This is a genomic window from Bradyrhizobium macuxiense (genome assembly GCF_001542415.1).
GTDB classification, from domain to species: Bacteria; Pseudomonadota; Alphaproteobacteria; order Rhizobiales; family Xanthobacteraceae; genus Bradyrhizobium; species Bradyrhizobium macuxiense.
In genome coordinates this window covers 29,202-79,213 of sequence record NZ_LNCU01000032.1, presented here as the reverse complement: position 1 = coordinate 79,213, position 50,012 = coordinate 29,202, and the positions used below count along the sequence as shown (strand labels likewise).

Below are 50,012 nucleotides of genomic sequence, written 5' to 3'. Positions count from 1 at the left end.
GACCACAGGTGTAACCGGAGCAATCCGGCTTTCCCTGCGCGATGGTTTACGGCTTATACGTACTCTCCCCGGTGAGACTGGGCTCTTTTGTCACCGTCCTCCGCAAAAACGCTCTCGCGTTTTGTGGGGAGACACCTGCCATTAGGGCGTCAGGCCTGCACGACTTCGCCGTCCGCCTTGCACGTGCTCGTCAGTCACACGCCCGGAGTCCACCGCATCTCACCGCAACACCCGTGACGATCGCGACGCGCCCCTCAATCGGGTGAGACAGGCAATTCATACATCAAATCGCAATTCCGAAAAACAGAAATATTTTGCGCATGAGGGCTTGACGGGTTTTCCTGAGTTGCCCGTCGCGGCCGTTTGTCGCACGTTGGCGTGGATGGTAACCGGAACGCATGCCCCATCCGACGTCGCTCGTCTGATTCGGTCATGCTTGATTGGCGAGATGGCCCTTATTCGCTCCTCGCATGGTTCGAACGCGACATCGATCGCGAAGCGCATTGGCGGCCGTGTTCAACTCAGTGCCGGACGGTTACCTCCACGAACTCTTGTACCGACCGTGGGACTTCATCGTACTCCGCAATGCTACGCCGGAGTTCGTCGGCAATATCCTTGGTTACGTCGCGAGACCATCCTTCGGCAGTGTTGAAGGCCACGATGCGAATCGGGTGGCTATATTGGTCTTCCATAAGGCGACGGATCAGCGTTTTCCGATCGGTGCCTTCTTCATCCGCTTCGCACCAGGCGCGGCCGAGTTTGCCGAAATCGTTCAGCACCAAATAGGTGTCATGGTCCGTTTGCTGCGGCACGATCGAAGGCGCGCGAGACATGCGCGAAACTCCCGCTGCGACGATGCCCAGAATCTTACCGCACCTCGGCCGCCTCCTGCAGTGAGATCTCCCTTGAAATTTCGAGGTATATCAGCCGGATAGGAGGTATATCGGTTGGTGGCCCAGCAACAGGAGCGTGAGGCACGACAACGGATGCGATGCTGCCGTTGATGCAAAGCGGCTTGATCGCGTTCGCGGTGGTTTGGACGCACCTGCTGCAGGAATTTCCCGGGATCTATCCCATCTCATCCAACGCCGCCAGCCGCTCGGCCTCGGCGATATCGTCCATCGTGTTGGCATTGAAGAACGGGTCGAGCGGGGCGGTCGGCCAGCTGACGGTGGCGAGCCTGTGGCGGGCGGTCCAGCGGTCGATTTTTCTTACGTCCTCCACGACCAGCGCGTGGCGGAGCTCGTCGCGCAGGTCCACACTCCACAGCCCGATCACCGGGTGCGACTGTCCGCCGGAAGCCGCGACCGCGAGCTGGGCGTGCTGGTCGGCGAGCCCCCGGTAAAGCCGCGCCACCAGGTCGCGCGGCAGAAACGGGCAGTCGGCAGCGGCGCTCAGCACCAGCGAAACACCAGGCCGGTTAGCCGCGACCCAGTCGAGCGCGGCGAGAATGCCGGCAAGCGGGCCGGGGAAATCCGCGACCGTGTCGGCGATCACGGGCAACCCGAACGTAGCGAAGCGCGCCGGATCGCCATTGGCGTTGAGGATCAGGCCGTCGCATTGCGGCGTCAGCCGGGTGATCACGCGCTCAAGAATGGTGCGGCCACCGATGGTACGCATCGGCTTGTCGCCGCCGCCCATGCGCCGCGCCAGGCCGCCGGCGAGCAGAACACCAGGGATATTAGTCGTCACGTGCTTCGCCCTTGCGCTTGTGGCGTGCCGATTCCTCCTCGACATAATCGAGATTCTGGTCGAACACGATGCGCTCTTGGCCCGACAATGCGATGAAGCGCTTGCCGCGCGTGCGGCCGACCAGCGTCAGCCCGACCTGCCGCGCCAGCTCGACGCCCCACGCCGTGAAGCCTGAGCGCGACACCAGGATCGGAATGCCCATCCGCACCGTCTTGATCACCATCTCCGAGGTCAGCCGTCCGGTGGTGTAGAGGATCTTGTCTGCCGGGTCGACGCCGTGGCGGTAGATCCAGCCGGCGATCTTGTCGACGGCGTTGTGACGGCCGACGTCCTCGGTATAGCAGAGCGGCGCGCCTTCCTTGCACAGCACGCAGCCGTGGATCGCGCCCGCTTCCAGATAGAGCGAGGGCATGGTGTTGATCGTCTGCGTCATCTGGTAGAGCCAGGAGGTGCGCAGCTCCGCCTTGGGCAGCGCGACGCTCTCGACCGCCTCCAGCAGATCGCCGAACGCGGTGCCCTGCGCGCAGCCGGAGGTCTGCGTGCGCTTCTTCAGCTTCTGCTCGAAATTGGTGTGGTGCTCGGTGCGGACGACCACGACCTGAAGGTCGTCATCATATTCGACCTCGGTGACGACGTCGTCGTACTTCAGCATGTTCTGGTTCAGCAGATAGCCGAGCGCCAGATATTCCGGATAGTCGCCGATCGTCATCATGGTGACGATCTCCTGCGCATTGAGATACAGCGTCAGTGGCCGCTCCACCGGCACCTTGATCTCGACCGCAGCCCCGGTCTGGTCGGTACCCTTGACACGCTCGGTCAGGCGCGGATCGTCCGGATTGGGGACGATCAGGGGAACGGGTGCTTTCTCGATCTTCATCATGTTGGTCAGGCTAGCATGACAAGGGCTTAGAGCCGATATAAGCATGGTGGAAGCTGGATGGAACAGGGATCCGTCATTGCGAGCGCAGCGAAGCAATCCATCGCGCCGCAAATGGAGAAATGGATTGCTTCGTCGCTTCAGCGCAAAATTGCTCTTGCAATTTTGTCGCGAGCTCCTCGCAATGACGGGGAACGAGCGGTTCCGTGATGGAGAGATGCAGCAAGATGAAAGTCATTGGCCTCGCAGGATGGAGCGGTGCCGGCAAGACCACCTTGCTGTCGCGGGTGATCCCGTATCTGCTTGGCCGCGGCCTGCGCGTCTCCGTGATCAAGCACGCGCATCACGAATTCGATGTTGACGTGCCCGGCAAGGATTCCTGGGTGCACCGGCAGTCCGGCGCCACCGAGGTGCTGGTGTCCTCTACACGGCGCTGGGCCCTGATGCACGAGCTGCGTGGTGCGAGCGAGCCGCGCCTGCCGGAACTGCTCGCCAAGATGGGGCGGGTCGATCTGGTCGTGGTCGAGGGGTTCAAGCGCGAGCCGGTCAACAAGATCGAGGTGCATCGCGCGGCCAACGGCAAGCCGCTGCTGTTTCCCGACGACGCCAGCGTGGTGGGGATCGCGAGCGATGTCGCGGTCGAGACCACGCTGCCGATGGCCCATCTCGACGATATCAAGGAGGTCGCCGAATTGATGCTGCGGTCCGCGGTCTCGGTCGACGACGTGCTGGCGACGGCTTCGGCCGGGAGCTGAAGAGGCAGAATGGCGCAACTGTCCGACGATTGCTTTGCCTTTGGCGGGCCGATGATGTCGGTGGACGAGGCGGTGGGCCTGATCACGGCCCGCGTCACTGCCGTCACCGAGATCGAGACGGTGACGCTTGCGGCAAGCGACGGCCGCGTTCTGGCCGGCGACATCGCGGCACCCCTAGCGCTGCCGCCTTTCACCAATTCCGCGGTCGATGGTTACGCGGTGGCGAGCGGCGACCTGCCGCAGACGGATGCATGCGCCTTCCCGTTGTCCGGCCGCTTGCCGGCCGGCGCCTCGGCGCAAGCCGCATTGAAGCGCGGTGAGGCAACGCGCATCTTCACGGGCGCGCCGATGCCTGACGGCGCCGACACCGTGTTCATGCAGGAGGATGTCCACCTCGATAACGGCAAGGTCGTGCTGCCGGCGGGGCTGAAGCCCGGCGCCAATGTCCGCCCGGCGGGCGAGGACATTCCGCTTGGGCATGTGGCGTTGCAAGCCGGCCAGCGGCTGCGGCCGCAGGATGTCGCGCTTGCGGCGGCGTTCGGCCTGACCGATCTTTCCGTCGTCAGGCGGCTGCGCGTTGCGGTGTTCTCGACCGGCGACGAGCTGGTCTCGCCCGGCGAACACCGCGCGGCGGCGCAGTTGTTCGATTCCAACCGCTTCATGCTGATGGCGATGTTGCGCCGGCTCGGCTGCGAGATCAGCGATCTCGGAATTTTGCGCGATGAACCCACCGCGCTTGCGTCCGCCCTGCGGAACGTCGCAGGCGCCCATGACCTGATCCTCACCACCGGCGGCGTCTCGACCGGCGAGGAGGATCACGTCAAGGCCGGCGTCGAGGCGGTCGGCAAGCTCGTGCTGTGGCGGATGGCGATCAAGCCGGGGCGGCCGGTCGCGATGGGCATCATCGACGGCACGCCGTTGATCGGGCTACCGGGAAATCCGGTGGCGAGCTTCGTCACCTTCGTTCACGTGGTGCGCCCGACCGTGCTGGCGCTGATGGGGGCGCGGCAGGAGCCGCTGGTTCCGCTGCCTGTGCGCGCGGCCTTCACCTACAAGAAGAAGACCGGACGGCGCGAATATGTGCGCGTCAATCTCCGCGACGCGCATGACGGCGCACGCGAGGCGATCAAGTTTCCGCGCGAAGGCGCCGGCCTGCTGTCGTCACTGGTCGACACCGACGGGCTCGTCGAACTGGGTGAGCAGGTGACGCGCGTCGAGCCCGGCCAGACGGTCGGCTTCCTGTCCTATGCCAACCTGATGTGAGCGTTGACGATGCGCAGCCGCTTCGCCATGTTCGCGGCATGACCACGACCAAGCTCGACCTCACCGGATTGAAATGTCCGCTGCCCGCATTGAAGACGCGCAAGGCGCTCAAGAGCGTGACGCCCGGAGACTTCCTCGAAGTGCATTGCACCGATCCGCTTTCGGTAATCGATATCCCGAACCTCATTCGGGAAACCGGTGACAAGGTCGAAATCACGGAACGAAACGACGCCCGTATCGTCTTTCTGATCGAGAAGGCGAATGGAGCGATAGACAAGTCAAATGCTGCATCGCCGCGTATCAGCTAGACGCGACTGATATCTACCTTTTGCCTATCGACACCTATTCCGGCTTCTGCGCGAATTGATAATCTCCACTGGGGTGTGGAGGCGGAGTCGTGTCTGCGAAGCGGCACGAGGGTGACATAGGGTAGGGCTCCTACCAGATCGGGCCGCACGACCGGGGGCATATCCGGCCGCGTCGGGGGTTAGCAATTCCGAAATGCGCGTGGTGATCCCGGCGCATGCAAGGAATTGTGCGGAACAACAGACATCAAGGTTGCGCCGCAACGGTGCGGAAGCGGGATCGAAGACGGCAGACGCGCTGCGAGCAGCAGCGGCTGCAGGGAGGTTACAATGACGACGATGAGCAGCGCCGGAACTGTATCCGCAGCGGGCGCGGGTATCCTCGACAGGGAGCGGACGATCGCGACCGCCGGCTTCAATCGCTGGCTGGTGCCGCCCGCTGCGCTCTGCATTCATCTCTGCATCGGCATGGCCTACGGCTTCTCGGTGTTCTGGCTGCCGCTCTCGCGCGCGATCGGGCTGAACGCGCCGAAGGCCTGCCCCGACATTTCGCTGGTCGGTGAATTGTTCACGACCAGTTGCGACTGGAAGGTCGCAAGCCTCGGGTGGATGTTCACCCTGTTCTTCGTGCTGCTCGGCGTTTCCGCAGCGATCTGGGGGGGATGGCTCGAGCGCGCCGGGCCGCGCAAGGCCGGCGTGGTCGCGGCGCTGTGCTGGGGCGGCGGGCTGATCGTCGCTGCGTTCGGCATCTACGTGCATCAGCTCTGGATCATGTGGCTCGGTGCCGGCGTGATCGGCGGCGTCGGTCTCGGCCTCGGCTACATCTCGCCGGTCTCGACGCTGATCAAGTGGTTTCCCGATCGCCGCGGCATGGCGACCGGCATGGCCATCATGGGATTCGGCGGCGGTGCCATGATCGGCGCGCCGCTTGCGAACCTGCTGATCAACTATTTCAAGACCCCGACCTCGGTCGGCGTCTGGGAGACGTTCGTCGTGATGGGCATCGTCTATTTCATCTTCATGATGATCGGAGCCTTCGCCTATCGCGTGACCCCGGCGGGCTGGCAGCCGGACGGCTGGACACCGCCGAGCGAGAAGAAGTCGATGATCTCGGAGCACAATGTGCATCTCGACAACGCGCACAAGACGCCGCAGTTCTGGCTGATCTGGTGGGTGCTCTGCTTGAACGTGTCGGCCGGTATCGGCGTGATCGGCATGGCCTCGCCGATGCTCCAGGAGATCTTCGCGGGCAAGCTGATCGGGCATCCGGAGCTCGCTTTCGGCCAGCTTTCGGTCGAGCAGAAGACCATGATCGCCGGCATCGCCGCGGGCTTTGCCGGCCTGCTGTCGCTGTTCAACATCGGTGGCCGCTTCTTCTGGGCCTCGCTGTCGGACTATATCGGCCGCAAGAACACCTATTACACATTCTTCGTGCTCGGCATCGCGCTCTACGCGCTGGCGCCGACCTTCGCGGCGATGGGCTCGAAGCTGCTCTTCGTGCTCGGCTTCGGCATCATCCTGTCGATGTATGGCGGCGGCTTCTCCACGGTGCCGGCCTATCTCGCCGACATGTTCGGCACTCAGTTCGTCGGCGCCATCCACGGACGGCTGCTGACGGCGTGGTCGACGGCCGGCATCATCGGCCCGGTGGTGGTGAACTATCTGCGCGAATTCCAGCTCGCCGCCGGCGTGCCGCGCGACCATCTCTACAACACGACGATGTACATCCTGTGCGCCATGCTGATCGCGGGCCTGATCTGCAACTATCTGGTCAAGCCGGTCGATCCGAAGTGGTACATGAGCGAGGAAGAGGTCGCAAAGTTGCAGGCGGCAAGCAGCAAGGGCGACGCGGCGATCCAGCATGGATCGTTCGGCATCGGCAAGGGCGGCCTCGACCTCAAGGCGGCGCTGTTCTGGCTGTTCGTCGGGATTCCGCTGCTCTGGGGCGTCTGGAAGACGCTGGAAAGCGCCGTCAAGATTCTCTGATTTTACGCCACGCCATCAGCGGAATGAGCAGACTCGTTCCGCTGATCGCCTCGTCTTTCAATTCAACGGATTGACCAAAGGGAATTTCCCCAATGTTTCGCATCGGAACCTGTCTCGCCGCCGTGCTGCTGGTGTGCGGCACGCTGCATATGGCATCGGCACAGACCGCGGCACCGGCCGCACCCGCGCCGGCCGCGACCACCGCTAAGCCATCCAAGATCAAGCTGACGATGGAGAAGCTGAAGGCCATGAAGGCGCAGTGGAGGGCCAACAAGCCGAAGCTGAAGGCCTGCCGCAAGGAGGTGAAGGCCAAGGGCCTGACCGGCGACGACCGCTGGTTCTTCATCGCCGATTGCATGGAGAAGACGTGAGAACCGGCACCTCGCGAATGCGTTGACGAAAGGGGGCGTGACAGCGACGGCTGCATGCCCCTTAATGCTGTTTGGAAGGGTTCGAAATTCTATTGGCATCTGGCATGCCAAGACGCTAGACTATTGATCTGACAGCGGTAACGAGACGCCTCCGATGACGACCCACGACATGCACCAGGTCCGCAATTTCGAGCATCCCGGCGCGGGGCGGAAGCGCGCGAAAGCCACGCCCAAGGGCCGCCAGGTCGACCCGACCGCGGCGCATGAGATCGAGCAACTGCTCGGCGACTGGCCGCGGCAGCGCGACATGCTGATCGAGTTCCTGCACCTGATCCAGGACCGCTACCACCAGATCTCGGCGGCGCATCTCGCTGCGCTTGCCGACGAGATGAAGCTGTCATTCGCCGAGGTGTTCGAGACCGCGACCTTTTATGCGCATTTCGACGTGGTGAAGGAGGGCGAGCCCGATATCGCGCCCCTGACCATCCGCGTCTGCGACTCGCTCACCTGCGGGATGCTTGGCGCCGAGCAGCTGTTGCAGGATCTGCAGAGCGCGTCCGGCCCCGACATCCGCGTCGTGCGCGCACCTTGCGTCGGCCGCTGCGACACTGCGCCGGCTGCCGAGGTCGGGCACAATTTCGTCGATCACGCGACGGTCGCCAATGTGATGGCCGCAGCAAAAGCCGGCAACACGCATGCGCATCTGCCGGCCTATATCGACTACGACGCCTATGTCGCCGATGGCGGCTACGTGCTGCTCAACCGGCTGCGTTCGGGCGAGCTCGCCAGGGAAGACCTGCTGAAAGCGCTCGACGATGCCAGCCTGCGCGGGCTCGGCGGCGCCGGCTTCCCCACGGGACGCAAATGGCGCGCTGTGCTTGGCGAGCCCGGCCCGCGGCTGATGGCCGTCAACGGCGACGAGGGCGAGCCTGGCACCTTCAAGGACCGAATCTATCTCGAGACTGACCCGCATCGCTTTCTCGAGGGCATGCTGATCGGCGCGCATGTCGTCGAGGCGCCCGAGGTCTACATCTACATCCGCGACGAATACCCGGCATCGCGCGAGATCCTCGAACGCGAGATCGCCAAGCTGTCTGCGGGCGGCCCGAAGCTGCACATGCGGCGCGGCGCCGGCGCCTATATCTGCGGTGAGGAATCCTCGCTGCTCGAGAGCATCGAGGGCAAGCGCGGCCTGCCCCGGCACAAGCCGCCTTATCCGTTCCAGGTCGGCCTGTTCGGCCTGCCGACGCTGATCAACAATGTCGAGACGCTGTGGTGGGTGCGCGACATCGTCGAGAAGGGCGCCGACTGGTGGAAGAGCCATGGCCGCCACGAGCGGCACGGTCTGCGCAGCTTCTCGGTCTCTGGGCGCGTAAAGAACCCCGGCATGAAGCTTGCGCCGGCCGGCATCACTGTGCGCGAGCTGATCGACGAATATTGCGCCGGCATGGCCGACGGCCACACCTTCCACGCCTACCTGCCGGGCGGCGCGTCCGGCGGCATCCTGCCGGCCACGATGGACGACATCCCGCTAGATTTCGGCACGCTAGAGAAATACGGCTGCTTCATCGGCTCCGCCGCGATCGTGATCCTGTCGCAAAAGGACAGCGTCAGGCTCGCGGCGTTGAACCTGATGCGCTTCTTCGAGGACGAGAGCTGCGGCCAATGCACGCCGTGCCGCGCCGGCACCCAGAAGGCGGCGCAGCTGATGGAACGGCCGGTCTGGAACCGGGCACTGCTCGACGAGCTGAGCCAGGCGATGCGCGATGCGTCGATCTGCGGCCTCGGGCAGGCCGCCTCCAATCCGCTGACATCGGTGATTAAATACTTCCCCGACGAGTTCAAGGAAGCTGCCGAATGACCAAGATTACATTCGAGCTCGACGGCCAGCAGGTCGAGGCCAATCCAGGCGAAACCATCTGGCAGGTCGCAAAACGCCAGGGCAACGAGATCCCGCATCTCTGCTACTCGCCGGCGCCCGATTATCGGCCCGACGGCAATTGCCGCGCCTGCATGGTCGAGATCGAGGGCGAGCGCGTGCTGGTGGCATCCTGCAAGCGCACGCCTGCGGTCGGCATGAAGGTCAAGTCCGCGAGCGCGCGCGCGGTTGCCGCGCAGAAGATGGTGATGGAGCTTCTGGTCGCCGACCAGCCGCCGCGCGAGACCTCGCACGATCCGGACTCCAAGTTCTGGCACTGGGCGGAGAAGACCGGCGTCACCGAGAGCCGCTTTCCGGCCGCGGAGCGCTGGGCCGCCGACGCCAGCCATCCGGCGATGCGCGTCAATCTCGATGCCTGCATCCAGTGCGGCCTGTGCGTGCGCGCCTGCCGCGAGGTGCAGGTCAACGACGTCATCGGCATGGCGTATCGCAATCACGATGCCAAGATCGTGTTCGACTTCGACGATCCGATGGGCGAGTCGACCTGCGTGGCCTGCGGCGAATGCGTGCAGGCCTGTCCGACCGGCGCGCTGATGCCATCGGTGATGCTCGACGACAAGCAGGAGCGCGTCACCTATCCCGACCGCAAGGTGGATTCGCTCTGCCCATATTGCGGCGTCGGCTGCCAGGTCACCTACCAGGTCAAGGACGAGAAGGTGATCTATGCGGAAGGTCGCGACGGCCCCGCCAATCACAACCGGCTCTGCGTCAAGGGCCGCTTCGGCTTCGACTACATCCATCACCCCAATCGCCTGACCAAGCCGCTGGTGCGGCTGCCCAACGTCAAGAAGGATCCCAACGACCAGGTCGATCCGGCCAATCCCTTCACCCACTTCCGCGAGGCAACGTGGGAGGAGGCGCTGGATCTCGCGGCCAACGGCTTGAAGAAGATACGCGACGAGAAGGGCGTCAAGGCGCTCGCCGGTTTCGGCTCGGCCAAGGGCTCCAACGAGGAAGCCTATCTGTTCCAGAAGCTGGTGCGCACCGGCTTCGGCTCCAACAATGTCGACCATTGCACGCGGCTCTGCCATGCCTCGTCGGTGGCGGCGCTGATGGAAGGCCTCAACTCCGGCGCGGTGTCAGCGCCGTTCGCGGCCGCAATGGATGCCGAGGTGATCTGGGTGATCGGCGCCAATCCGACCGTGAACCATCCCGTCGCGGCGACATTCATCAAGAACGCGGCCAAGAACGGCGCCAAGCTGTTCGTGATGGATCCGCGCCGGCAGACGCTGTCGCGCCATGCGACGGAGCATCTGCAGTTCAAGCCGGGCAGCGATGTCGCGATGCTGAACGCAATGATCCACACGATCATCACCGAAGGCCTGACCGACGAGCAGTACATCGCCGGCTACACCGAGGGCTTCGACGAGCTGAAGGAGAAGATCAAGGATTTTCCGCCCGAGAAGATGGAAGCGATCTGCGGCATCCCGGCGGAGACCTTGCGCGAGGTGGCGCGCACCTATGCACGCGCGAAATCCTCGATCATCTTCTGGGGCATGGGCATCAGCCAGCATGTCCACGGTACCGACAATGCGCGCTGCCTGATTGCGCTCGCGCTGATCACCGGCCAGGTCGGCCGTCCTGGCACCGGGCTGCATCCGCTGCGCGGCCAGAACAACGTGCAGGGCGCCTCCGACGCCGGCCTGATCCCGATGTTCCTGCCGGACTACATGCCGGTCGGCCGCACCGATCTGCGCGCGCCGTTCGAGCGGCTCTGGCAGCAGGACCTCGATCCCGTGCGCGGCCTGACCGTGGTCGAGATCATGAACGCGATCCATGCCGGCGAGATCCACGGCATGTATATCGAGGGCGAGAACCCCGCGATGTCGGACCCGGACCTCCAGCATGCCCGCGAGGCATTGACGAAACTCGATCATCTCGTGGTGCAGGATCTCTTCGTCACCGAGACCGCGTTCCATGCCGACGTGATCCTGCCGGCGTCGGCCTTCGCCGAGAAGTCCGGCACCTTCACCAACACAGACCGCCGCGTGCAGCTCGCGCGTGAGGTGATCCGGCCGCCGGGCGACGCGCGGCAGGATCTCTGGATCATCCAGGAGATCGGCAAGCGCATGGGCCTGCCGTGGAACTACAACGGACCGGCCGACGTGTTCACCGAGATGACCGAGGTGATGCCGTCGCTGAACAATATCACCTGGGACCGCCTGGTGCGCGAGGGCGCCGTGACCTATCCGGTCGACGATCCGCACCAGCCCGGCAACGAGATCATCTTCACCACGGGCTTCCCGACCGAGAACGGACGCGGGAAGATCGTGCCGGCGCATGTGATCCCGCCGGATGAACTGCCCGACGCCGAGTATCCGATGGTTCTGTCGACGGGCCGCGTGCTCGAGCATTGGCACACCGGCTCGATGACGCGCCGCGCTTCCGTGCTCGACCAGATCGAGCCCGAGGCCGTCGCCTTCATGTCGCCGAAGGACATGCGGAAGATGCAGCTGTGGCCCGGCGATTTCATCCGGCTGCAGACCCGCCGCGGCGCGGTCGAGATCAAGGTGCGCTCCGACCGCGACGTGCCGGAGAACATGGTGTTCATGCCGTTCTGCTACGCCGAGGCGGCAGCGAACCTGCTGACCAACCCGGCGCTCGATCCGTTCGGCAAGATCCCGGAATTCAAGTTCTGCGCGGTGCGCGCCGAGAAGGCTGAACTGCGCTCGGCGGCAGAGTAGGGAAGGACGCTTTGGACTCGCGAATGGGCAACAGAGTGAGGCGCAGCCATGTCACGTCACAACAAGATGCCGCCCGTCCCTCGCGCCAGCCGTAGCCCCAAGGGCACGGGCGGCGGAATGGAGATCAAGAAGGATACCTTGTCCACGAAGGCCGTGGACAACCTTGCGGAGCAAGGCGACACGGCCAACATCAAGCAGAACACGACGAACGCCGGGTTCTACAAGGGTCGCCGGTCCAAGTAGGCCGCGAAACACCGCTCCCGGCTCAGTCAGCTTTCGCCGATGACGTCAGCAATCGTCACTCCGCAGCCGCGGGCGTCGTCTTCGCGGCTTCCAGCGCTGCTGCGATCGCATCATCGACGCGCTCGAGCCAGATGAACTCCAGCTTGGCGCGGGCGCTCGCCGGGATGTCGTCGAAGTCGCGCTTGTTTCGTGCCGGCAGCATGACACGGGTCAGGCCGGCCGCGGCGGCAGCGACGACCTTTTCCTTGATGCCGCCGACCGGCAGCACCAGCCCACGCAGCGAGATTTCCCCGGTCATCGCGGTGTCGCTGCGCACGGTGCGATCCGTCAGCAGCGAGGTGAGGGCGGTGAACATCGCAACGCCCGCGCTCGGGCCGTCCTTCGGTGTCGCGCCAGCCGGCACGTGGACGTGGATGTCGCTCTTCTCGAAGATCGTCGGGTCGATTCCGAGCTGCGAGGCGCGGCTCTTCACCAGCGTCAGCGCGGCCTGCACGCTCTCGCGCATGACTTCGCCAAGCTGGCCGGTGAGGATCAGCGCGCCCCTGCCCGGCGTACGTGAGGCCTCGATGAACAGGATGTCGCCGCCGACCGGGGTCCAGGCGAGCCCGGTCGCAACGCCGGGAATGCTGGTGCGCATCGCGATCTCGTTCTCGAACCGCGGCTGGCCGAGCAGCGTCACGATATCCTTCGGCGCTATCGTGACGTGGCTCGCGCTGCCTTCGGCGATCTGCACCGCGACGTTGCGGAACACCTTGCCGATCTCGCGCTCCAGATTGCGCACGCCGGCCTCGCGGGTATAGCTGCGGATGATCAGCCTCAGCGCGTCGGGCTCGATCTCGGCCTGTTCGGACTTCAACCCGTTGGCTTCGAGCTGGCGCCGGACCAGATAGCGCTTCGCGATCTCGAGCTTCTCTTCCTCGGTATATCCGGCAAGGCTGATGATCTCCATGCGGTCGAGCAGCGGCCCCGGCACACCATCGAGCATGTTGGCGGTCGCGATGAAGACGACCCGCGAAAGGTCGAACGGTACGCCGAGGTAGTTGTCGCGGAACGTGCCGTTCTGCTCGGGGTCGAGCACTTCGAGCATCGCGGCGGATGGATCGCCCTGGATGCCGCGGCCCATCTTGTCGATCTCGTCGAGCATCATCACGCAATTGCGCGCGCCGGCCTTCTTGATGGCCTGGATGATGTTGCCCGGCAGCGCGCCGATATAGGTGCGGCGGTGGCCGCGGATCTCCGCCTCGTCATGTACGCCGCCGAGGCTGACGCGCACGAACGGCCGCGACATTGCGCGTGCGATCGACTGTCCGAGCGAGGTCTTGCCGACGCCGGGTGGTCCGACGAAGCAGAGGATCGGGGCCTTGCCGCTTGGCGCCAGCTTGCGCACGGCGAGATATTCGATGATGCGGCTCTTGATCTTCTCCAGGCCGTAGTGGTCCGCATCGAGGATGCGCCGTGCCTCGGTGATGTCGATCGGTTTCTCCTCGGGCAGGCTCCAGGGCAGATCGATCAGCCAGTCGAGGTAGCTTCGGACCATGCCGGATTCGGCGGCGGCCTCCGGCATCCGCTCATAGCGACGCAGCTCCTTCTGTGCCTGGCCTTCCGCCTCCGGCGGCATCTTGGCCGCGGCGATCGACTTGGTCAGCTCCGCGACTTCGGCCGCCTTGCCGTCGCCTTCGCCGAGCTGGCGCTGGATCGTCGCCATCTGCTCGCGCAGGATCGCCTCGCGTTGCCGCTCGTCGAAGGCGGCCTTGGTCTTCTGCCCGATCTCCTGGCTGAGCCTGAGCACCTCGATCCGTTCGGCGAGGTGGCGCGACACCTTGTCCATCCGGGCCGCGAGGTCGATCGTCTCCAGGATGTCCTGCTTTTCCTGCGGCTTGATATCCATGTAGGAGGTCGCAAGGTCGGCCAGCGTCGCCGGTGAGTTCGTGCCTTGTAGCGCTGCGATCAATTCCTGCGGCACTTGCGGCAGCAATTGCGCGGCCTCGAGCGCCTGCCGCTGCAGATTGAGGAAGCGCGCCTCGATCTCCGGGGACGTCGTCGTGGGCTCCGGGATCTGCAGCACGCGGGCCGCCAGGAAGGGTGTTCCCGGCAGGTAGTCCAGCACGCGCATCCGCTGCACGCCCTGGCAGACCAGATGATGGGTCTCGTCGGCGCCGGTGATGTAGCGCACGATATTGGCGACGGTGCCGATACGGTACAGATCGTCCGGGCCGGGGTCGTCCACCTCGGCGTCGCGCTGGAGCAGGATGCCGATCTGCCGCTGTTCGCGCACCGCCTGCTGGGCAGCGGCAATGGATTTCGCGCGCCCGATCGTGATCGGGATGATGACATTCGGGAACAGCACCGTGTTGCGGGCCGGGACGATGATGAGCGCGTCCGCTGGAATGGGCGTCGAACGTTCGGACGACGATACCGGCGTTGCGCTTGAGACGTCGGAAGCAGCCATGCCGAACTCCTTAACTCGATTTTCCGAGGCGCAGCCCGACGCAGCCGTGCGCGGCGAAGCGGGTGATGGTGTAACGGCCCGTCGGTAGCTGGATGCGGCGCTCGAACCGGCCCTGCGGCAGTTCGAGGCGCAGGATGCGGGCATTGCGCAGTTCCGGGGGCAGCGTGCGTCGACCGCTGATCACAAGCGTACCGCCGTCGAGCGCCGCCTCGACGTCGTCAGGGTCGACCCCCGGCAGTGCTACCAGGATCAGGATCTCATCGTCGGTTTCGATCACGTCGGTCGGCGGTTCCCAGCTCGGCTCGCGGCTCTCGGTGAGCGGGCGGATGTTCAGGAACTGCTGGTGCAGGCGCTCGGCGCGGGCGAGCGCTTCGATCGCGTCCGACAGCATCCAGTTGAGGGAATCCTTGGGCCGCATGGGCGCCTCTCCATATCGCTGTGGGATGCAAGGTTATCGATGTTGTCGCCGACCGTAAACCGGCTCAAGGCAAGGGTAATTGAGAGGAAAACGCCCGCGATGTCCCGATTTGCAGCATGCCTAGCTGATCCCGAGTGGAGGTCACCTCCCTTATGCCGCGCCTATTCGGCGCAGTCTAAGGCCATCTCGAATTCCTACCCGCAACCCAGCATCTTCCAGGTTGACGCGACGCGCCACGAGCAACCGATCAGCGTCTATCGTCCCGAGGCGCATTACATGCGCGGTCCGGGACCGGCATGGCGCGCCAAGCATCAGCCCGGTCAGGTCGCTTCGCTTCGGCGCGTCAGGTGATCGAGCAGGTTCATCGGCAGCGGGAAGACCACGGTCGATGAGCGCTCGCCGGCGATGTCATGCAGCGCCGCGAAATAGCGCAGCTGCATCGCCTGCGGCTCCTGGGCGAGGATCCGGCCGGCCTCGACAAGCTTCTCGGCGGCCTGCTGCTCGCCCATCGCGTTGATCACCTTGGCGCGCCGCAGCCGTTCCGCCTCGGCCTGCTTGGCGATCGCCCGCACCATGGTTTCGTTGATATCGACATCCTTGATCTCGATCGAGGTGACCTTGATGCCCCAAGCGTCGCTCTGCTTGTCGAGGATCTCCTGGATATCGGCGTTCAGCTTGTCGCGCTCCGCGAGCATCTCGTCGAGATCGTGCTTGCCGAGCACCGAGCGCAGCGTGGTCTGCGCGAGCTGACTGGTCGCGGCCATGTAGTCGCCGACCTTGATGATGGCGCGCTCGGCATCGACGATGCGGAAATAGAGCACGGCATTGACCTTGACCGAGACGTTGTCGCGCGAGATCACGTCCTGCGGCGGCACGACCTGTACCATCACCCGGAGATCGACCTTCACGAGCTGCTGCACGACCGGAATCAGGATGATGAGCCCAGGGCCCTTCACTCCTGTGAAGCGGCCGAGCGTGAAGACAACGCCGCGCTCGTATTCGCGCAGGACGCGAACCGCCTGCGACAGAAAGATGATGATGATGAGTACGAGCGCCGCGTAACTGAGATAATCGAGCATCATGCTGTACCTCCTGCGCCGGTGGCGGTCGGCGAGCGCTGAACCACCAGCGTCAAGCCGACGATGTTGGCCACTTCGACGATCTCTCCGGACTTGAACGTTTCGGTGCCGCGTGCCTGCCAGCGCTCACCATTGGCGAAGACGTGACCCGAGGTCTCCGACCAGTCGAGGACCTCGGCCGGAAGGCCGCGCATGGCCTGGGCGCCGACCCGGGCCGGACCCTTGCGCGCCCGGCGGAGCGCGCCGAGCACGACGACAATAAGGCCGGTGAACATCGCGGCGACGATGGCGATGACTGACCATGACAGGTGGTATCCGGGCGCCTCGATCCTGAACAGCATGGCCGCGCCCAGCACAAAGGCGACAACGCCGCCGAGGCCGATCACGACGGTCGGGTTGAAGGCTTCAAAGGCGAGCAACGCGATCCCGACCAGCATCAGGGCGAAGCCGGCGTAGTTGATCGGCAGCATGTTGAGGGCGTAGAGGCCGAGCAGCAGGCTGATCGTCCCGACCACGCCCGGCGCCACTGCGCCGGGTGACATGAATTCGAAGATCAGGCCGTAGATGCCGACCACCAGGAGCACGAAGGCGACGTTCGGGTCGGTGATGACTGCCAGCGTTCGTGCGACCCAACCGGCATCGATGGCTTCGACCACGTCGTCCTTCGTCGCCAGGCGTTGCGTCTTGCCGCCCGCGACCTCCACCATCCGGCCATCGACCTGCTTCAGCAGGTCGGCCGGATCGCGCGCGACGATTTCGATGACGCCGGCCTGCAGCGCACCATTGGCGGAGAGGGTGGCGGCCGCGCGCACCGCCTTCTCGGCCCAGTCGGCGTTGCGGCCCCGCAGTTCGGCGAGGCTGCGGATGAAGGCGACGGCATCATTCGTCACCTTCGTCGTCATGGTGTCCTTCTCGGATGGGTGGTCGCCGTCCTTCTTGTCGCCCTTGTCAGGGGTCCCGCTTGGCAGGCCTGGTATCGGACTGCCGATCTGCACCGGCGTTGCCGCGCCGATATTGGTGCCGGGCGCCATCGCGGCGATATGCGTCGCATAGAGGATGTAGGTCCCGGCGCTTGCGGCGTGGGCGCCGGATGGCGCGACGTAGCCGATCACGGGAACGGGTGAGGCGAGCACGTCGGTGATGATTTCGCGCATGCTGGTGCTGAGACCGCCCGGCGTATTCATGCGCAGGATGACGACCTCGGCGCGCCGTTCGGCGGCCTTGGCGAGGGCGTCCTTCACATAGCTGGCGGCGGCCGGACCGATCGCGCCATCGATCGCGATGGTCAGGGCAAGGCGGCTGTTGTCCTCCGCCGCACCTGGACGGATCGAAAGCACCAGAGCGGCGAACACGGCCGCCGCAACGAGGGCCGCCCTTACGGTCTGCACGGCAAGCACTCCCTTGCCGAGGATATGGGGTTCCGTTGCGCAACCTCAATATGGCTGCGCCGTTACGGGCGACGTTCGCCTAGGGCTATTGTGCATTGCGGTGGCTTGCCGCTCTCACCGCGCTTCCGCGAGATATTCATCGGCGAGGGCGGCCATCGCTTGCGCGATCTCGGCTTTGGTCGAGGCATCGGTGGATCAGGCGACGCGGCTGGCGCGGAAGCTGGTGGTCTGCCGGTGCATGTCGAGCTCGATCTCGCGCGAGAGCTCGACGATTATTTCAGGGTGCTGGCCGTTCTCGAACAGCGCATATTTGACGGCCTGGGCGCGGTTGACGAACAGCCCGCCATAGAGGCCGTTCTGTTCCTGCGCGACCCACTGGCCGCGCCGGTTGCGGCCGATGACGACGACGGCGGAGGCTGCGCTACACGACGGAGGTTCGAAGAGTTTCACGTTGGTCATTCCTTCAAGTCCAATTCACGCGTTCAATGTCGCGAAGGCCGGATATGAAATCGAGCGCGAACGATGGCCGACTTCACAGGAGTGTCATAAGAGTATGAGGGTGTTTCAGAGGTGCTGGACGATGCCGGTACCGAGCGCGCACAGCGCGACATAGGCGGTCATTTCGTCCCAGTGATTGAGATTGGCTGCGAACGGCAGTTCGCGCTTCACGACGCCGACCAGCGCGCAGATCAGCGCGGACATCCACAGCAAGGCGACGAAGCTCTTGCCGAAGCCGATGCCGGCGAACACGGCAAAGCCGATCATGATGGCGAGCCGGAATCCGAACCGGATCAGGACCTGTACCGACCGCAGCTCCCGCGGCAGATCTTTCGCACTCACGGTGGTGCCGCCCTCAGCCGAAATTGTCGAGGCAGAGCGGCTCATAGAGCGAGCCCGTGGTGCGCTGGACGGTGGGCACGCTGGTCCGGCTCGACGGCGCGCTGCTTCGCTGGGCCTCGACGAAGGCGCTGAGGATCGCGAGCGCAAGGTCCGCGTGATGGGTCTCGATCGACCGGTCGAGCCAGTCGGGCAGCTCCCGCGTGCGCGACAGCGCACAATGCCATTCGCCCTCATCATAGACCAGGCGGCGGACCTGCCATTGCGGTAGCTCGAGATCGATCAGCGCGAGCGCCGCATCGGTCCAGGCGCCCGACTGGATCAGGCACTCGACATGGGCGGCCTTGCTGCGCGGTCCCGCCGCGGGGAAGCGCCGGCAGGTCTGGTTGATGATGTCGGCCATGAATTCGGCGGTGACTACATGGGCGTCGCGCAGCCGGTCGCCGAGCTCGGAGGAGGGGTTATCTGCTTGCAGAGACATTACGTCATCTCGTCCTACGCGCGGCTCAACACATTGGCCGCACGTCGAAAATGACCGGACCGCCATTTGAATACGAGATGAGGGCGGACGCGGAGATATAGGGATTCCATAAAGGGGGAACTGGCTGCGCATCGCAAACTTGCAGATCCGGAGCGCGCCGCGGCCTTTATGGGATTCCTATAACGTCCTTATTCGCTACATCTCGAAAACCTATGCCCCGGATGGCACTTCACGGCCATCCGGCGCGCGGGCGCTTATGCGATGGCCCGCGGCTGACGTGCACAGGAGTTTCTCATGATGGACATTGTCATGGCGGCGCTCGCGCTCGGCTTCTTCGCGGCCGGCATCGGCTACGCCTATGCCTGCGAGCGGCTCTAGGGAGGATGCGATGATCTTCGACTACTCGCTCGCCGGGGCCGTGTCGCTCGGCCTGCTGTTCTACCTCACTTATGCATTGCTGCGGCCCGAGCGCTTCTAGGCTCGCGCGATGCTGGCGCTTTTCATGATTCTCGCCGCGGACGCGGTGCTGAGCGGCCTGTTGATCGGCCTGCTCGTGCCGCTGTTGCGCTTCGCACCCATTCGAAAGGTTTGACGCAATGACCGTCATCGGCTGGATACAGATCATTCTCTTCTGCGCGATCATCGTCGCGCTTGTCAAACCGCTCGGCTGGTACATGACCCGCGTGTTCAACGGCGACCGCACCTTCCTCTCCCCCGTGCTGCGCCCGGTCGAGCGCGGCATCTACTGGATCGGCGGCGTTGACGAGCGCCGCGAGCAGCACTGGCTGAACTATACGGTCGCCATGCTGCTGTTCCATGTCGGCGGCTTCTTCATCATCTATGGCCTGATGCGCCTGCAGGCGCTGCTGCCGTTCAACCCGGCCGGTCAAACCGCGGTCTCCGAGGATCTCTCGTTCAACACCGCGATCTCCTTCATCACCAACACCAACTGGCAGAACTACGGCGGCGAAAGCACGCTGTCCTATCTGGTCCAGATGCTCGGCCTGACCCACCAGAACTTCCTGTCGGCCGCGACCGGAATCGCGCTCGCGATGGCGCTGATCCGCGGTTTCTCGCGCTCGTCGATGCGCACCGTGGGTAATTTCTGGGTCGATGTCACGCGCTGCACGCTTTACGTGCTGCTGCCGATCTGCGTCGTCGCCGCGCTGTTCCTGGTCTGGCAGGGCATGCCGCAGACGCTTCAGCCCTATGTCGACGCCACCACGCTGGAGGGCGGCAAGCAGACGATCGCGCTCGGGCCGGTGGCCTCGCAGGTTGCAATCAAGATGCTCGGCACCAATGGCGGCGGCTTCTTCAACGCCAACGCCGCGCATCCGTTCGAAAACCCGACCGCATTGTCGAACCTGCTGCAGATGGTCCTGATCTTCGCGCTGGGTGCCGCAATGACCAATGTGTTCGGTCGCATGGTCGGCAACGAGCGCCAGGGCTGGGCGATCCTCGCCGTGATGGGTGTCCTGTTCGTCGCAGGTGTGGCTGTCACGTATTGGTCTGAGGCCAACGGCACCTCGATGCTGGAGGCGCTCGGCCTGACCGGCGGCAATATGGAGGGCAAGGAGGTGCGCTTCGGCATCGTCGCGTCCTCGCTGTTCGCCGTCGTCACCACGGCGGCGTCCTGCGGCGCGGTCAACGCCATGCATGACAGCTTCACCGCGCTCGGCGGCATGATTCCGCTGATCAACATGCAGCTCGGCGAGATCATCGTCGGGGGCGTCGGCGCCGGCCTTTATGGCATGCTCATCTTCGTGATCATCTCGATCTTCGTCGCAGGCCTGATGGTCGGCCGCACGCCGGAATATGTCGGCAAGAAGATCGAGGCGCGCGAGGTCAAGATGGCGATGCTCGCGATCCTGGTGCTGCCGCTGATGTATCTCGGCTGGACTGCCGTTGGCGTGGTGCTGCCGTCGGCGGTAGCCTCGATGGCCAATGCCGGCCCGCACGGCTTCACCGAGGTGCTCTATGCCTATACATCGGCGACCGGCAACAACGGCTCGGCGTTCGCAGGTCTCAGCGGCAACACCTTGTTCTACAATCTGACGCTCGCCTCCGCGATGTTCGTCGGCCGCTTCTTCATGATCGTCCCGGCGATGGCGATTGCCGGCTCGCTTGCCGACAAGAAGTCCCATCCGCCGTCAGCCGGAACGTTCCCGACGACGGGTGGACTGTTCGTCGGGCTCGTCGTCGGCGTCATCCTGATCATTGGCGGCCTGACCTTCTTCCCGGCGCTGGCGCTCGGACCGATCGTCGAGCACCTCGCCATGAACGCCAATACCCTGTTCTGATCGAATTTGACTGGAGTGACATCCATGGAAACCGCGAAACTGCAGAAGCAGGCGAAGGGATCGACGATGTTCGATCCCAAGATCCTGGTGCCGGCGATCACGTCGGCCTTCGTCAAGCTCGATCCCCGGCTGATGGCAAAGAACCCGGTCATGTTCGTAGTCGAGATCGTCGCCGCGCTGACCGCCCTGATCTTCGTCCGTGATCTCGTCACCGGCGGTGCGGGCCTCGCCTTCACCTTCCAGATCATCCTCTGGCTCTGGTTCACGGTGCTGTTCGCCAACTTCGCCGAGGCCGTTGCCGAAGGCCGCGGCAAGGCGCAGGCGGAATCGCTGCGCAAGACCCGCACCGAGAGCCAGGCCAAGCTGCTGACCGGAACGGACCGGACCTTTCGGCTGGTGCCTGGCACCGCGCTGAAAGTCGGCGATATCGTGCTGGTCGAGGCCGGCGACAACATCCCGTCCGACGGTGAGGTGATCGAAGGCGTCGCCTCGGTCAACGAGGCGGCCATCACGGGCGAATCCGCGCCGGTGATCCGGGAATCCGGCGGTGATCGTTCGGCTGTCACCGGCGGCACGCAGGTGCTGTCGGACTGGATCCGCGTTCGCATCACGGCGGCCCAGGGCTCGACCTTCATCGACCGCATGATCAAGCTGGTGGAGGGCGCCGAACGGCAGAAGACGCCGAACGAGATCGCGCTGAATATCCTGCTGGCGGGCCTCACCATCATCTTCGTGTTCGCCACCGTGACGATCCCGAGCTACGCCGCCTATGCCGGCGGTTCGATCTCGGTCGTGATCCTGGTTGCGCTGTTCGTGACCTTGATCCCGACCACGATCGGCGCGCTGTTGTCGGCGATCGGCATCGCCGGCATGGACCGCCTGGTGCGCTTCAACGTGCTGGCGATGTCCGGCCGCGCGGTGGAAGCCGCCGGCGACGTCGATACGCTGTTGCTCGACAAGACCGGCACCATAACGCTCGGCAATCGGCAGGCGACCGCGTTCCGTCCGATCCGCGGCGTCGGCGAACAGGAACTGGCCGACGCCGCGCAACTTGCGTCGCTGGCTGACGAAACGCCCGAGGGGCGCTCCATCGTCGTGCTGGCGAAGGAGAAGTACGGCATCCGCGGCCGCGACATGAAGGAGCTCGCGGCGACCTTCGTTCCGTTCACGGCGCAGACGCGCATGAGCGGCATCGACGCCGGCTCCTCGGCCGTCCGAAAGGGCGCGGTGGACGCGATCCTGAACTACATCAACGGCGGTGCCGCCTCGGCAATCGCCGATGGCAGCGCCGTCCGCGCGATCCAGGCGAACGTCAACACCGACGCTGCGCGCGAGCTGCAGGCAATCGCCGACGAGATCGCCAAGGCCGGCGGCACCCCGCTCGCCGTCGCCAAGGATGGGCGGCTGCTCGGCGTGATCCATCTCAAGGACATCGTCAAAGGCGGCATCCGCGAGCGCTTTGCCGAGTTGCGTCGCATGGGCATCCGCACCGTGATGATCACCGGCGACAACCCGATGACCGCCGCGGCGATCGCAGCTGAAGCCGGCGTCGACGACTTCCTGGCGCAGGCAACGCCAGAGGACAAGCTCAAGCTGATCCGCGACGAGCAGGCCAAGGGCAAGCTGGTTGCGATGTGCGGCGACGGCACCAACGACGCGCCGGCGTTGGCGCAGGCTGACGTTGGCGTTGCCATGAACACCGGAACGCAGGCCGCGCGCGAGGCCGGCAACATGGTCGACCTCGACTCCAATCCGACCAAGCTGATCGAGGTGGTCGAGATCGGCAAGCAGCTGTTGATGACCCGTGGCGCCCTGACCACGTTCTCGATCGCCAACGACGTCGCGAAGTATTTCGCGATCATCCCGGCGATGTTCCTCGCGTTCTATCCCCAGCTCTCGGTGCTGAACATCATGCACCTGGCGAGCCCGCAGAGCGCGATCCTGTCGGCGATCATCTTCAACGCGCTGATCATCATCGCGTTGATCCCGCTGGCGCTGAAGGGCGTCAAGTATCGCGCGGTCGGTGCCGGCGCGCTGCTCAGCCGCAATCTGATGATCTACGGCCTTGGCGGCATCATCATTCCCTTCATCGGCATCAAGGCGATCGACCTCGTGGTCGCCGCCTTGGGCATGGCTTAAGGAGCCACAATCATGCTCAGAGAAATTCGCCCCGCCATCCTCGTCCTGGTCGTGCTGACCGCGATCACGGGCCTGGCCTATCCGCTCGCCATGACCGCGATCGCCGGCGCCATCTTCCCGAAGCAGGCGCAAGGCAGCCTGATCGAGAAGCACGGCAAGGTGGTTGGCTCCGCCCTGATCGGGCAGGAGTTCAAGGAAGCGAAGTACTTCCACGGCCGGCCGTCGGCGACGGTCGCGCCCGATCCGAACGATTCCTCCAAGACGGTGCCGGCGCCGTACAACGCCGCCAATTCCGGCGGCTCCAACCTTGGCCCGACCAGCAAGGCGCTGAATGACCGCATCAAGGAGGACGTCGAGAAGCTGAAGGCGGAGAACCCGTCCTCTCCGGTGCCGGTCGATCTCGTCACCACCTCGGCCAGCGGGCTCGATCCCGACATCTCACCGGAGGCAGCACTCTTCCAGGTGCCGCGGGTCGCCAAGGCGCGCAACATGCAGGAGGATCAGGTGCGCCAGCTGGTGACGCAGAACACGCAAGGGCGCCTTGCCGGCGTCATCGGCGAGCCGCGTGTTAACGTTCTTGCGCTCAACCTGGCGCTGGATACGGTTGGTACGAAATAGGGGAGTAGGCTGCACCGGAAGGGATGACTATATTGCGTTATGGCCAATCAGCGCCGTGACCTCGAAAAGCGACCCTCGCCGGACGCGCTGCTGGAAGCGGCGCGCCGCGAGACCGATCGTTCCGGACGCCTGAAGATCTTCGTCGGCGCGGCCCCCGGCGTCGGCAAGACCTATGAGATGCTGCAGAGCGCCCACGGCCGCCTCAAGGCGGGCGTCGACGTCGTGGTCGGCGTCGTCGAGACCCACGGGCGAATCGAGACCGAAGCGCTCCTCAAGGGCCTCGAAGTGGTGCCGCGCAAGCGGCTGACCTATCGCGATCAGGTGATCGAGGAGATGGACCTCGACGCCGTGATCGCACGGCGTCCGCAGCTCGCGCTGGTCGACGAGCTCGCCCACACCAATGCACCGGGTAGCCGGCATCCCAAGCGCTATCTCGACGTCGAGGAATTGCTGTCGCGTGGCATCGACGTCTACACCGCCGTCAACATCCAGCACATCGAGAGCCTCAACGATGTGGTCGCGCAGATCACCCATGTCCGGGTGCGCGAGACCGTGCCGGATTCGGTGTTCGATCGGGCTGATGCCATCGAGCTGATCGACCTCACGCCCGACGACCTGATCCAGCGGCTCAAGGAGGGCAAGGTCTATGTGCCCAGGCAGGCCGAGCGGGCGCTGGAGCACTATTTCTCGCCCGGCAACCTGACCGCGTTGCGCGAGCTCGCACTGCGGCGCACGGCTGAGCGGGTCGACGAGCAGCTGCTCACCCATATGCAGGCCAATGCAATCAACGGTCCCTGGGCCGCGGGCGAGCGCATCCTGGTCTGCGTGAGCGAGGACCCGCGCGCGGCCGGTCTCGTCCGCTACACCAAGCGCGTGTCCGACCGGCTGCATGCGCCCTGGACCGCACTCAGCATCGAGACTCGCCGCAGCCTGCAATTGACCGACGAGCAGCGCGACCGGCTCGCCGACACCATGCGCCTTGCAGAGTCGCTCGGCGGCGAGGCGTTGACCATTCCCGGCGTCGGCCGCCGCATCGCCGACGACATCATCAACTTTGCGCAGGCCAACAACGTCACGCAGATCATCATCGGCAAGTCCACCCGCTCGCGCTGGTTCGAGCTGACGCATGGCTCGGTGGTGCACGATCTGGTGCGCCGCGCCGGCAATATCAGCGTCAATGTGATCGCCGGCGACGAGGAGCCGGTCGCCAAGGCGCCGGTGCAGACCGCGCAGCGGCAGGAGCCGTTCAACCCGCGGCCCCTTCTGATGGCGCTGCTCATGACCGGGCTCGGCCTCGGGACGGCCGAACTGATCCAGCCGATCTTCGGCGTCGAGAACGTCGACCTGGTTTTCATCACCGCCGTGGTCGTCGCAGCCGTGCGCTACGGGCTGTGGCCGTCGCTGCTCGCGAGCGTGGCGGCCTCGCTGTGCTACAATTTCTTCTTCCTGCCGCCGGTCTACACCTTCACCATCACCGATCCGACCAATGTCGCGGCATTCTTCTTCTTCATGCTGATCGCGCTGATCGTCTCCAACGTCGCGGCGCGCGTGCGCACGCAGGCCGACACCGCGATCGGCCGTGTCCGCACCACCGAGTCGCTCTATGCGTTCAGCCGCAAGCTCGCGGGCACCGCGACCCTCGACGACGTGCTGTGGGCGACCGCCTATCAGACCGCGCTGATGCTGCGGGTGCGGGTGGTGCTGTTGCTGCCGGAAGACGGCGTGCTGACCGTCAAGGCGGGCTATCCGCCCGAGGATCAGCTCGACCAGGCCGACCTCGCCGCCGCCAACTGGGCCTGGGGTAACGATCGCCCGGCCGGCCGCGGCTCGGATACGCTGCCGGGCGCGAAGCGGCTGTTCCTGCCGATGCGCACCGGCCGCGGCCCGATCGGCGTGATCGGCATCGACAATGACCGCATCGGCCCCCTGCTGACACCAGACCAGCGCCGGCTGCTCGATGCGTTGATCGATCAGGGCGCACTGGCGATCGAGCGCGTGCTGCTGGTCGAGGACATGGACCGCGTCAAGCGCACCGTCGAATCCGACCGCCTGCGCGGCGCGCTGCTGACCTCGATCTCGCACGACCTCAAGACGCCGCTCGCCTCGGTGCTCGGCTCGGCCTCGGCCCTGCGCGACCTCAGCGCCAATCTCACGGACGCGCAGAAGCATGACCTGCTCGCGACGGTGATCGACGAATCCGAGCGGCTGAACCGCTTCATCGCGAACCTGCTCGACATGACCAAGCTCGAATCGGGCGCGATCGTGCCGAACACCGCGCGGCACGATATCGGCGAGATCATCGGCAGCGCGCTGCGCCGTGCCGCCAAGATCCTGGTGCATCACAAGGTATCGCTGGAGCTCGCGGCCGACCTGCCGATGCTGGAGCTCGATGCCGTGCTGTTCGAGCAGGTGCTGTTCAACCTGCTCGACAACGCAGCCAAATACGCGCCCTCGGACACCACCATATCGATCCGCGGCATCCGCGAGCGCGAGCGGATCGCGCTGCAGATCATGGATGAGGGGAACGGCATTCCGGCGGGCGAGCTGGAAAGCGTGTTCGACAAGTTCTATCGCGCCGAAAAGGGCGACCATGTCCGCCCCGGCACCGGCCTTGGGCTCGCGATCTCGCGCGGCTTCGTCGAGGCGATGCGCGGCACGATCTCGGCGGCCAACCGCTCCGACCGGACCGGCGCCGTCATCACCATCCGCCTGCCGATCCCGGCCGACACCAACGCGCTGGACACTGCTGCATGAACGCAACGCTCATCAAGGTCCTGGTCATCGATGACGAGCCGCCGATCCGCAAGCTCTTGCGGATGGGGTTGAGCACGCAGGGTTACGATATCCTCGAGGCTTCCAACGGCAAGACTGCCCTCGACATGCTGGCCGAAGGCCCGGCGCTGATCATCCTCGATCTGGGATTGCCCGATATCCAGGGCCACGATTTGCTGCGCATGATCCGCGGGCGCAGCGAGAGCGTCCCGATCGTGGTGCTGTCGAGCCGCGGCGACGAGGCCGGCAAGGTGCAGGCCCTCGACCTCGGCGCCGACGACTATCTGACCAAGCCATTCGGCATGGACGAACTGCTGGCGCGGCTGCGCGCCGCGCTCCGGCACCAGTTGCAGGTGCAGGGCGAGCGGCCGGTGTTCCGCTCCGGCGATCTCTCGGTCGATCTGGTGCGCCGGATCGTCAAGGTCGGCGAGAAGGAGATCAAGCTGTCGCCGAAGGAGTACGATCTCCTGCGCGTCCTGGTGCAGCATGCCGGCAAAGTGCTGACGCACCGCTTCCTGCTGAAGGAATTGTGGGACGAGCTCACCGATGCGCAATACCTGCGCGTCTATGTGCGCCAGCTGCGCCAGAAGATCGAGGCCGATCCCGAGCGTCCGCAATTCGTGTTGACCGAGACCGGCATCGGCTATCGGCTGCGCGCGGCGGACTAGAGCGCCGGTCGCGCCCTGCGTTGTACGAGACATCCGGGTGCTGTGCCGTGGCCTCTCGCAACAACTTCGGAACTTTCGCAACCGGTGAGGATTGTTTTCGCTCACCGGGAGAAAAACTCATGGCAAGAAAGTACTCGCGGAAAACATCGAGCGACGTTCGGCGCGTGATGAAGAAGCGCAAGGCCGGGACGTTGCGCAGCGGCCGTTCCAAGAGGAAGGTGAAGAGCCGCAAGCAGGCCATCGCCATCGGCCTGTCGGAGGCGCGGGCCAAGGGCAGGAAGGTGCCGAAGAAGGCGGCCAAGAAGAAGGCTGCCAAGAAGCGAAAGACGACGAAGAAGCGCAAGGTGGCCAAGAAGCGGTAAGATTCGCATATCTCCCCACGTCATTGCGAGAAGCTCGCGACCAAATTGCAAAGCAATTTTGCGCTGAAGCGACGAAGCAATCCATCTTTCCACGGATGCGGAGAGATGGATTGCTTCGCGGAGCCTGTCATCGGGCGCGCATTCGCGCGACCCGTTGGCTCGCAATGACGGTTGGAGAGAACTTACCCCACCTTCCGCGGTCGCGCGCGCGACCGGTGCGCCTTCTTGCCCACGCGGCGATGCGGGGCCGGCCGACGCGCCGTCGAACGCGAGTGTCGTGCGCTGCTCCGGCCCTTCAGGCTCTGCTTCAGCGCGTCCATCAGGCTCACGACATTGCTCGGCTTTTCCTCGCGCTCGGCTGTCCCGATCGGCTTGCCGGCGGCCTTGCGGCGGACCAGCGCCTTCAGCGCGGTCTCATACTCGTCCTTGAACTTCGATGGGTCGAAATGCGCAGCCTTGCTGTCGAGGATGTGGCCGGCGAGATCGATCATGTCTTTTGTCACTTTGGGGCTCTTGATGTCATCGAAATAGTCGTCCGCGTCACGCACCTCGTAGGGGTAACGCAGCGTGGTGCCGAGCATGCCCTTGTCGAGCGGCTCGATCGCGATCACGTGCTCGCGGTTGGTCAGGACGATGCGGGCCAGGGCGACGCGGTCCTGGTCCTTCATGGCGTCGCGGATCACGGCAAAGGCATCGACACCGGCCTTGCCGTCGGGCCGGATGTAATAGGGATGATCGAGATAGCGCTTGTCGATCTCGCCCTCGGGCACGAAGCTGTCGATGTCGATGGTGTGATTGCTCTCGATCTGGACGGCTTCGAGCTCGTCCTTGTCGATCTCGACATATTCACCCTTCCTGATCTCGTAGCCGCGGCCCTTCTGGTCGCCGTCGACGACGTCACCGGTCTCGGCATCGACCATCTGCTGCTTCAGCCGGTTGCCGGTGTCCTTGTTGATCATATGGAAGCGGGTCTTCTCGACCGCCGTCGAGGCCGGATAGAGCGCCACGGGGCATGACACGAGCGAGAGCTTGAGCGTGCCTTTCCAATAGGCGCGGGGAGCCGCCATGATTTTCTCCAAACAGCTTGAGTTTGGAACTTGAACGGATACCGTGGGTTTTGGTTCCTGATGGCCGCGAAGGCGGCGGCCGTCGCTTGTGCCGAGGTCTTGTTGTGTCGCTGAGAAATCTGTCCACCTATCGCAAGAAGCGCGACTTCGAAAAGACCAATGAGCCGTCCGGCGACGTCAAGGTCGCGCCCGCCAAGCAGCGTCGCTTCGTTATCCAGAAGCATGACGCAACACGGCTGCACTATGACTTCAGGCTCGAACTCGACGGCGTCTTCAAGTCCTGGGCAGTGACGCGCGGCCCGTCGCTCGATCCGCATGACAAGCGGCTCGCGGTGGAGGTCGAGGATCATCCGCTCGATTACGGCGATTTCGAAGGAACGATCCCGGAAGGCCAGTATGGCGGCGGCACGGTGCAGCTTTGGGATCGCGGCTATTGGGAGTGTGATGATCCCGAGCGCGGCTTCAAGAAGGGCGACCTGAAGTTCACGCTCGATGGCGAGAAGCTGCATGGCAGCTGGGTGCTGGTGCGGATGAAAAACGACCGTTTCGGCGGCAAGCGCACCAACTGGTTGTTGATCAAGCACCGGGACGAATACGCCGTTGATGGGAATGGAGAAGACGTCCTCGAGGAGGATCGTTCAGTCGCTTCCGGCCGCTCGATGGCACAGATCGCGGCAGGCAAGGGGCGAGCGCCGAAGCCGTTCATGCTGGCCAGGGGCAATAGCAAGGCCAAGGCGGATGCCGTCTGGCACTCCAATCGCGGCGAGGCCGCCGAAGCGCGCGCCCGAACCAAGGCGCCACCTCCCAAGGCCCGACTGGCAGTGAAGCCGAAGCAGGTGTCAGAGATGCCGGATTTCGTCGCACCGCAGCTCTGTGCGTCGGTCGAGAGCCCGCCCAGCGGCTCGGGCTGGGGCCATGAAATCAAGTTCGACGGCTATCGAGTGCAGCTCCGCGTCGAGGACGGCGAAGCCGTGCTGAAGACCCGCAAGGGGCTCGACTGGACCGACAAGTTCGCCGCGATCGCGAGCGAAGCCGGCAAGCTCCCCGATGCCTTGATCGATGGGGAGATCGTTGCGCTCGACAAGAACGGCACGCCGCATTTCTCGACCCTGCAGGGCGCGCTGTCGGACGGCAAGACGGAGAAGCTGATCTTCTACGCGTTCGACCTGCCGTTCGCCGGTAAGGAGGACCTTCGTTCGCTGCCCCTTACCGAACGAAAGGCGCGGTTGAAGCAACTGCTCGACGCGCGCAAGGGCAAAGAAAGGCTGATCCGCTATGTGGAGCATTTCGAGGAGGATGGCGAAACCGTGCTGGAGTCCGCGCGAAAGCTCGGGTTGGAAGGCATCGTCTCCAAGCGGCTCGATGCACCCTATCGGTCCGGCCGATCCGACCACTGGACGAAAGCAAAGATCCGCGCCGGCCAAGAGGTGGTGATCGGCGGCTGGAAGACCACCAACGGCAAATTCCGCTCGCTGATGGCAGGTGTCTACCGCGGCGATCATCTGGCCTTTGTCGGCATCGTAGGCACCGGCTTCGGGCAGGACACGGTTCGCCGCATCATGCCGGCGCTGAAGGCGGCCGCGTCGGACACGAGTCCTTTCAGCGGCAAGGATGCGCCGAAGAAGACGCGCGACGTGTATTGGCTGAAGCCGGAGCTGGTCGCCGAGATCGAGTTTGCCGGCTGGACCGAGGGCGGCAATATCCGCCAGGCCGCGTTCAAGGGCCTGCGCCAGGACAAGCCGGCGCGCGAGGTGGAGGCGGAAAGGCCCGCCTTGACGAAAGTGGTGAAGCCGATGGCCAAGGGCAAAAAAGCGTCGAGCGAGGTGATGGGCGTCGCGATCTCCCATCCGGACAAGGCATTGTGGCCCGACGCCGGCGACGGCGCGGCGGTGACGAAACTCGATCTCGCAAAATATTTCGAGGCGGTCGGCGCTTGGATGCTCGACTATCTCAGGGGACGGCCGTGCTCGATCGTGCGCGCGCCCGACGGCATCAAGGGCGAGACGTTCTTCCAGCGGCATGCGATGGCGGGTACATCGAAGCTTCTGAAGCTCGCCAAGGTCTCCGGCGACCGCAAGCCCTATCTGCAGATCGACCAGGTCGAGGGGCTTGCGGCGGTTGCGCAACTGGGCGGCCTCGAACTGCATCCCTGGAATTGCGCGCCCGATGCCTATGACACGCCGGGCCGGCTGGTGTTCGATCTCGATCCGGCGCCGGACGTCGCGTTTGCCGATGTGATCGATGCCGCCAAGGACATGCGCCAGCGCTTGACCGCGGTCGGCCTCGAAAGCTTCTGCAAGACCACCGGCGGCAAGGGTCTTCACGTCGTGACGCCGCTGCTTTACGGCGCAAAAGACAAGGTGACGTGGAAGGAGGCCAAGGCCTTCGCGCAGGGAATCTGCCAGTGGATGGCGCAGGACGATCCCGAGCGCTATCTGATCAACATGTCGAAGGCCAAGCGCACCGGAAAGATCTTCCTCGATTATCTGCGCAACGATCGTCTCTCGACCGCTGTTGCGGTGCTGTCGCCGCGAGCGCGCGAGGGCGCCACGGTGTCGATGCCGCTGACCTGGACGCAGGTACGTGGCGACCTCGATCCGAAGAAGTACACCGTGCGAACCGTGCCGGCGCTGCTCGCGAAGACGAAGGCCTGGGATGGCTACGACGATGCGGCGTCATCGATCAAGACGGCGATGAAGAAGCTCGCGGCGCAGTAAAGCTAAGCCAACGAGTAGCCCCCATCCTCTCCCGTCATATCCCGCGAAAGCGGGGTATCCAGTACGCTGCGGCCTATCGGCTCAATCGTCGGCGTCTCTGGAATATTGGATTACCCGCCTTTCGCGGGTGATGACAGTGTGGGTGCCGATGGGAGCGCGCTATGCCCGAGCCCTACAACCTCCCGAGCAGCAGGAGGATCAACAGGATCACGATCACGAGGCCAAGGCCGCCGCCGCCGTAATAGCCGGTGCCGTAGAATGGTCCTCCACCGAGGCCGCTGAAGCCGCCGAGCAAAGCGATAATCAGAATAATCAGAATGATGGTTCCAAGCGACATCCGAATCTCTCCTCAGCTCTCGGTGCGTTTGCTTCTGCGTTGCGCTTGAGCAAACAAATCGGAATCGCGAAGGTTCCTGCAGCTTGCGGTGTGATATGATGCTTGAATCGTCCGTTTGCGTGGAACGGAATGGCACGAAACGAAATCGATAGAGGAGAGCTTTACGATGTCGGCGCCACTTATCGTTTCGATTCCTCACAGCCTCGGTCGGGAAGAAGCCATGCGTCGCCTGAAGTCGGGCCTGTCGCGTGCGGCCGCGAACGTGCCCGTGTTGAGCGTCGATGAAGAGCGCTGGGACGACAACCGCATGACCTTCCGCGTCCGTGCGCTGGGGCAGGTTGCCGCTGGACATCTCGACGTCGAGGACAAGCTTGTGCGGCTGGAGGTGACGTTGCCATGGCTGCTGCAGCGCTTCGCCGAGGTCGCGCAGATCGCGATCCAGAAGCGCGGGCAGTTGCTGCTGACCAAGCGGAACTGATCCGCGATTGCCGTGCTCTCAAGAATGGCTCCGAACGCTCGCCCGCCGGGACGCTCGCGTTGCTCCTGTGGCGGCCTTCGCTTTCAACACTGCGACAGGGAGAGACCCGAGCAGCGCAGGGAGCTGAAGCTTGTCCTTGCCGAGCTCGGTCGCAAGTCCCGCGCAATCGATCGTGCCTTCGAACGACTCCGGTCGCGGCCATGCCCGCCCGCCCTGCGTGAACGGGGCGAACCATCTGGCGACCGCGACGACAACTGCATCGCGACCGTGGCGCCGCGCGAACGCGATGACGTGATCGCGATGCGGGCCGCTCGCCGCGAGCGGCTCATAGCCGCCATTCGTGAAGACCTCGCGCATCTCGTTTCGTAGCCGCAGCAGGTGCCGCGTCCATGCCAGCTTCAGGCGGCCGTCTTGCCAGACTTGTGCCAGCGCATCCCAATCGGGCCTCTCCACCGTCGCCAGCGTCTCCGCGTGTTCGGTGAAATCGACCGGGCGGCGGTTGTCGGGATCGACCAGCGACAGATCCCATGTTTCCGTGCCCTGATAGAAATCCGGCACGCCCGGCATCGTCGCCTTCAGCGTGGCCTGACCGAGCGAGTTCAGCGCGCCGATCAGCGCGGTGCGTTGTGCGAGCGTATCGAGCGCGTCGAGGAACTCGGGGGCGGACTTGCGATCAAGGATCCGGTCGATGAAGGTCTTGACGCCGGCCTCGTAGGGCGCGTGCGGATTGAGCCAGCTCGTCTCCTGCTTGCCCTCGCGCGCCGACTTCAGTGCATAGGCCTGGATGCGCGCGACAAGGGATGTATCCTTCGGATCCCAGGCGCCGAGCAGGGCCTGATACAACATGTATTCGAAGGTCGCGGATGGCGCGCGCATCTCGCCGTCAAGCACGAGGTGCGGCGCGTTCAGCACCTTCCAGCGCGCGACCGCGCTGGTCCATTCGCCCGGAATTTCGGCAAGCGCCATGATCCGCGCACGGGCATCCTCGCCGCGTTTGGTGTCGTGGGTCGCGGTCGCCGTCATGCCGTGCGGCAATTCGTGGACGCGCGCCTGCATCATGGCGTGGAACCGTTCGGCGGAGAGCGCCGGCGCCGCGGGATCGCCGCCGACCTCGTTGAGCGCAAGCAGGCGATGGTAGCGATAGAAGGTCGTGTCCTCGAGCGACTTCGCCATCATCGGCCCGGTGAACTGCTGGACCTTCAGCGCGAAGCGGCGGACCCGCGGCACGCCGTGCGGCGGGCGGCCGGGCTTGAGCAAATCCATGGTAAGGGCATCGCGCAGGAAGTCGAAGATGCCCTCGTCGGCGGCGAACCAGTCGACGCGGGCGCGCTCGATCGTTGCATTGATCAGCGCGCGGTCATGGGCCGTCGGGCCAGCGCCGGTGAGATAGGTGCGGTAGACCGGGAAGTGCAGCACGTAGAGTTCGAGCGCCTGCCGCAAACTGTCGCCCGAGAAGTCGCGGGTCGAGTAGTGACCGCTGGCGATACGTGCCAATAGCCGTGCGAGCACGGTGAATTCGCTGGTCAGCAGCGTCTCCAGCACACGACGCTTGGCGGCGCGCAGCACCGGCGTCAGGGCGGGCGACTGGTTGCTGATCTGGCGCCAGATCTCGCTGAGCGGATCGAGGCCGTTGCCATCGACCATGACCTGGCTGATCACGTTCATCCATTCATAGCCGGTGGTGCCGTGGACGCCGCCGAATTTCGGCAACTTCTCGTCCTCGCCGAGGATCTTCTCGACCACCACGTAGAACGGCTTTGCCTTGGCGCCTTGCGCGGACCGGATCAGGCGCCGCAGGCGCTGGAAATATTGCGCGGGATCGCGCAGGCCGTCGATGTGATCAAGCCGGAGGCCCTGCAGCCGGTCCTCCGCGATCAGCCGCCGCACCAGGCTGTGGCTCGCCTCGAAGGTGCCGGCGTCCTCGACCCTGAGGCCGGCCAGCGTGTTGACGTCGAAGAAGCGGCGGTAGTTGATGTCGCTGGAGGCGAGACGCCAGTGACCGAGCTTGTAATGCTGGCGCTCCAGCAGGCGATGCAACGCCAGCGTCTGGGTGGGTCCTTCGCCGGCGCGATAGGCGACGAGGCCGCGCGCGATGATGTCGGCGCCGCCGTCGATCGCGCGCAGCTCCGCCTTGAGGGCCGGAGCCTCGATGCGGTTCGGATGGCGCAGTCCCCTGTACCGCGCGGCGAGGGCGAGCATGGCCCGTCCGGCCGCGCTCTCCTCTGCACCGGCCTCCCGGACGATGGTCCGCAGTACGTCGCCATAGCGTTCAGGCGCGATCGGCAGCCGGTGTTCGAAATACCAGGCCGAGAAACTGCCTTCGGCGGCGTCATAGCGCAGCTCGATCTCGCCGCGCTCCAGCGCCTGGCCGTAGGACGAGCCGAGGATCGGCAGCAGCACGCCGCCGCGCGCGCGATAGGGCAGCTGGTCCCAGTCGATGTCGAAGGAGACCGCGTGCGGCGACACCGGTCCCCATTCCAGCACGTCGAGCCACCACGGATTGTCGGCGAAATGCACGCCGACATGGTTCGGCACGAAATCGAGGATCAAGCCGAGATCGTTCTGCTTCAGCGCCGCGCTTAGCCGCGCAAAGCCGTCCTCGCCGCCGAGTTCCGGATTGAACTTGGTGTGATCGATGACGTCATAGCCGTGCGTCGACCCCTTGCGCGCCTTCATGAACGGCGATGCATAGACATGGCTGATGCCGAGCGCCTTCAGATACGGAACGACCTGCGCTGCGGCATCGAAGTTGAAATCGGCGGTGAGCTGCAGGCGGTATGTCGCGATCGGGATCGCCGGAGGCATTGGGCTAACCGATGTGCCAGCGCACCGACCACGGTGCGATGCGGTCTGACGGCCCATGGCCCCAGATCAGGCGTCCAGCCTGCTCGGATATGCCGGTGATCTCCCGATCCGACAGGTTGACCGCGAGCCGCAGCGCGCTCCCGTCGCTCATCCTCCAATGGGCCGTCAGCAGATCGCCGGCGAGGCCGGAATCGCCGAAACGGGCCGCGGCGAGACGCGGGGTGATCTCGCGCCGGCGAACCGAGAGCAGGTCGCGCACGAGCGCGAGCCGCGTGCGGCCCGGGTCGCGGTCGAGTGCCGTCCAGTCGAGCGCGGCCGATCGCACGGTCTCGTCGGCGAGCGGATCTGGAATGTCGTCACCGTACTTGGCGTAGGCCCAGGCGAACTCCTCGCGCCGGCCCTTGCGAACCGCGTTCGCAAGATCGCCCCTGAAATCGCAGAAGAAGGGGAAGGGCGACGTCGCGCCCCATTCCTCGCCCATGAACAGCATCGGCGTCGTGGGGGCGACCAGCGTGACGGCGAGTGCGGCGGCGACGGCTTCGGGCTTCGCGAGGCTCACGAGGCGATCGCCCAGCGGCCGGTTGCCGATCTGGTCGTGGTTCTGCAGGAAGTTGATGAAGCAGGTCGGCGACAGGGCGCCGCTGGGCTCACCGCGAGGCTTGCCGCCCCAGAAGTTCGAGACCTCGCCCTGATAGATGTAGCCGGAGGACAGCGCGCGCACGAGGTCTTGCTTCGGCGCGCGCTGATAGTCGCCGTAATAGCCCTGCGCTTCGCCGGTCAGGATCACGTGCCAGGCATGATGATAGTCGTCGTTCCACTGTCCCCGGAATTTGCCGCGCGGCGGATCCTCGACGTCATCGAGCAGGCTCGCAATGTTGTCCCCGTTTTCGAGCACGAGGTTGATCTGCCGGCCGGTTTCCGCAGCGAGATGCCCGGCGGCGCGACTGAAGTCGTGGAGAACGGAGACCTCGCCGGCTTCGACGATGGTGTTGACTGCATCGAACCGCAGCCCGTCGAAGCGATAATCGCGCAGCCAGCTCACGACGTTGCCGATCGCGAACGCGCGCACCTCAGGCACGCGATAGTCGATCGCGCTGCCCCACGGCGTGTGCGTATCGGTGAAGAAGGAGGGCGCATAGCAGCCGAGATAGTTACCCTCGGGGCCGAAATGATTATAGACCACGTCGAGCATCACCATCAGCCCGCGAAGATGCGCCTCGTCGATCAGCGTCTTCAAATCTTCGGGGCGTCCGTAGGCGCTGTCGGGTGCGTACCACAGCACGCCGTCATAGCCCCAGTTGCGCCGACCCGCGAAATCGGCAAGCGGCATCAATTCGAGCGCGGTGATGCCGGTCGCGACCAGATGATCGAGCTTGTCGATCATGGCGCGATAGGTGCCCTCGGGTGTGAAGGTGCCGACATGGGCCTCGAGGATGACGGCCTCATGCCAGGGACGGCCGCGCCATTCCGTCGCGCGCCATTTGAAGGCCGCGTGATCGATCACCTCGCTCGGGCCGAACACGTCATCAGGTTGGAATGCGGAGGCCGGATCTGGAACATCGATCTCGTCGTCGATGCGGAATTTGTAGCGCGTGCCGGCCCGCGTGCCCGGGATCTCGGCGACGTACCAGCCGGCCGCGTCGCGCGTCAGTGGGTGGGGTCTGTCGAGCAGGAGATCGACGCGCTCGGCCGCCGGCGCCCACAGCCGAAAGCGCGTCCCGTCGGGTGTCAGCTCCGGACCGAAATGCTGCGCATTCATGCGGAGCCCGCAAATGCCAGCACCGAGCGCGGCGGTGCCTTGGTCTCCGCGCCGGAGAAAAATCGCCCGGATATCTGCGCGGCCTCGGTCGTGTTCAACACCTGCTGCCAGCTCCTGTATTCGGGCATCTTCGGCATCTTGAACGCGATTTCCTGCGGCGCTGCGTTCAGCACGATAAAGATCGGCGCCTGTCCTGGTTCCATTGGCCCGAGCACATAGGCCAGGAACCTGCTTTCGGGAAATTTCCAGTCGGATTCATTCATCTCGTCGGCCGACGGCGTCAGCCACAGCACGCCGTACGTGCCGTCGGGGCGGCGGCCGTCGAGCCAGCGTTGGCAGCGGATCTGGCTGAAGCGGCGGCGCAGCTCGGTGAGGTGGCCGATGAAATCGACGAAGTCGTCATCCTTGCCGAGGTTCTCCCAGCCGACCCAACCGGTCTCGTTGTCCTGGCAATAGGCGTTGTTGTTGCCGTTCTGCGTGTTGCCGACTTCGTCACCGGCGAGGATCAGCGGCGTGCCCTGGGCCAGCAGCAGGCAGGCGAGCTGGTTCTTCCGCAGCTGGCGGCGCAGCGCGATGATGTTCGGATCGTCGGTCGGGCCTTCATGGCCGCAATTGTTGCTGTGATTATCGTTCGAGCCGTCGCGATTGTCCTCGCCGTTGGCTTCGTTGTGCTTCTCGTTGTAGCTGAAGAGATCCGCGAGCGTGAAGCCGTCATGCACGGTGATGTGGTTGATACTGGCGCGGGTGGCGCGGTTGTCGTGGTGAAACAGGTCGGAGGACGCGGTCATGCGGCCCGAGATCTCGCCGATCAGGCTGCCTTCGCCGCTCCAGTAGCGCCGCATCGCGCTGCGGTAGCGATCGTTCCACTCCGACCATTGCGACGGAAACGCGCCGACCTGGTAGCCGCCGAGGCCGAGGTCCCAGGGCTCGGCGACCATCTTCACGGTCGCCAGCACCGGATCCTGACGTACAGCGGTGAGGAAGGGGTGGTTGCGATCGAAACCGTTCGGCCCGCGCGCCAGCGTCGTGGCGAGATCGAAGCGGAAGCCGTCGATATGGCAGACCTCGACCCAGTAGCGCAGCGAGTCCATCACCATCTGCAGCACGCGCGGATGGGTGAGGTTGACCGAACTGCCGCAGCCGGTGAAGTCGTCATAGAAGCGCGGGTTCTCGCGGTTGAGCCAGTAGTAGGACGCATTGTCGATGCCGCGAAAGCACAGCGTCGGACCCATATGGTTGCCCTCGGCGGTGTGATTGTAGACGACATCGAGCAGTACCTCGATGCCGGCATCATGCAGCCGCGCCACCGTGGTGCGGAAAGAATCCAGCGCATTATCCTGCGCGTAGCGCGCCTCCGGCGCGAAGAAGGCGATGGTGTTGTAGCCCCAGTAATTCGAGAGCTTCTTCTCGACCAGGATGCGATCGTCGATCATCCCGTGGATCGGCAGCAGCTCGATCGTGGTGACGCCGAGCCGTCTGAGGTGGTCGATCATCGCGGGCGACGACAGGCCGGCATAGGTGCCGCGCAGGTTCGGCGGCACGTCCTCGCGCTTCTGCGTCAGGCCCTTGACGTGAGCTTCGTAGATGATGGTGTCTTCCCAGGGGATGTGCGGCCGGATCTCGCGGCGGCCCCAGTTGAAGGTCTCATCGACCACGACGGCTTTCGGCATGCCGCGGGCGTTGTCGCGCCGGTCGAAGGAGAGATCCTCGCGTGCGCTGCCGGTGCGGTAGGCGAAATGCGCGTCGCTCCACACCAGCCGCCCGGCCAAGCGCTTCGCGTAGGGATCGAGCAAGAGCTTGTTGGGATTGAAGCGGTGGCCGCGCTCCGGCGCGTAGGGTCCGTAGACGCGATAGCCGTAGAGCTGGCCGGGCGAGATGTCGTTGAGATAGCCGTGCCAGACGTCTTCGGTGCGCTCCGGCAGCTCGATCCGCTCGAGCTCGCGGCGGCCCTGGCCGTCGAACAGGCATAGCTCCACCTTCTCCGCGTTGGCAGAGAACAGTGCAAAATTGGTGCCCCTGCCGTCCCAGCTTGCGCCAAGCCGCGAGGACGTCCCCTCGGTCAGTCGCATCGATCAGCCTTCCGGCACGAGAAAGATCGCAGCCAGCGGGGGAATGGTCAGGCTCAGCTCCGGGGGCGGTCCTTCCAGCGCGCGGACCTCGCCGATATTGCCGACATTGCTGCCGCCATAATGCGCTGAGTCCGAATTGAGCGCTTCGTGCCACTTGCCTGCGAACGGCACGCGGACGCGGTAGTTGCGATAGACGTTGGGCGAGAAGTTCGCAACGATGAGGCAGCGCGCCCGCTCACCGCTGCCCTTGCGCATCCAGGCGAACACGTTGTTGTTGGCGTCGTCGGTGATCACCCATTCGAACCCGGCCGGATCGCAGTCGAGCTCGTGCAGCGCCGGCAGCGCCCGATAGAGGCGGTTGAGGTCGCGGATCAGGTTCTGGACGCCGCTATGTTTCGGCTGCTCCAGCAGATGCCAATCCAGCGAGTGGTCGTGATCCCATTCGCGCTCCTGGCCAAACTCGCAGCCCATGAACAGCAACTTCTTGCCGGGATGGCCGAACATGAAGCTGTAGTAGGCGCGCAGATTGGCGAAGCGCTGCCAGTCGTCGCCGGGCATGCGCCCCAGGATCGAGCGTTTGCCGTGCACGACCTCATCATGCGACAGCGGCAGGATGAAATTCTCCGAGAAGGCGTAGTGCAGGCCAAACAGGATGTCGCCGTGATGGTATTTGCGGTGGATCGGATCCTTGCTGACATACTTCAGCGTGTCGTGCATCCAGCCCATGTTCCATTTGTAGCCGAAGCCGAGGCCGCCATATTCGACCGGGCGCGACACTTGCGGCCATGCGGTTGATTCCTCGGCCGCGGTGGTGGCTTGCGGAAAATGCGCGAATACCTCGGTGTTGAAGCGGCGCAGGAAGTCGATGGCTTCGATATTCTCCCGGCCGCCATATTTGTTCGGAATCCAGCTGCCGGCGGGGCGGCTATAGTCAAGGTAAAGCATGGAGGCGACCGCATCGACGCGCAGTCCGTCGACGCCATAGCGTTCCAGCCAGAACAGCGCGTTCGAGACCAGGAGGTTGGTGACCTCGGTGCGCCCGTAATTATAGATCAGCGTCCCCCAGTCGAGATGGCGGCCCTGCAAGGGGTTGGCGTGCTCGTAGAGCGCGGTGCCGTCGAAGCGGCCGAGCCCGTGGGGATCGTCGGGGAAATGCCCTGGGACCCAATCGAGCAGCACGCCCAGTCCCGCGCGATGGCAGGCATCGACCAGCGCCGCGAAATCGTCAGGCGAGCCGAAGCGGCTGGTCGGCGCGAACAGGCCGGTCGGCTGATAGCCCCAGGAGCCATCGAAGGGATGCTCGCTGACCGGGAGGAATTCGACATGGGTAAAGCCCATGTCGCTTGCATAGGCCGGAAGCTGCTCAGCCATGTCGCGATAAGTCAGCCACTCGTTTTGACCCTTGCGCCGCCAGGAGCCGAGATGGACCTCGTAGATCGAGACCGGCGATCTCAGAGCGTTGACGCCGTCGGGCGCCGGGTGTGGGTGCGGGATGTTGCGCTCGTCGAACACGATCGACGCGGTCTTCGGGCGGACCTCGGCGGCGAAGGCCAGCGGATCCGACTTCAGCGGCATATGCTGGCCGTTCCGACCGACGATGTCGAACTTGTAGCGGTCGCCGGCGCGCGCGCGCGGGATGAACAGCTCCCAATAGCCGACGCCGCGGACGCGCATCGGATGCCGCCGTGCGTCCCAGAAATTGAAATCGCCGACCACGCTGACCCGCCGCGCGTTCGGAGCCAGCACCACGAAGCCGACGCCCTCGACGCCATCCAGCGTCATCGGATGTGCGCCGAGCGTATCGTAGACGCGCTGATGCGTGCCTTCGCCGAGCAGATAGAGGTCGAAGTCGCTCAGAATCGGCGGAAACCTGTAGGCGTCCTCGAATTCGACGACGTTTTCGCCGAAACGCGCACGGAGCTGGTAGCGTGTGGAACCGTTGGGCAGGGGTCCGGCGAACAGCCCGGCGTCATGAATCCGCGCCAGCGGCGCCGTCTCGCCATGCTCGCCGATCGCCTCGACATTGCTGGCGTCGGGCAGGAAGGCGCGCACGACGCTGCGATCCCCCTCGGTATGGAGGCCGAGATAATGGAAGGGATCGGAGTGGCGGCCTTCGATGATGGCATAGGCTTCGGCGGGCAGTTTGGTCATGCAACCTCATGCGGCTGTTGCGCCAGGATCCTCAGCAGGCCGGTCAGGGGAATCCGCAGCCAATCCGGCCTATTGGCGAGCTCATATTCGATCTCGTAGATGGCTTTCTCAAGCAGGAAAAAGCTGAGCAGGCGATCGGCCGCCTTGGCGTCGGTCGGCCACAGGCGCTGGCCGGCCATCGCCTCGCGATAACCCGCGAGGAAGGCGTCGGTTGCCCGATCGCGCCATTCCGCCAGGGTAAGGCTCAATCGGCCGCTCTCGTCGGGCGCGACCCTGAGCGCGCGTTCCAGGGCGGCCGTCATCGCATAGTCGATCGAGCGGATCAGGTAGGCGACGTCGCGTGCCGCCGGCGCCTTGCGGCGGCGCTCGGCGATGGTCCGGCCGGGCCCGCCGTCGAAATCGATGATGAAGATGTCGTCCTTGACGACCAAGAGCTGGCCGAGATGGAGGTCGCCGTGGTGGCGGATGTTGACCCCGCCGACCTCGCGCGGCAACAGCGCCTTCAGGCGGTCAGGCAGCAGATCGTGCTGGGCCAGCAACTGGTCGGCCAGCAGTCGGTCGGAGCCCTTCAGTGTGTCGCGCCGCTGCTTCAGCGTGTCGAATACGCGCTCGGCGCGCGCCATGGTCTCGTCGTTCCAGCGCTGCAGGTCCTCGGAGCGCGTCGGCTCCGGCGCGAAATCCGGCAGCTCCCTGTTGCTGGCGAGCGCGATATGCAGCTCGGCCAGGCGTTTTCCGCTCAGCGACACGTGGCGCAGATAGGTGGCCTGATCGCCGTTCTCCGCCAGATGCTCGCTCGCGGCGAGCAGCCGCTGCTTCTCGACGAGGCGGTCGAGGTGGGCGGCGGCAACCGCCCAGAGGTCGCCCTGATTGACGACCATGGCATGCAGAACCGCGATCGCGCTGCGCTTGTCGCCTTCGATCAGCTCGGCGGTGCCGAGCAGGGCAGGGGTGTTGGCAAAGCCCGCCACTTCAGTGAGGAAGCGGCTGACCTCGATCTCGGGATTGATGCCGACCTCGAGCTTCCGGTAAATCTTGGTGACGTATTCGTTGTCGACCAGCGCGGTCGAGTGCGGCTGATCGTTCTCGAAGACGCGAATGCGCTCCGGTTGCCGGACCGGCTTGTCCGAGAAGCGGCTGGTTGGCCGGAATTCGAGCTTCAATCCCTGCTCGCCCTCATGGACGGTCAGATTTTCGCGGAGATTGCGCAGGAACAGCCCTGTAAAAATCTGGTCGGTGGCGACATCGAGCAGCGTACCCTCGCGCGCACCCTGCCGTATGGCGGCGAAAGCGCGCGGGTTGTAGCGCTCACGGTCGAAGCGCACCCATTCGATCTGCATCGGCAGCACATAGCGGCTGGTCGTGCCGCGCTGCGTCGTCTCGAAGAAGATCAGCCAGGGCCTGTTGTCGCCGATGTCGCAGAACGGGATGGCAGCCACCAGGTTCGGCTGGATCGTCTGGGCGGAGTGCTCCGGGTACCAGCGCGTGCGGGCGAGATGGTCGGGCAGCACGTCGTGCTCGAACACGCCGCGGGTGCGTGCCAGCGACGTCCAGGTCGAATTGAGCGGCACCACCAGCGTCTCGAATTCCGGCACGGCGCGCGGGGGCACCGGCTCGGACTTGTCGCGCTCCTGCAGCTGGAACCAGTAGAAGCCATAAGGCGCCAGCGTGATCATGTAGGGCAGCTCGCCGATCGCCGGGAAGCGCGTGCGCCCCAGCATCTCGAGCGGAATCCGGTCCTTGAAGGCGGAGAGGTCGAGCTCGGTCGCCTGCGCGGAGCGCGACAAATTGGCGACGCACAGGATGACCTCGCCCTGGTACTCACGCACATAGGCGAGCACCGAGCGGTTCTCCGGGCGGATGAAGGTCATGGTGCCGCGTCCGAACGCCAGCGTCGACTTGCGCACCGCGATCAGCCGCTTGGTCGCAGACAGCAGCGACGACAGGCTGCGCGACTGCGCCTCGACGTTGACCGATTCGTAGCCGTAGACCGGATCCATGATCATCGGTGCGTAGAGCCGCGCCGGGTCGGCGCGCGAGAAGCCGCCATTGCGGTCCGGCGACCATTGCATCGGCGTCCGCACGCCGTTGCGGTCGCCGAGATAGATATTGTCGCCCATGCCGATCTCGTCGCCGTAATAGATGATCGGCGTTCCCGGAAACGACAGCAACAGCGAGTTCATCAGCTCGATCTTGCGCCGGTCATTGTCCATCAGCGGCGCAAGCCGCCGGCGGATGCCGACATTGATCCGCGCGCGCGGATCGTTGGCATAGGTCGACCACAGATAATCGCGCTCGACGTCGGTCACCATTTCCAGCGTCAGCTCGTCGTGATTGCGCAGGAACAGCGCCCATTGGCAGGCGGCGGGGATATCCGGCGTCTGCCGCAGGATGTCGGTGATCGGGAAGCGGTCTTCCTGCGCGATGGCCATGTAGATGCGCGGCATCAGCGGGAAGTGATAGGCCATGTGGCACTCGTCACCATGGCCGAAATATTCCTGCACGTCCTCCGGCCATTGATTGGCCTCGGCCAGCAGGACCTTCCCCTTGGCATAGGCGTCGAGTTCCTGGCGCAGCCGCTTGATGATGGCATGCGTCTCCGGCAAGTTTTCGTTGTTGGTGCCGTCGCGCTCGCACAGATAGGGAATGGCGTCGAGCCGGAAGCCGTCGACGCCGGTGTCGAGCCAGCGCTTCATCACCTGCGTGATGGCGCGCACCACGCGCGGATTGTCGAAATTCAGGTCCGGCTGATGCGAGAAGAAGCGATGCCAGTAGAATTGGCCGGCCTCCGGATCCCAGGTCCAGTTGGACTTCTCGGTATCCGTGAAAATGATGCGGGTGCCGGCGTATTTCTGATCGGTGTCGCTCCAGACGTACCAGCTCCGTGCGCTCGAGTTCGGCGCGCTGCGGCGTGCGCGCTTGAACCAGGCATGCTGATCGGAGGTGTGATTGACGACGAGCTCGGTGATGACGCGCAGCCCGCGCTTCTTCGCCTCCTGGATGAAGCGCTTGAAATCCTTCATCGTCCCGAAATCGGGATTGATGTCGCCGTAGTCGGCGATGTCGTAGCCGTCGTCGCGGCCGGGCGAAGGATAGAACGGCAGCAGCCACAGCACGGTGACGCCGAGTTCCTGCAGATAGCCGAGCTTTTCCGTCAGCCCCGCGAAGTCGCCGATGCCGTCATTGTTGCTGTCGGCGAACGCCTTGACGTGAAGCTGATAGATGATGGCGTCCTTGTACCAGAGCTCGTCCGTGGTCTCGGTCGCGACCTTCTCCTCGATGTCGACGCTGGAGAATACGTTCATGACGGCTCCTTCAGGCCCACGCAGCGCAACAGCCGCGCGGGGTCGCGCTTGGGATCGATGTGCAGGCGGACACCGCCCCATTCGAGCGAATGGCGCTCGCCGGTGACGAGGTCTTCCACCGCGGTAACGGGACAGCGCGCATCGCCGTGTCTGACCATGGCGTCACCGAGCGGAAGCCAGATGTCGCGCACATCGGGCGACAATGCGACTGCCGCTGCGATCACATTGGTCTGATCGACGGATTGCTTGACAAAGCCGATCACGTCGCCGTCCTCGATGCCGATAAAGCGCAGATTGTTCGTCTGTTGCAGCGCTGAATTGCCGCGTCTGATCCGGTTGAGAGCGGCGACATACGGCTTGATGTTCCCCGGCTGTTCCCAGTCTCGAACCTTGATCTCATATGTTTCAGGGTTGAGATAGTCTTCCCGGCCGGGGATCGGGGCATGCTCCAGCAGCTCGAAGCCGCTGTAGATGCCGTAGCTGCTCGACAGCGTCGCGGCGAGCGCGACACGCGATTTGAACATCCAGGATTCGCCGCTTTGCAGGTGGAAAGGCAGGACGTCAGGCGTGTTGACGAAGAAATTCGGCCGAAAGAAGTCACGCTCCGGGTAAGAGTTCAATTCGCCGAGATACTGTTCGATCTCTGAGCGCAGGGTGCGCCAGGCGAAATAGGTATAGGACTGCGTGAAGCCGAGCTTCGCCAGACCCTTCATGAGTTTAGGCCGCTCAAAGCTGCCCGCCAGGAAGAGCACCTCGGGATCGTGGCGCTGCACCTCGCGGATCAGCCATTCCCAGAAGCTGAGCGGCCTGGTGTGCGGATTGTCGATCCGGAAAATCCTGACGCCCTGGTCGACCCAGAACAGGACGACATCGCGCAGCGCCTGCCACAATGCAGCAGCGTCCTCGCCCGTGAAGTCGGGATCGACGACATCGTCCGGCTGCGGCCGATCTTCGGCAGGGCGCATCGATCCGTCCGGACGATGCCTGAACCATTGCGGATGCTGCTTCAGCCAGGGATGATCCGGCGAGCAGTTGGGGGTGAAGTCGAGCGCGACCTCCATATCGTGTGCGCGGCACGCGGCGACGAAGGCTCGGAAATCCTCTAGTGTACCAAGCTCGGGATGCACGGCGTCGTGGCCGCCATCCGCCGAGCCGATCGCGTAGGGGCTGCCGGGATCGCCAGGTTGCGCAGTTGCCGCATTGTTGCGGCCCTTTCGGTGCTCTCGTCCGATCGGATGGATCGGCGTCAGCAGGACGACATCAAAATCCATCGCCGCGACATCGGGAAGCCGCGCGATGCAATCGCTGAACGTCCCATGTGCGCCGGGCACTTTGCCCTGGCTGCGCGGAAACATCTGATACCAGGCGCCATGGCGTGCTCTCGGCCGGTCAGCGACCAAAGGGAACAGCTGCGATCTCGTCAGGTCGGGACGAAACTGGCTGTCGGCCATCGCCTCCTTCAATTCCGGCGCGAGCAGCGCGCCAGCCTCGCCGGTCTGCAGATAGATTTCGCACTGCCTGATGATCACCGCAGCGTCCGCCGGACCTCCGGCCTGCGCCTGGGTCAGCATGCCCGCGCCTTCGATCGCGTCCAGGGTGAGGTCGCCGCTGCTCTTCTGCTTCTGCTCGAAGCGATGCCGCCAACTGGCGAATTCGTCGGTCCAGGCCTCGATCGCGAACTTGTAGCGGCCGGGCCGATCGGGGACGAAGGTGCCGCCCCAGCGATCGTCGCTGTGCAGCGTCATCGCTGCGTGGCGCCAATCGCCGTCAGCCTCGTGCCGCCACACCAATGCGGCGGCGATCACGTGATGTCCGTCACGGTAGATGTCGGCCCACACCTCGACCGCTTCGCCCATGATCCGCTTGACCGGAAAACGGCCGCAATCGACCGACGGATAGACGTCGGTGATATGAAAAGTGCCGCTGGCACTCTCGACAGGTCGGGCAGTTTTGTTCACGGTGATGCCGCCATCGAACATGCAAATGATGTCCCGGCGGCGGGAAGGAGGCGCGCCAGACCCATATAGAAAGCCGCTTGCCGGGCATTGGTTCCCGGTGGGAACGCGACGTGGGGTAGAGCGTTGAGCATCGTCTATCCCTTTCCCGTATCTGGACAATTTAGCAACGAACCAAATCCCGTTGCGAGCGAGCAGCGTGCCGAATGGACCTTTACGCCAAAGCCAAGACCCTGGGAATCCAGACTGAGTATATCGACGGCAGCGGTCACCGCCGTGTGACATCGCCCGAGGCGCTCTCGGCCATCCTCGACGGGCTGCCGCCCCAGACACCGCGCCAGATCATCGCCGAGCCGGTGGTCGTTCGCGCCGGCCAAGCCGCGCGAACGGAGCTGCCGGAGGCGGTCCGGCTTCCGGTGCAATGGAAGGTCACCAATGGTTCCGGCCTGCTTGCGCAAGGCGAGGCGCGCGAACGGAGCCTGGCCTGGCCGTCCGATCTGCCCGAAGGCGTGCACCGGCTGCAGCTGTCGGATGCGTCGGGCACGAGCGAAGAGGTGCCGCTGCTGGTGGCGCCGGGACGCGCGTTCGGCGGTGATTTCGACCGTAGCTGGGTGATCGCTGTCCAGCTCTACGGCGTGCGGTCCGCACGGAACTGGGGCATCGGCGACTTCACCGATCTGCAGCATTTGCTCGAATTCGCGCATCAGGTCGGCGCCGACGGTGTCGGCCTCAATCCGCTGCACGTGCTGTTCGATGATCAGCCCGGCGATTGCAGTCCTTACTCGCCGAACAGCCGGCTGTTCCTCAACGCGCTCTATATCGACGTTGAGAAAATTCCCGAGTTTCGGATCAATGCGGAGGCGCAAGGCGCATTGGCGCCGCTCCGAACCCGCGACATCGTCGATTACGTCGCGGTCGCCACCCTGAAGTGGCGCGCGTTGCGTGCGGCGTTTGCGGCCTTCAAGGCCAATCCAGGCCTCGGCCGCTGGCAGGATTTCGAGACCTATCGCCGCGAGCAGGGCGAGCTGTTGTCACGCTTCGCCTGCTTCGAGGTGATGCGGCACAAGTTCAACACGCCGTGGTGGGAATGGCCGGCCGAATGGCGTGAGCCCAACGACACGGCGTGTGCGAGGTTGCGCAAGGCGCGCGACACGGCTGCCGAGGTCGAGTTCGTCGAATTCGTGCAATGGACTGCCGACCGCCAGCTCGGCGCCTGCCAGGCTCTCGCGCACAGACTCGGCATGCGGGTCGGGCTTTACCTCGACGTCGCCGTCGGCGTGCAGTCGAACGGCTTTGACGCGTGGAATGAGCAGACCGCGATCTCGCGCCACCTCGGTGTCGGTGCACCGCCGGATCCGCTCAACACCGCCGGTCAGGATTGGGGGCTCGCCGGCTTCAACGCCGGTGGTCTCGAGCAGCGCTCCTTCGGGCCGTTCAGGCAGATGCTGCGCGCCGCGATGCATCATGCCGGCGCCGTCAGGCTCGACCATGCGTTCGGGCTGAAGCGGCTCTACCTCGTGCCGCGCGGCTTTGGTCCCGCCAACGGCGCCTATGTGCTGATGCCGTTCGAGGCGCTGCTGGCGGCGACCGCGCAAGAGAGTGTCGCCAATCGCTGCGTGGTGATCGGCGAGGATCTCGGCACCGTGCCGGAAGGCTTCCGCGAGCAGATGAACGGCTGGGGCATCTGGTCCTATCTCGTGATGATGTTCGAGCATGACGAGCGAGGCGTCTTCCGCAACGCCGACTATTATCTCGCCGATGCGCTCGTCACCTTCAACACCCACGACCTCTCGACCTATGCCGGCTGGCGCTCATTCAGCGACCTCAAGACCAAGCGCGGGCTCGGGATCGATCCTGGCGAAACCGACGAAGGACGCTGGCACGCGCTCGGCCAGCTCGACGACCTGCTTCGCCGGCATGACATCCATAAGAACGATCTCTATTCGGTGACGAGCTTCCTGGCGCGGACCCGATCGCGCCTGATGGTGGTTTCGATGGAGGATCTGCTTGGCCTGATCGAGCAGCCCAACATTCCCGGCACCGTCAACGAGCATCCGAACTGGCGGCGACGGCTTCCGGTCTCGATCGAGCATCTGTCGTCGGTGATCGACGTCGAGGCGCTCAAGCGTGCGACCCGCGAGCGGTCGCGCCCAGGGTAACGCGGAGCGCAGCCCTTGACCTCCCGGATCGAAGACTACGGACTGATCGGCGATTGCGAGACCGCAGCGCTGGTCGGTCGCGACGGGTCGATCGACTGGTTGTGCTGGCCGAACTTCGATTCCGATGCGTGCTTCGCGGCGCTACTCGGCACACCGAAGCACGGCCGCTGGTTGATCACACCGGCTGAAAAGATCATCCGGACGTCGCGCCGTTACCGCGACAACACGCTGATCCTTGAGACGCAGCTCGAGACCGAGCACGGCGCGGTCGCGCTGATCGACTTCATGCCGCCGCGCGGCAACGCCTCCGACGTGGTCCGCCTCGTTCGCGGGATCCACGGCCGTGCGAAGATGCGCATGGAGCTGGTGATCCGCTTCGGCCTCGGCATCGATGTGCCCTGGGTGAGAAGGAATCTGGACGGGCCGGGGCTGATCGCGATCTGCGGGCCGGATATGACCGTACTGCGCACGCCGATCGAAACCCGCGGCGAGGATCTGACCACAGTGGCCGACTTCGAGGTCGGCGAGGGGGAGACGATCCCCTTCGTGCTGACCTACGGCCCGTCGCATCTTCCGGTGCCGGCGCCGATCGATCCCGAGGCGGCGCTGAAGGATGCCGAAGATTACTGGACCGAATGGTGTAGTCGCTGCACCTATCATGGCGGCGATCGCGCCCTCGTCATGCGCTCGCTGATCACGCTGAAGGCGCTGACGTTCCGGCCGACCGGCGGCATTGTCGCGGCGCCGACCACCTCATTGCCGGAAAAGCTCGGGGGCGCCCGCAATTGGGACTATCGCTTCTGCTGGCTGCGCGATGCCACCTTCACGTTGCTGGCGCTGATAAACTCGGGCTATACTGATGAAGCAGCGGCCTGGAATAACTGGCTGCTGCGCGCGGTGGCCGGTACGCCGGCCGACATGCAGATCATGTACGGCATCATGGGCCAGCGCCGCCTGCTGGAATGGGAGGCCGGATGGCTGCCGGGCTATGAGGGGGCCCAGCCGGTGCGGATCGGCAACGCCGCGCACGCGCAGGTGCAGCTTGATGTCTACGGCGAGTTGATCGACGCCTTCCACCAATCCCGCATGGCCGAGCTGAAGCTCGGCAAGGAGAACTGGTCGCTGGAATGCACCGTCGTCGATCATCTCGCCGACGTTTGGGACAAGCCGGATCACGGCATCTGGGAACGCCGCGGCGAGCCCAGGCACTATGTCTTCTCCAAGGTCATGACCTGGGTTGCCTTCGACCGCGCCATCAAGAGCGTGGAGCGGTTCGGCTTCAAGGCACCGGTGGTCAAATGGCGGGTGCTGCGCGAGGCCATCCATCGCGACGTCTGCGAGAGAGGTTTTGACCGCGACCTCAACAGCTTCGTCGACAGCTATGGCTCGAAGCTGCTCGACGCCAGCATCCTGCTGCTGCCGGCGGTCGGCTTCCTGCCGCCGACCGATCCGCGTGTTCGCGGCACGATCGTTGCGATCGAGAAATACATGATGCGCGACGGGTTCGTGCTGCGCCACGACCCGCGCGAGGTATCCGATGAAATCCAGCCGATCGAGGGGGCGTTCCTGGCCTGCAGCTTGTGGCTC

General features: G+C 64.7%; 37 protein-coding genes. 19 read left to right on the top strand and 18 right to left on the bottom strand.

Annotation, left to right across the window (positions count from 1 at the left end; translation table 11 throughout):
* Positions 1 to 521: 521 nt before the first annotated feature.
* From AS156_RS07385 to fdhD, 3 genes are all read right to left on the bottom strand, one after another.
* On the bottom strand, positions 522 to 833 hold the full coding sequence (locus tag AS156_RS07385; protein ID WP_066502011.1) for a hypothetical protein: 312 nt from the start codon (positions 831 to 833) through the stop codon (positions 522 to 524).
* 235 nt (positions 834 to 1,068) lie between these two features.
* Positions 1,069 to 1,737 carry a molybdenum cofactor guanylyltransferase MobA gene (mobA, locus tag AS156_RS07380; RefSeq protein ID WP_066502224.1) on the bottom strand — a complete coding sequence of 223 codons (669 nt, stop codon included), beginning with the start codon at positions 1,735 to 1,737 and terminating at the stop codon, positions 1,069 to 1,071.
* On the bottom strand, positions 1,682 to 2,572 hold the full coding sequence (gene fdhD, locus AS156_RS07375; RefSeq protein WP_066502009.1) for a formate dehydrogenase accessory sulfurtransferase FdhD: 891 nt from the start codon (positions 2,570 to 2,572) through the stop codon (positions 1,682 to 1,684). The genes mobA and fdhD overlap by 56 nt, the downstream gene beginning before the upstream one ends.
* Positions 2,573 to 2,778: 206 nt before the next feature.
* Here fdhD and mobB point away from each other — a divergent pair, with 206 nt between their 5' ends.
* The 8 genes from mobB to AS156_RS41840 all read left to right on the top strand — a co-directional run bounded on the left by mobB (position 2,779) and on the right by AS156_RS41840 (position 12,115).
* A complete protein-coding gene (gene mobB, locus AS156_RS07370; RefSeq protein ID WP_136626080.1) occupies positions 2,779 to 3,324 on the top strand; it encodes a molybdopterin-guanine dinucleotide biosynthesis protein B in 546 nt (181 codons plus the stop codon).
* A gap of 9 nt (positions 3,325 to 3,333) precedes the next feature.
* The gene (locus tag AS156_RS07365) at positions 3,334 to 4,587 is read left to right on the top strand and encodes a molybdopterin molybdotransferase MoeA (protein ID WP_066502008.1); all 1,254 of its coding nucleotides are present in this window, start codon (positions 3,334 to 3,336) and stop codon (positions 4,585 to 4,587) included.
* Between the two features lie 38 nt (positions 4,588 to 4,625).
* The gene (locus tag AS156_RS07360) at positions 4,626 to 4,895 is read left to right on the top strand and encodes a sulfurtransferase TusA family protein (protein ID WP_066502222.1); all 270 of its coding nucleotides are present in this window, start codon (positions 4,626 to 4,628) and stop codon (positions 4,893 to 4,895) included.
* 327 nt (positions 4,896 to 5,222) lie between these two features.
* On the top strand, positions 5,223 to 6,878 hold the full coding sequence (locus tag AS156_RS07355; RefSeq protein ID WP_066502005.1) for an L-lactate MFS transporter: 1,656 nt from the start codon (positions 5,223 to 5,225) through the stop codon (positions 6,876 to 6,878).
* A 92-nt stretch (positions 6,879 to 6,970) separates the two neighbouring features.
* Positions 6,971 to 7,249: a hypothetical protein gene (locus tag AS156_RS07350; protein WP_066502002.1), complete on the top strand. Its 279-nt coding sequence runs from the start codon at positions 6,971 to 6,973 to the stop codon at positions 7,247 to 7,249.
* A gap of 154 nt (positions 7,250 to 7,403) precedes the next feature.
* Positions 7,404 to 9,110, top strand: a complete 1,707-nt coding sequence (locus tag AS156_RS07345) for an NADH-ubiquinone oxidoreductase-F iron-sulfur binding region domain-containing protein (protein ID WP_066501999.1) — start codon at positions 7,404 to 7,406, stop codon at positions 9,108 to 9,110.
* Positions 9,107 to 11,872: a formate dehydrogenase subunit alpha gene (fdhF, locus tag AS156_RS07340; protein ID WP_066501996.1), complete on the top strand. Its 2,766-nt coding sequence runs from the start codon at positions 9,107 to 9,109 to the stop codon at positions 11,870 to 11,872. Before AS156_RS07345 ends, fdhF begins: the two co-directional genes overlap by 4 nt.
* A 48-nt stretch (positions 11,873 to 11,920) precedes the next feature.
* The gene (locus AS156_RS41840) at positions 11,921 to 12,115 is read left to right on the top strand and encodes a hypothetical protein (RefSeq protein ID WP_136626072.1); all 195 of its coding nucleotides are present in this window, start codon (positions 11,921 to 11,923) and stop codon (positions 12,113 to 12,115) included.
* Between the two features lie 55 nt (positions 12,116 to 12,170).
* On the opposite strand, the gene lon is transcribed toward AS156_RS41840, so the two are convergent.
* The 7 genes from lon to AS156_RS07305 form a co-directional block, all read right to left on the bottom strand.
* Positions 12,171 to 14,564, bottom strand: a complete 2,394-nt coding sequence (lon, locus tag AS156_RS07335; RefSeq protein ID WP_066501993.1) for an endopeptidase La — start codon at positions 14,562 to 14,564, stop codon at positions 12,171 to 12,173.
* A gap of 10 nt (positions 14,565 to 14,574) precedes the next feature.
* Positions 14,575 to 14,982, bottom strand: a complete 408-nt coding sequence (locus AS156_RS07330) for an Hsp20/alpha crystallin family protein (RefSeq protein WP_066501991.1) — start codon at positions 14,980 to 14,982, stop codon at positions 14,575 to 14,577.
* Positions 14,983 to 15,302: 320 nt separating this feature from the next.
* A complete protein-coding gene (locus tag AS156_RS07325; protein WP_066501986.1) occupies positions 15,303 to 16,064 on the bottom strand; it encodes a slipin family protein in 762 nt (253 codons plus the stop codon).
* Complete coding sequence (locus AS156_RS07320; RefSeq protein WP_066502220.1) at positions 16,061 to 17,449, bottom strand: NfeD family protein; 1,389 nt, start codon at positions 17,447 to 17,449, stop codon at positions 16,061 to 16,063. The genes AS156_RS07325 and AS156_RS07320 overlap by 4 nt, the downstream gene beginning before the upstream one ends.
* A 195-nt stretch (positions 17,450 to 17,644) precedes the next feature.
* Positions 17,645 to 17,899, bottom strand: coding sequence for a hypothetical protein (locus AS156_RS07315; protein WP_066502218.1), 255 nt, complete (start codon positions 17,897 to 17,899; stop codon positions 17,645 to 17,647).
* A gap of 114 nt (positions 17,900 to 18,013) precedes the next feature.
* Positions 18,014 to 18,289 carry a hypothetical protein gene (locus AS156_RS07310; protein ID WP_136626070.1) on the bottom strand — a complete coding sequence of 92 codons (276 nt, stop codon included), beginning with the start codon at positions 18,287 to 18,289 and terminating at the stop codon, positions 18,014 to 18,016.
* A 13-nt stretch (positions 18,290 to 18,302) separates the two neighbouring features.
* Complete coding sequence (locus AS156_RS07305; protein WP_066501979.1) at positions 18,303 to 18,767, bottom strand: hypothetical protein; 465 nt, start codon at positions 18,765 to 18,767, stop codon at positions 18,303 to 18,305.
* 388 nt (positions 18,768 to 19,155) lie between these two features.
* On the opposite strand from AS156_RS07305, the gene AS156_RS07300 reads away from it, so the two are divergent.
* The 7 genes from AS156_RS07300 (at position 19,156) to AS156_RS07270 (ending at position 27,626) form a co-directional block, all read left to right on the top strand.
* Positions 19,156 to 19,245: a K(+)-transporting ATPase subunit F gene (locus AS156_RS07300; RefSeq protein ID WP_018454042.1), complete on the top strand. Its 90-nt coding sequence runs from the start codon at positions 19,156 to 19,158 to the stop codon at positions 19,243 to 19,245.
* A gap of 118 nt (positions 19,246 to 19,363) precedes the next feature.
* A complete protein-coding gene (gene kdpA, locus AS156_RS07295; protein ID WP_066501977.1) occupies positions 19,364 to 21,067 on the top strand; it encodes a potassium-transporting ATPase subunit KdpA in 1,704 nt (567 codons plus the stop codon).
* Between the two features lie 24 nt (positions 21,068 to 21,091).
* Positions 21,092 to 23,206, top strand: a complete 2,115-nt coding sequence (gene kdpB / locus AS156_RS07290) for a potassium-transporting ATPase subunit KdpB (protein WP_066501975.1) — start codon at positions 21,092 to 21,094, stop codon at positions 23,204 to 23,206.
* A gap of 12 nt (positions 23,207 to 23,218) precedes the next feature.
* Entirely contained in the window at positions 23,219 to 23,824 is a 606-nt protein-coding gene (locus AS156_RS07285; protein WP_066501973.1) for a K(+)-transporting ATPase subunit C, read from the top strand.
* A 39-nt stretch (positions 23,825 to 23,863) separates the two neighbouring features.
* Entirely contained in the window at positions 23,864 to 26,578 is a 2,715-nt protein-coding gene (locus AS156_RS07280) for a sensor histidine kinase (protein WP_066501970.1), read from the top strand.
* Positions 26,575 to 27,264, top strand: coding sequence for a response regulator (locus AS156_RS07275; RefSeq protein WP_066501967.1), 690 nt, complete (start codon positions 26,575 to 26,577; stop codon positions 27,262 to 27,264). The genes AS156_RS07280 and AS156_RS07275 overlap by 4 nt, the downstream gene beginning before the upstream one ends.
* 119 nt (positions 27,265 to 27,383) lie before the next feature.
* Positions 27,384 to 27,626, top strand: a complete 243-nt coding sequence (locus AS156_RS07270) for a DUF6496 domain-containing protein (protein WP_066501964.1) — start codon at positions 27,384 to 27,386, stop codon at positions 27,624 to 27,626.
* 182 nt (positions 27,627 to 27,808) lie between these two features.
* Here AS156_RS07270 and ku read toward each other — a convergent pair whose 3' ends face one another.
* Positions 27,809 to 28,693: a non-homologous end joining protein Ku gene (ku, locus tag AS156_RS07265; RefSeq protein ID WP_066501958.1), complete on the bottom strand. Its 885-nt coding sequence runs from the start codon at positions 28,691 to 28,693 to the stop codon at positions 27,809 to 27,811.
* Between the two features lie 104 nt (positions 28,694 to 28,797).
* On the opposite strand from ku, the gene ligD reads away from it, so the two are divergent.
* The gene (gene ligD, locus AS156_RS07260) at positions 28,798 to 31,410 is read left to right on the top strand and encodes a DNA ligase D (protein WP_066501954.1); all 2,613 of its coding nucleotides are present in this window, start codon (positions 28,798 to 28,800) and stop codon (positions 31,408 to 31,410) included.
* Positions 31,411 to 31,582: 172 nt separating this feature from the next.
* Here ligD and AS156_RS40425 read toward each other — a convergent pair whose 3' ends face one another.
* Positions 31,583 to 31,747, bottom strand: coding sequence for a DUF3309 family protein (locus AS156_RS40425; protein WP_082747375.1), 165 nt, complete (start codon positions 31,745 to 31,747; stop codon positions 31,583 to 31,585).
* 166 nt (positions 31,748 to 31,913) lie between these two features.
* Between AS156_RS40425 and AS156_RS07255 the strand changes: the two genes are divergently transcribed.
* Positions 31,914 to 32,225 carry a polyhydroxyalkanoic acid system family protein gene (locus tag AS156_RS07255; protein WP_066501952.1) on the top strand — a complete coding sequence of 104 codons (312 nt, stop codon included), beginning with the start codon at positions 31,914 to 31,916 and terminating at the stop codon, positions 32,223 to 32,225.
* A gap of 18 nt (positions 32,226 to 32,243) precedes the next feature.
* Here AS156_RS07255 and treY read toward each other — a convergent pair whose 3' ends face one another.
* Genes treY through AS156_RS07225 form a run of 6 tightly spaced genes read right to left on the bottom strand, consistent with a single transcriptional unit; the run spans position 32,244 to position 46,290 of the window.
* Positions 32,244 to 35,030 carry a malto-oligosyltrehalose synthase gene (gene treY / locus AS156_RS07250; protein WP_066501950.1) on the bottom strand — a complete coding sequence of 929 codons (2,787 nt, stop codon included), beginning with the start codon at positions 35,028 to 35,030 and terminating at the stop codon, positions 32,244 to 32,246.
* A 4-nt stretch (positions 35,031 to 35,034) separates the two neighbouring features.
* Entirely contained in the window at positions 35,035 to 36,789 is a 1,755-nt protein-coding gene (gene treZ, locus AS156_RS07245) for a malto-oligosyltrehalose trehalohydrolase (protein WP_066501948.1), read from the bottom strand.
* Complete coding sequence (gene glgX, locus AS156_RS07240; RefSeq protein ID WP_066501945.1) at positions 36,786 to 38,858, bottom strand: glycogen debranching protein GlgX; 2,073 nt, start codon at positions 38,856 to 38,858, stop codon at positions 36,786 to 36,788. Before glgX ends, treZ begins: the two co-directional genes overlap by 4 nt.
* Before the next feature lie 3 nt (positions 38,859 to 38,861).
* Complete coding sequence (gene glgB / locus AS156_RS07235; RefSeq protein ID WP_066501943.1) at positions 38,862 to 41,009, bottom strand: 1,4-alpha-glucan branching protein GlgB; 2,148 nt, start codon at positions 41,007 to 41,009, stop codon at positions 38,862 to 38,864.
* Positions 41,006 to 44,311 carry a maltose alpha-D-glucosyltransferase gene (gene treS, locus AS156_RS07230; protein ID WP_066501933.1) on the bottom strand — a complete coding sequence of 1,102 codons (3,306 nt, stop codon included), beginning with the start codon at positions 44,309 to 44,311 and terminating at the stop codon, positions 41,006 to 41,008. Before treS ends, glgB begins: the two co-directional genes overlap by 4 nt.
* Positions 44,308 to 46,290 carry an alpha-1,4-glucan--maltose-1-phosphate maltosyltransferase gene (locus AS156_RS07225; protein WP_201456005.1) on the bottom strand — a complete coding sequence of 661 codons (1,983 nt, stop codon included), beginning with the start codon at positions 46,288 to 46,290 and terminating at the stop codon, positions 44,308 to 44,310. The genes treS and AS156_RS07225 overlap by 4 nt, the downstream gene beginning before the upstream one ends.
* A 182-nt stretch (positions 46,291 to 46,472) precedes the next feature.
* Between AS156_RS07225 and malQ the strand changes: the two genes are divergently transcribed.
* Together malQ and AS156_RS07215 are read left to right on the top strand one after the other, a co-directional pair.
* Positions 46,473 to 48,425: a 4-alpha-glucanotransferase gene (gene malQ / locus AS156_RS07220; RefSeq protein WP_066501930.1), complete on the top strand. Its 1,953-nt coding sequence runs from the start codon at positions 46,473 to 46,475 to the stop codon at positions 48,423 to 48,425.
* Positions 48,426 to 48,440: 15 nt separating this feature from the next.
* The coding region (locus tag AS156_RS07215) for a glycoside hydrolase family 15 protein (RefSeq protein ID WP_245312587.1) at positions 48,441 to 50,012 on the top strand (1,572 nt) is incomplete at its 3' end.

Coding starts and splice junctions, on each gene's coding strand:
- AS156_RS07385 (WP_066502011.1), bottom strand. CDS start 833: ATGTCTCGCGCGCCTTCGATCGTGCCGCAGCAAACGGACCATGACACC.
- mobA (WP_066502224.1), bottom strand. CDS start 1,737: ATGTCGAGGAGGAATCGGCACGCCACAAGCGCAAGGGCGAAGCACGTG.
- fdhD (WP_066502009.1), bottom strand. CDS start 2,572: ATGATGAAGATCGAGAAAGCACCCGTTCCCCTGATCGTCCCCAATCCG.
- mobB (WP_136626080.1), top strand. CDS start 2,779: ATGGAGAGATGCAGCAAGATGAAAGTCATTGGCCTCGCAGGATGGAGC.
- AS156_RS07365 (WP_066502008.1), top strand. CDS start 3,334: ATGGCGCAACTGTCCGACGATTGCTTTGCCTTTGGCGGGCCGATGATG.
- AS156_RS07360 (WP_066502222.1), top strand. CDS start 4,626: ATGACCACGACCAAGCTCGACCTCACCGGATTGAAATGTCCGCTGCCC.
- AS156_RS07355 (WP_066502005.1), top strand. CDS start 5,223: ATGACGACGATGAGCAGCGCCGGAACTGTATCCGCAGCGGGCGCGGGT.
- AS156_RS07350 (WP_066502002.1), top strand. CDS start 6,971: ATGTTTCGCATCGGAACCTGTCTCGCCGCCGTGCTGCTGGTGTGCGGC.
- AS156_RS07345 (WP_066501999.1), top strand. CDS start 7,404: ATGACGACCCACGACATGCACCAGGTCCGCAATTTCGAGCATCCCGGC.
- fdhF (WP_066501996.1), top strand. CDS start 9,107: ATGACCAAGATTACATTCGAGCTCGACGGCCAGCAGGTCGAGGCCAAT.
- AS156_RS41840 (WP_136626072.1), top strand. CDS start 11,921: ATGTCACGTCACAACAAGATGCCGCCCGTCCCTCGCGCCAGCCGTAGC.
- lon (WP_066501993.1), bottom strand. CDS start 14,564: ATGGCTGCTTCCGACGTCTCAAGCGCAACGCCGGTATCGTCGTCCGAA.
- AS156_RS07330 (WP_066501991.1), bottom strand. CDS start 14,982: ATGCGGCCCAAGGATTCCCTCAACTGGATGCTGTCGGACGCGATCGAA.
- AS156_RS07325 (WP_066501986.1), bottom strand. CDS start 16,064: ATGATGCTCGATTATCTCAGTTACGCGGCGCTCGTACTCATCATCATC.
- AS156_RS07305 (WP_066501979.1), bottom strand. CDS start 18,767: ATGTCTCTGCAAGCAGATAACCCCTCCTCCGAGCTCGGCGACCGGCTG.
- AS156_RS07300 (WP_018454042.1), top strand. CDS start 19,156: ATGATCTTCGACTACTCGCTCGCCGGGGCCGTGTCGCTCGGCCTGCTG.
- kdpA (WP_066501977.1), top strand. CDS start 19,364: ATGACCGTCATCGGCTGGATACAGATCATTCTCTTCTGCGCGATCATC.
- kdpB (WP_066501975.1), top strand. CDS start 21,092: ATGGAAACCGCGAAACTGCAGAAGCAGGCGAAGGGATCGACGATGTTC.
- AS156_RS07285 (WP_066501973.1), top strand. CDS start 23,219: ATGCTCAGAGAAATTCGCCCCGCCATCCTCGTCCTGGTCGTGCTGACC.
- AS156_RS07280 (WP_066501970.1), top strand. CDS start 23,864: ATGGCCAATCAGCGCCGTGACCTCGAAAAGCGACCCTCGCCGGACGCG.
- AS156_RS07275 (WP_066501967.1), top strand. CDS start 26,575: ATGAACGCAACGCTCATCAAGGTCCTGGTCATCGATGACGAGCCGCCG.
- AS156_RS07270 (WP_066501964.1), top strand. CDS start 27,384: ATGGCAAGAAAGTACTCGCGGAAAACATCGAGCGACGTTCGGCGCGTG.
- ku (WP_066501958.1), bottom strand. CDS start 28,693: ATGGCGGCTCCCCGCGCCTATTGGAAAGGCACGCTCAAGCTCTCGCTC.
- AS156_RS40425 (WP_082747375.1), bottom strand. CDS start 31,747: ATGTCGCTTGGAACCATCATTCTGATTATTCTGATTATCGCTTTGCTC.
- AS156_RS07255 (WP_066501952.1), top strand. CDS start 31,914: ATGTCGGCGCCACTTATCGTTTCGATTCCTCACAGCCTCGGTCGGGAA.
- treY (WP_066501950.1), bottom strand. CDS start 35,030: ATGCCTCCGGCGATCCCGATCGCGACATACCGCCTGCAGCTCACCGCC.
- treZ (WP_066501948.1), bottom strand. CDS start 36,789: ATGAATGCGCAGCATTTCGGTCCGGAGCTGACACCCGACGGGACGCGC.
- glgX (WP_066501945.1), bottom strand. CDS start 38,858: ATGCGACTGACCGAGGGGACGTCCTCGCGGCTTGGCGCAAGCTGGGAC.
- glgB (WP_066501943.1), bottom strand. CDS start 41,009: ATGACCAAACTGCCCGCCGAAGCCTATGCCATCATCGAAGGCCGCCAC.
- treS (WP_066501933.1), bottom strand. CDS start 44,311: ATGAACGTATTCTCCAGCGTCGACATCGAGGAGAAGGTCGCGACCGAG.
- AS156_RS07225 (WP_201456005.1), bottom strand. CDS start 46,290: ATGTTCGATGGCGGCATCACCGTGAACAAAACTGCCCGACCTGTCGAG.
- malQ (WP_066501930.1), top strand. CDS start 46,473: ATGGACCTTTACGCCAAAGCCAAGACCCTGGGAATCCAGACTGAGTAT.